At 54.4% G+C, this 57,671-nt stretch carries 55 protein-coding genes and 1 tRNA gene (2 of these 56 only partly in view); 31 read left to right on the top strand and 25 right to left on the bottom strand.

All coding sequences use genetic code 11. The features are described from left to right. The 7 genes from E9531_RS03945 to modA form a co-directional block, all read right to left on the bottom strand. Positions 1 to 489 carry the 5' end (the start) of a FecCD family ABC transporter permease gene (locus E9531_RS03945; protein WP_211343363.1) on the bottom strand. It extends 546 nt beyond the left edge of the window, so 489 of the gene's 1,035 nt are visible here — the first part of the coding sequence; the start codon lies at positions 487 to 489; its stop codon lies beyond the left edge, outside the window. Between the two features lie 38 nt (positions 490 to 527). Beyond that, positions 528 to 1,619, bottom strand: coding sequence for an ABC transporter substrate-binding protein (locus tag E9531_RS03940; protein WP_136572442.1), 1,092 nt, complete (start codon positions 1,617 to 1,619; stop codon positions 528 to 530). Further along, a complete protein-coding gene (locus tag E9531_RS03935) occupies positions 1,619 to 2,281 on the bottom strand; it encodes a DUF2478 domain-containing protein (protein ID WP_136572441.1) in 663 nt (220 codons plus the stop codon). The genes E9531_RS03940 and E9531_RS03935 overlap by 1 nt, the downstream gene beginning before the upstream one ends. A gap of 76 nt (positions 2,282 to 2,357) precedes the next feature. After that, positions 2,358 to 4,466 (bottom strand): TonB-dependent receptor plug domain-containing protein, encoded by a 2,109-nt coding sequence (locus E9531_RS03930; protein ID WP_136572440.1) that lies wholly within the window; start codon positions 4,464 to 4,466, stop codon positions 2,358 to 2,360. 263 nt (positions 4,467 to 4,729) lie between these two features. Beyond that, entirely contained in the window at positions 4,730 to 5,413 is a 684-nt protein-coding gene (locus E9531_RS03925; RefSeq protein WP_136572439.1) for a sulfate/molybdate ABC transporter ATP-binding protein, read from the bottom strand. Between the two features lie 2 nt (positions 5,414 to 5,415). Then, entirely contained in the window at positions 5,416 to 6,123 is a 708-nt protein-coding gene (modB, locus tag E9531_RS03920; RefSeq protein ID WP_425293556.1) for a molybdate ABC transporter permease subunit, read from the bottom strand. Between the two features lie 54 nt (positions 6,124 to 6,177). After that, positions 6,178 to 6,963, bottom strand: coding sequence for a molybdate ABC transporter substrate-binding protein (gene modA, locus E9531_RS03915; RefSeq protein WP_136572438.1), 786 nt, complete (start codon positions 6,961 to 6,963; stop codon positions 6,178 to 6,180). A gap of 255 nt (positions 6,964 to 7,218) precedes the next feature. On the opposite strand from modA, the gene moaC reads away from it, so the two are divergent. Continuing rightward, positions 7,219 to 7,728, top strand: coding sequence for a cyclic pyranopterin monophosphate synthase MoaC (gene moaC / locus E9531_RS03910; protein ID WP_136572437.1), 510 nt, complete (start codon positions 7,219 to 7,221; stop codon positions 7,726 to 7,728). Positions 7,729 to 7,767: 39 nt separating this feature from the next. Here moaC and E9531_RS03905 read toward each other — a convergent pair whose 3' ends face one another. Further along, positions 7,768 to 8,556, bottom strand: a complete 789-nt coding sequence (locus tag E9531_RS03905; protein WP_244609964.1) for a HesA/MoeB/ThiF family protein — start codon at positions 8,554 to 8,556, stop codon at positions 7,768 to 7,770. A 323-nt stretch (positions 8,557 to 8,879) separates the two neighbouring features. On the opposite strand from E9531_RS03905, the gene fdnG reads away from it, so the two are divergent. From fdnG to fdhE, 4 genes are all read left to right on the top strand, one after another. Further along, positions 8,880 to 11,948, top strand: a complete 3,069-nt coding sequence (gene fdnG / locus E9531_RS03900) for a formate dehydrogenase-N subunit alpha (RefSeq protein WP_136572436.1) — start codon at positions 8,880 to 8,882, stop codon at positions 11,946 to 11,948. Between the two features lie 10 nt (positions 11,949 to 11,958). Next, positions 11,959 to 12,948, top strand: coding sequence for a formate dehydrogenase subunit beta (gene fdxH / locus E9531_RS03895; protein ID WP_136572435.1), 990 nt, complete (start codon positions 11,959 to 11,961; stop codon positions 12,946 to 12,948). Further along, positions 12,941 to 13,693, top strand: a complete 753-nt coding sequence (locus E9531_RS03890) for a formate dehydrogenase subunit gamma (RefSeq protein ID WP_136572434.1) — start codon at positions 12,941 to 12,943, stop codon at positions 13,691 to 13,693. Before fdxH ends, E9531_RS03890 begins: the two co-directional genes overlap by 8 nt. A 172-nt stretch (positions 13,694 to 13,865) precedes the next feature. After that, the gene (fdhE, locus tag E9531_RS03885) at positions 13,866 to 14,858 is read left to right on the top strand and encodes a formate dehydrogenase accessory protein FdhE (RefSeq protein WP_136572433.1); all 993 of its coding nucleotides are present in this window, start codon (positions 13,866 to 13,868) and stop codon (positions 14,856 to 14,858) included. A gap of 38 nt (positions 14,859 to 14,896) precedes the next feature. Here the strand turns inward: fdhE and E9531_RS03880 are convergent, their stop codons facing one another. After that, positions 14,897 to 15,697: an IclR family transcriptional regulator domain-containing protein gene (locus E9531_RS03880; protein ID WP_136572432.1), complete on the bottom strand. Its 801-nt coding sequence runs from the start codon at positions 15,695 to 15,697 to the stop codon at positions 14,897 to 14,899. Positions 15,698 to 15,783: 86 nt separating this feature from the next. Here E9531_RS03880 and E9531_RS03875 point away from each other — a divergent pair, with 86 nt between their 5' ends. The 11 genes from E9531_RS03875 to E9531_RS03825 all read left to right on the top strand — a co-directional run bounded on the left by E9531_RS03875 (position 15,784) and on the right by E9531_RS03825 (position 28,072). Continuing rightward, positions 15,784 to 16,482: a 3-oxoacid CoA-transferase subunit A gene (locus E9531_RS03875; RefSeq protein WP_136572431.1), complete on the top strand. Its 699-nt coding sequence runs from the start codon at positions 15,784 to 15,786 to the stop codon at positions 16,480 to 16,482. A gap of 15 nt (positions 16,483 to 16,497) precedes the next feature. Further along, a complete protein-coding gene (locus E9531_RS03870) occupies positions 16,498 to 17,169 on the top strand; it encodes a 3-oxoacid CoA-transferase subunit B (RefSeq protein ID WP_136572430.1) in 672 nt (223 codons plus the stop codon). A gap of 90 nt (positions 17,170 to 17,259) precedes the next feature. Further along, positions 17,260 to 18,465: a 3-oxoadipyl-CoA thiolase gene (gene pcaF / locus E9531_RS03865; RefSeq protein ID WP_136572429.1), complete on the top strand. Its 1,206-nt coding sequence runs from the start codon at positions 17,260 to 17,262 to the stop codon at positions 18,463 to 18,465. A gap of 2 nt (positions 18,466 to 18,467) precedes the next feature. Beyond that, on the top strand, positions 18,468 to 19,196 hold the full coding sequence (locus E9531_RS03860) for an SDR family NAD(P)-dependent oxidoreductase (RefSeq protein WP_136572428.1): 729 nt from the start codon (positions 18,468 to 18,470) through the stop codon (positions 19,194 to 19,196). 141 nt (positions 19,197 to 19,337) lie between these two features. Further along, complete coding sequence (locus E9531_RS03855) at positions 19,338 to 20,345, top strand: Bug family tripartite tricarboxylate transporter substrate binding protein (RefSeq protein WP_136572427.1); 1,008 nt, start codon at positions 19,338 to 19,340, stop codon at positions 20,343 to 20,345. Between the two features lie 263 nt (positions 20,346 to 20,608). After that, the gene (gene selA, locus E9531_RS03850; RefSeq protein ID WP_136572426.1) at positions 20,609 to 22,045 is read left to right on the top strand and encodes an L-seryl-tRNA(Sec) selenium transferase; all 1,437 of its coding nucleotides are present in this window, start codon (positions 20,609 to 20,611) and stop codon (positions 22,043 to 22,045) included. Continuing rightward, on the top strand, positions 22,042 to 23,982 hold the full coding sequence (gene selB, locus E9531_RS03845; RefSeq protein WP_136572425.1) for a selenocysteine-specific translation elongation factor: 1,941 nt from the start codon (positions 22,042 to 22,044) through the stop codon (positions 23,980 to 23,982). The genes selA and selB overlap by 4 nt, the downstream gene beginning before the upstream one ends. Positions 23,983 to 24,106: 124 nt before the next feature. Continuing rightward, complete coding sequence (gene dbpA, locus E9531_RS03840) at positions 24,107 to 25,519, top strand: ATP-dependent RNA helicase DbpA (protein ID WP_136572424.1); 1,413 nt, start codon at positions 24,107 to 24,109, stop codon at positions 25,517 to 25,519. Positions 25,520 to 26,092: 573 nt separating this feature from the next. Next, on the top strand, positions 26,093 to 26,515 hold the full coding sequence (locus E9531_RS03835; RefSeq protein ID WP_136572423.1) for a hypothetical protein: 423 nt from the start codon (positions 26,093 to 26,095) through the stop codon (positions 26,513 to 26,515). 224 nt (positions 26,516 to 26,739) lie between these two features. Further along, on the top strand, positions 26,740 to 27,264 hold the full coding sequence (locus tag E9531_RS03830) for a copper chaperone PCu(A)C (protein WP_136572422.1): 525 nt from the start codon (positions 26,740 to 26,742) through the stop codon (positions 27,262 to 27,264). A 163-nt stretch (positions 27,265 to 27,427) separates the two neighbouring features. Continuing rightward, positions 27,428 to 28,072, top strand: a complete 645-nt coding sequence (locus E9531_RS03825; protein ID WP_136572421.1) for an SCO family protein — start codon at positions 27,428 to 27,430, stop codon at positions 28,070 to 28,072. Between the two features lie 24 nt (positions 28,073 to 28,096). On the opposite strand, the gene E9531_RS03820 is transcribed toward E9531_RS03825, so the two are convergent. Further along, positions 28,097 to 29,155 carry an aldo/keto reductase gene (locus tag E9531_RS03820; protein ID WP_136572420.1) on the bottom strand — a complete coding sequence of 353 codons (1,059 nt, stop codon included), beginning with the start codon at positions 29,153 to 29,155 and terminating at the stop codon, positions 28,097 to 28,099. 75 nt (positions 29,156 to 29,230) lie between these two features. Between E9531_RS03820 and E9531_RS03815 the strand changes: the two genes are divergently transcribed. The 6 genes from E9531_RS03815 (at position 29,231) to E9531_RS03790 (ending at position 34,329) form a co-directional block, all read left to right on the top strand. Then, positions 29,231 to 30,154, top strand: a complete 924-nt coding sequence (locus E9531_RS03815; protein WP_136572419.1) for an alpha/beta fold hydrolase — start codon at positions 29,231 to 29,233, stop codon at positions 30,152 to 30,154. 139 nt (positions 30,155 to 30,293) lie between these two features. After that, entirely contained in the window at positions 30,294 to 31,694 is a 1,401-nt protein-coding gene (locus E9531_RS03810) for a dihydrolipoyl dehydrogenase (RefSeq protein WP_136572418.1), read from the top strand. A 130-nt stretch (positions 31,695 to 31,824) separates the two neighbouring features. Next, positions 31,825 to 32,091: a (2Fe-2S)-binding protein gene (locus E9531_RS03805; RefSeq protein ID WP_136572417.1), complete on the top strand. Its 267-nt coding sequence runs from the start codon at positions 31,825 to 31,827 to the stop codon at positions 32,089 to 32,091. Positions 32,092 to 32,211: 120 nt separating this feature from the next. After that, complete coding sequence (locus E9531_RS03800; protein ID WP_136572416.1) at positions 32,212 to 33,018, top strand: energy transducer TonB; 807 nt, start codon at positions 32,212 to 32,214, stop codon at positions 33,016 to 33,018. A 90-nt stretch (positions 33,019 to 33,108) separates the two neighbouring features. Next, positions 33,109 to 33,825: a MotA/TolQ/ExbB proton channel family protein gene (locus E9531_RS03795; RefSeq protein ID WP_136572415.1), complete on the top strand. Its 717-nt coding sequence runs from the start codon at positions 33,109 to 33,111 to the stop codon at positions 33,823 to 33,825. Positions 33,826 to 33,831: 6 nt separating this feature from the next. Continuing rightward, positions 33,832 to 34,329 (top strand): ExbD/TolR family protein, encoded by a 498-nt coding sequence (locus E9531_RS03790; protein ID WP_136572414.1) that lies wholly within the window; start codon positions 33,832 to 33,834, stop codon positions 34,327 to 34,329. Between the two features lie 115 nt (positions 34,330 to 34,444). Here E9531_RS03790 and E9531_RS03785 read toward each other — a convergent pair whose 3' ends face one another. After that, complete coding sequence (locus tag E9531_RS03785; protein ID WP_136572413.1) at positions 34,445 to 35,515, bottom strand: quinone-dependent dihydroorotate dehydrogenase; 1,071 nt, start codon at positions 35,513 to 35,515, stop codon at positions 34,445 to 34,447. 139 nt (positions 35,516 to 35,654) lie between these two features. Here E9531_RS03785 and rpiA point away from each other — a divergent pair, with 139 nt between their 5' ends. Both rpiA and E9531_RS03775 read left to right on the top strand, forming a co-directional pair. Further along, positions 35,655 to 36,329, top strand: coding sequence for a ribose-5-phosphate isomerase RpiA (rpiA, locus tag E9531_RS03780; protein WP_136572412.1), 675 nt, complete (start codon positions 35,655 to 35,657; stop codon positions 36,327 to 36,329). Between the two features lie 474 nt (positions 36,330 to 36,803). Next, positions 36,804 to 39,047, top strand: a complete 2,244-nt coding sequence (locus tag E9531_RS03775; RefSeq protein ID WP_136572411.1) for a DUF7507 domain-containing protein — start codon at positions 36,804 to 36,806, stop codon at positions 39,045 to 39,047. Between the two features lie 158 nt (positions 39,048 to 39,205). Here E9531_RS03775 and E9531_RS03770 read toward each other — a convergent pair whose 3' ends face one another. The 3 genes from E9531_RS03770 to puuE form a co-directional block, all read right to left on the bottom strand. Next, positions 39,206 to 40,468, bottom strand: coding sequence for a M20 family metallopeptidase (locus E9531_RS03770; protein ID WP_136572410.1), 1,263 nt, complete (start codon positions 40,466 to 40,468; stop codon positions 39,206 to 39,208). 72 nt (positions 40,469 to 40,540) lie between these two features. After that, positions 40,541 to 42,346, bottom strand: a complete 1,806-nt coding sequence (gene uraD / locus E9531_RS03765; protein WP_136572409.1) for a 2-oxo-4-hydroxy-4-carboxy-5-ureidoimidazoline decarboxylase — start codon at positions 42,344 to 42,346, stop codon at positions 40,541 to 40,543. Between the two features lie 10 nt (positions 42,347 to 42,356). Continuing rightward, complete coding sequence (gene puuE, locus E9531_RS03760; RefSeq protein ID WP_136572408.1) at positions 42,357 to 43,307, bottom strand: allantoinase PuuE; 951 nt, start codon at positions 43,305 to 43,307, stop codon at positions 42,357 to 42,359. Positions 43,308 to 43,516: 209 nt separating this feature from the next. Between puuE and uraH the strand changes: the two genes are divergently transcribed. Continuing rightward, a complete protein-coding gene (uraH, locus tag E9531_RS03755; protein ID WP_136572407.1) occupies positions 43,517 to 43,867 on the top strand; it encodes a hydroxyisourate hydrolase in 351 nt (116 codons plus the stop codon). A gap of 46 nt (positions 43,868 to 43,913) precedes the next feature. On the opposite strand, the gene hpxO is transcribed toward uraH, so the two are convergent. From hpxO to msbA, 3 genes are all read right to left on the bottom strand, one after another. Next, complete coding sequence (gene hpxO, locus E9531_RS03750) at positions 43,914 to 45,074, bottom strand: FAD-dependent urate hydroxylase HpxO (protein ID WP_136572406.1); 1,161 nt, start codon at positions 45,072 to 45,074, stop codon at positions 43,914 to 43,916. Between the two features lie 270 nt (positions 45,075 to 45,344). Further along, positions 45,345 to 46,790, bottom strand: a complete 1,446-nt coding sequence (locus tag E9531_RS03745) for an FAD-binding oxidoreductase (protein WP_211343362.1) — start codon at positions 46,788 to 46,790, stop codon at positions 45,345 to 45,347. A 157-nt stretch (positions 46,791 to 46,947) separates the two neighbouring features. Continuing rightward, positions 46,948 to 48,765, bottom strand: coding sequence for a lipid A export permease/ATP-binding protein MsbA (msbA, locus tag E9531_RS03740; RefSeq protein ID WP_136572405.1), 1,818 nt, complete (start codon positions 48,763 to 48,765; stop codon positions 46,948 to 46,950). Positions 48,766 to 49,164: 399 nt separating this feature from the next. Between msbA and tolB the strand changes: the two genes are divergently transcribed. From tolB to E9531_RS03710, 6 genes are all read left to right on the top strand, one after another. Further along, positions 49,165 to 50,430, top strand: a complete 1,266-nt coding sequence (gene tolB / locus E9531_RS03735) for a Tol-Pal system beta propeller repeat protein TolB (RefSeq protein ID WP_244609973.1) — start codon at positions 49,165 to 49,167, stop codon at positions 50,428 to 50,430. 102 nt (positions 50,431 to 50,532) lie between these two features. Continuing rightward, positions 50,533 to 51,066 (top strand): peptidoglycan-associated lipoprotein Pal, encoded by a 534-nt coding sequence (pal, locus tag E9531_RS03730; protein WP_136572404.1) that lies wholly within the window; start codon positions 50,533 to 50,535, stop codon positions 51,064 to 51,066. Between the two features lie 6 nt (positions 51,067 to 51,072). Further along, entirely contained in the window at positions 51,073 to 51,822 is a 750-nt protein-coding gene (gene ybgF, locus E9531_RS03725; RefSeq protein ID WP_136572403.1) for a tol-pal system protein YbgF, read from the top strand. A gap of 185 nt (positions 51,823 to 52,007) precedes the next feature. Next, the gene (locus E9531_RS03720) at positions 52,008 to 52,769 is read left to right on the top strand and encodes a tRNA threonylcarbamoyladenosine dehydratase (RefSeq protein WP_136572402.1); all 762 of its coding nucleotides are present in this window, start codon (positions 52,008 to 52,010) and stop codon (positions 52,767 to 52,769) included. Between the two features lie 79 nt (positions 52,770 to 52,848). Next, positions 52,849 to 52,924, top strand: a tRNA-Lys gene (locus E9531_RS03715). Between the two features lie 269 nt (positions 52,925 to 53,193). After that, on the top strand, positions 53,194 to 53,580 hold the full coding sequence (locus tag E9531_RS03710; RefSeq protein ID WP_136572401.1) for a sirohydrochlorin chelatase: 387 nt from the start codon (positions 53,194 to 53,196) through the stop codon (positions 53,578 to 53,580). 90 nt (positions 53,581 to 53,670) lie between these two features. On the opposite strand, the gene proC is transcribed toward E9531_RS03710, so the two are convergent. The 8 genes from proC to E9531_RS03675 all read right to left on the bottom strand — a co-directional run. After that, on the bottom strand, positions 53,671 to 54,480 hold the full coding sequence (proC, locus tag E9531_RS03705) for a pyrroline-5-carboxylate reductase (RefSeq protein ID WP_136572400.1): 810 nt from the start codon (positions 54,478 to 54,480) through the stop codon (positions 53,671 to 53,673). A 66-nt stretch (positions 54,481 to 54,546) separates the two neighbouring features. Next, a complete protein-coding gene (locus tag E9531_RS17610; RefSeq protein WP_170181412.1) occupies positions 54,547 to 54,714 on the bottom strand; it encodes a hypothetical protein in 168 nt (55 codons plus the stop codon). Between the two features lie 98 nt (positions 54,715 to 54,812). Then, positions 54,813 to 55,133, bottom strand: coding sequence for a DUF3579 domain-containing protein (locus E9531_RS03700; RefSeq protein ID WP_136572399.1), 321 nt, complete (start codon positions 55,131 to 55,133; stop codon positions 54,813 to 54,815). Positions 55,134 to 55,399: 266 nt separating this feature from the next. Then, positions 55,400 to 55,759, bottom strand: a complete 360-nt coding sequence (locus tag E9531_RS03695; protein WP_136572398.1) for a hypothetical protein — start codon at positions 55,757 to 55,759, stop codon at positions 55,400 to 55,402. 132 nt (positions 55,760 to 55,891) lie between these two features. Further along, positions 55,892 to 56,263: a hypothetical protein gene (locus E9531_RS03690; protein WP_136572397.1), complete on the bottom strand. Its 372-nt coding sequence runs from the start codon at positions 56,261 to 56,263 to the stop codon at positions 55,892 to 55,894. Next, on the bottom strand, positions 56,260 to 56,658 hold the full coding sequence (locus E9531_RS03685; protein WP_136572396.1) for a roadblock/LC7 domain-containing protein: 399 nt from the start codon (positions 56,656 to 56,658) through the stop codon (positions 56,260 to 56,262). Before E9531_RS03685 ends, E9531_RS03690 begins: the two co-directional genes overlap by 4 nt. Continuing rightward, positions 56,655 to 57,200, bottom strand: coding sequence for a GTP-binding protein (locus E9531_RS03680; RefSeq protein ID WP_136572395.1), 546 nt, complete (start codon positions 57,198 to 57,200; stop codon positions 56,655 to 56,657). Before E9531_RS03680 ends, E9531_RS03685 begins: the two co-directional genes overlap by 4 nt. Positions 57,201 to 57,263: 63 nt before the next feature. After that, positions 57,264 to 57,671 carry the 3' portion of a hypothetical protein gene (locus E9531_RS03675; protein ID WP_136572394.1) on the bottom strand. 360 nt of this gene lie beyond the right edge of the window, so only the last 408 of its 768 coding nucleotides appear in the window; its start codon lies off the right edge, out of view — the gene reads right to left on this strand; its stop codon occupies positions 57,264 to 57,266.

Genomic DNA, 57,671 nt, shown 5'->3' with positions numbered 1-57,671 from the left:
AACCGCAATACCGGCTAACACCAGCACCAGCACAGGGTCGTGCCGCCGCACCGTGGCCGCTGCCAACCATACCAACGCCACGGCCAGCACACCGCCCCCAAACGCCATGCTTTGCACCACCAGCATCGAGGCGCCAATTGAGATACCCCATGCAGCCCCCAACCCTGCACCGGCTGAGACGCCCAAAATATCTGGCGAGACCAACGGATTGCGAAACATGCCTTGGTACGTGCCCCCTGCTGCCGCCAAGGCTGCGCCGACAACCAAACCTGCTAATACGCGCGGCAAGCGCACTTCCCATACGACGATTCGTGCAGCCTCTTCAACAGGGACACCAGTGCCCCCCCAAATACTGCTCGATAGCACCTGCACAACTTGGGCGACAGACAACGGGTACTGCCCAACACACAGACTCAGCACCACAGCGGCCACACAAAAACACCATGCGGCGATCAGCACCACAACAGCAGAAATGCTTGTGTGTCCCATGCGAGAGGCCGAACTATCGGCCCCAGTCGATCCCCGCCTCATGCCCAAGGCAACGCTCCTGCTGGCCATTGCGCTCCATTGCGCATGCCATAGAACAACTGGTAAAACGTTTGCGCTTCATGCTCAATCTGGGCTTGCAAGGTCTCAGACGCAGCGCTGCTTGGGCTGGCACGCCAATCTTGCAGCGCCAAAGTCAACCAGCGTAGCCCCATCAAACGGTTTGGCCCTGGTGGCGCATCAAGCCAGCCAAAAGGAACATGCGGGGCTTGCAAGACTTGCCCGGTTTGCACGGCTTTGATGCTGCGCCACAGCGGTGTTGCGCGCAGGCGTTGCGCCAGCCCAGCTTCCTGGGTGACGATAAGATCAGGATTCCAAGCCAGAAGCTGTTCGAACGACACGCGCCCCACATTGCCTGCCGGGCCTGTGCCGCCCTCACCAGTTTGGGCATGGGTTGCCGCCACATTCTGTGCGCCTAAATACTCCAGCAACTCGGCATTGATGGAGCCTTGCCAACCAGTCTCCAGTCCATCTGCACTGCGGGCCAAATAGACCCGGGGAGGCTGCTGCTGCCACTGCGTCCGCAGGGCTTGTGCCTGCTGCAACGTCTGCTGTGCATAGGCGGCCAAGGGTTGTGCGCGTTCAGACACGCCCAGCTCCGCGCCGAGCTGCCGCAATTGCTCAGCAGTTTCTGGCAACCGGCCATCAACCAAAATATATGGAATGCCCGTTTGTTGGGCCGTACGCTGTGCTTGCGAGCGGTAGTAATCGTCGATCGACCCCACATCCACAATCACATCAGGACGCAATGCCAGCAAGGCCTCGGTGCTGATGGAGCTGCCGCGCCCACCTAAGCGGCCCACTGTAGGCAGTGCAGCCAGTGGGGCAGAAAGCATCACCCGTGCCTGATCGGACATGCGCGAAGGCCAGCCTAGCAGCTTCTCAGGCGCCAACGCCGCCACCAAAACCGCCGCAGGCGGACCGGCGACGAAAACCCGTGCTGGCTCTGACCGCAAATGGCCAAAAATCTCGAACAACGGTGCCCGCTTCGATTCACGCGCCCATGCAGCAGGCGCCGTATACGCGGCAAGGGCCGCAGCCAATGTGGCGTGTAAAAAATCCCGACGCTGCATCACAAGCCCCCGAACTGCTGCACAGCATGACTCGCGGTTGGTGCCAGATCCCCATCTGCACTGACCGCAGGCATGACTGCAAGCGCCTTACTCGCACCTTGGCAGGTCTGCCACCATCCCTGCAAAGCAGGTACATCTGGGGGCAAAATCACCCCCAAGTCACCGGTAAAGTCTTTCCACTCAGCCAGAAAACGCAGGTCAACCGCAGTCAACAAAGGCACGCCCGCTTCTACTGCAGCGGCCATTTCCTGGCGCAAGCCTGAGCCCTCCACCTCAATCTTGCCAAAACGATTGGCCACGATCAAAGCAGGCCGTTGCATCTGGTCTTGCAAAGCCCGACGCAATACCACACTGGCCTCGACCACACCCGCGGAGTCCAGGCAACAGGCCGTTGAGCCTTTGCCTAAATCTTGCGAAATGCGGTAGCAATCACCGTTATCAATATCGATGAGTTCCATATGGCGCTGGCACACGCTGGCTTGTGGCTCGTCTTGCAGACTAGGCACAGCGAAAGTTGCCGCAGCACTCATCTCGACCTCACTGCGTTGCAGCAACCCGCGCACACGCACACCTTGCGCCTTCAATTGCGCAACAAAGGCGTGCAACACGGGCTCTGCAATGCCGTGCCCGTCGTGCACCAAAGCGGCTAAAGCGAATGTCATGTTTTTACCTTCATGGGTCTTGTCAATGGTGCGCAGGCTGGCTGATTGCTAATCACAAGTGCTCAATCGCATGTGCTCAAAACGGCACATTCACATTGACAAAGTAATTACGGCCAGCCATCGGATAGCCCTCACTGTAACTGTAGAGCTTGTCACCCATGTTGCGCACTCCTGCTTCGAGCTGCATTCCATTGGCAAAACGGTAGACGCCTTTGAGGTGATAGACCGCGTAGCCACTGGCAACCTGCACACCATCAGAGGAAGAGTAACGCTTTGAGGCCGCTTCTGTGCTTGCCGTGATTTGCCATGCGGCATAGTTCCAGCTGGCGCTGGCAAACAGTTTGTGGCGCGGTGTATCGGTAGCAAGCACCGCTGGGTTACTCACGTTCTTACGTCGCAGCCAAGTGTAGTTCCCAGTGAAGTCCCACACGCCCACGCTGCCTTGCAGGCCCAACTCAGCCCCAACATGGCGCGCCCGCGCTACGTTCTGGGGTTGATCGCATGTCGTGGCATTGCATTGGCTCGACGGCACCGTCACCGTCTGGATCGAGTCCCGCACATCACTGCGAAAGAGTGCTGCATCCAATGTCCAGCCTGCAGCAATTGCAGCGTTATAGCCAATTTCATAATGGCGCGCGCGCTCCGCTTTCAAATCGGGGTTTGGAATGACGCGGCCAAAACGGGTGGAGTAGCGCTCCATCATCGTGGCAAAACGCGTTTTGTTGGCAAAGCTGGCACGCAACTGGCCCCATTGCCCGGCCTCACCAAGCGCCTGAAAAACACCCAATTGGTAGTTCACTGCGTTGTTGTCACCTTTGGGCTCGTTGTACAGCGAAGGTGTGGCAGGCGATGCGGCGTTCGTGCCGTAGTTGCGTGTCGATAGACTCTTGCGCTCGTTGTACGACAACCCCGCCACTACGCTCAAGGTGTCGTTCACTTCAAACGTATTCTCGGCCGCCAGCGATTGCGTGCGGTCTTTGAAATGTGTCCAAGGCGTGCCATCGTCGCTGGAGCGGTGCACGTCATCTTTGAAATGGTAGGCCACGCGCAGCAAATTGCGCTCACTCAAACGCAAATCGCCCTCTAATGACAACCCTGTGGTGTCATCATCATAGTAGCTAGGAAAGCCTGACCCGACATTGCCTACCACCCCATTCCGGTAGTCATAGCCCACCAAGGTATTCTCAAATTGATCGTGATAGAGGCGTGTGCGCAACGTCAACAGCGGATTGATTTCGGTCTGGCTGGTGAAGAAGTAGCTGGTCTTGTCCCATTGGGGCCATTGCCACCAACGCGCCCGCATGCCTGAGCCTGAGCCACTCAAAGGCAAAGCCCCTGCGTAGGTAGGCTGGCCTTTTTCTCCTTCCTGGCGCACCACACCGACAACGTACTCATCGGTCGCGTTAGGTGTCAAACCAAGCTTCACGCTGAGTTTCTGGTCTTTGTGGCGGCTGTTCTCACGCTCACCTTTGCCTTGCTGTACGTTGCGTGGCTGGAAATCACCAGGCAAATCAAAGCTGTCACTTTTGAGGTAGGACGCGCCCACTTGGTACCACCACTGCTCTTGCTTGCCACCCAGATTGGCATAGGCCCGGTAATTATTGGCATCTCCATCATCATTCAAACCGATGCCAGCGCCCACCTCCCCTTCAAAAGATTGAACGGGCCGACGCGTGATCAAATTCACAGCCCCGCCCAATGCATTAGGGCCGTAGATCAGCGAAGAAAAACCTTTAGCCACCTCAACTCGAGACAGATCAAACGTGGTGAAATGCCCAAGGTCAATGCGCCCATCGTATGGAACATAGGTAGGGATGCCATCGATATACACAGGCACTTGCAAGCGATCAAAGCCGCGCACATAAAACAGTTGCTCTCCGCGTGACCCAGAATACGCAGCGTGTACGCCCGGCAGCAAATTCAGCGCATTGCCAACGGTTTCTTGGTTCTGTGTCCGCAATGCTTGCTGCGTCAAAATGCTGCTGGTAGGCAATAGCGTGTCTTTCGAGGGTGCTTGTACGGTGATCTCACCCAGCGTGAACATTCCCGCTGTTGGCGCTGCACTACTGGCCTTTTTGGCTTGCTCCTGCGCAGCGGGTTCCTCCGTCATACTGGACTGCCCATATGCCAGCGACAACGCCCCCAACTGCGCCAAAACCGCAAGCGCAATACTGTGTTTCTTCATGGTTTTCTTTCTCCGTTTTCAATCAATGACGCTGCCATGCACAACCGCTGCAGCACACCTACACTTACTTCCGATATATCCAATTAAACATAGCGGAAAACATAAAAAGGCCACGCCATAAAGACGTGGCAACACACGACGCCCCATAACACGAATGCCAAGAGACGACAGAAACTTTCGCCTGTTCAAAGACTTCGAACAGGCTCTAAGAACGTGCTTACGATCCCCACCTAGTCGCGCTGCGTGCAGATCCCAAACACGGACTAAGACACCCTCACGGTACGCCCATTGACCTGCCCTAGTCGCACAACCTCCGCATCAAGCGCAACACGATCCTCTTCATCGTGAGACACCATGATGAGGGGAATGTGCAAATCGTGAAGCAAGCGCGCCACCTCTTCCCGCATGCTTTGTCGCAAATGCGGATCCAAAGCAGAAAAAGGTTCATCGAGCAACAACACGCGCGGTTTGAGAATCGCTAAACGCGCCAAGGCCAAGCGCTGCTGCTGGCCACCAGACAAGGTATGGGGATATTGCCCAGCCAAATGCCCTAGTTGGAATTTTTCCAGCCAATACATTGCCTGGTCTTTTTGTGACCGGGTCAAAAACCCCCATGCGCCACGACGCAGACCAAAGCCCACGTTGCTCAATGCCGTCAAATGCGGCAGCAGTGCATAGTTCTGAAACAAATACCCTACACGCCGCTCCTGCGGCGCCAGACTGACACGATCAGCAGCAGAAAACAGCACGTGCTCACTCAGTCGGATATGTCCTGCATCTGGTCGGATCAATCCAGCAATGGCTTGTAACACCATCGTCTTGCCAATACCCGATGGCCCCATCAAAGCGATGCGAGGGACATCAGTTTGCAACTGCACATCGAACTCAAACGTCCGACCTGCGGTATGCAGGCTTTTCCTCACATCCAAATCACACCAGAGTGGCATGCTCACTCTCCCCGTGCTCTTCTGCGGCCTGGTGTTAACCATGTTGCCAGCAACAAGAGACCAATACACACCACCGAAATGACCAGCGCCAGGATATTGGCCACCCCATCGCGCCCCGCTTGCACTGCCTCATAAATGGCAATCGAGAGGGTTTGCGTTTTGCCAGGAATGCTGCCTGCAATCATCAATGTGGCGCCAAACTCGCCCAAGGCGCGCACAAACCCCAACATGATCCCGGCCATGATGCCGCGCCAAGCCAGTGGCAAGCTCACCCGCAGCAAAATACCCCACTCGCGCACACCCAACACACGCGCGGCTTGCTCCAGCTCGGGGTCAATCGATTCAAAGGCAGCACGTGCTGGCTTAAACACCAAAGGAAAACTGACCACGGTAGCCGCCACGGTGGCACCAGCGAGGCTGAAGATCAAGTTGATATCAAAGCTGTCTTTAAGCCAGCGCCCCATCGCCCCCTGACTTCCAAACACCACCAACAAGTAATACCCCAGCACGGTGGGCGGCAACACCATCGGCAACGTACACAAGGTATCGAGCACGTTGCGCAACCATAACCTACTCTTAGCTAGGTACAACCCCAGCCCCACGCCCAAGACACTCGCAATCAGTGTTGCCCAAAAAGCGACTTTCAGCGACAGCCACAACGGCGTGAGCACATCGGCCCATAGCGATAAATCAGACCAGTTCACGCCCACTCCTGCGCACACGAACCCACGCCTCTACACCCGACGCAATAGCAGCTGATCATGTCAACGTGCAGCAGCTGGCTCGAATCCAAAGCGGGCCAGCACGTCTTGGCCATACGTAGATGTGACGGTCTCAATAAAGCGTTTGGCCCCCTCTGTCTGGCCACCGCTTTTAATCACCGCAATCGGGTACGTCACGGGCTTTTCAACGGGCACGGTGTAGCTGATCTTGACCTTGTCTTTGAACAGAGCCGCATCTGAGCCGTACACAAAGCCTGCATCCACCTCTGCACGCGCCACATAGTCCAACGACTGGCGCACGTTTTGCGTCAAGATCACTTTGGGCTGCAGCGTATCCCATTGCTGCGCAGCCTGTAATGACGCCTTGGTGTAACGACCAACTGGCACGCTATCGGGGTTGCCTACGGCGACGCGTTTGACACTTTCTGCCTGCAAGGCGGCCAGCGAATCAATGGCCTGCGTCGCTGCGATGGGCTGAATCAACACCAATGTGTTGCGCACAAAAGTGGCCCGTGTTCCCTCCACCACCAAGCCATTGGCTGCAGCTTTGTCCATCGTGGCTTCATCCGCACTGGCAAACACATCCACAGGTGCGCCTTTATCGATTTGCTGGAGCAAAGTACCTGATGCCCCAAAGTTCAGCTGCACCTTGTCACCCGGATGCTGGCTTTCATAGTGACTGGCAATCTCTTTGAACGCATCAGTCAGACTAGCCGCGGCAGACACAGTAATGGTCTCTGCATGCACACTCAAAGCTGCCAAGCTTAAACCCAGACCAGCCAGGGCCACTGCGGTCGAACGCAATGCAAAACGACGGGAACAAGACATGGTGATTCAACTCCTCAAAGCAAGATGGCAGCACATGGCTGGACGTATCAAAGCGCGTAATATACAACCAGACACAACGAAAAGCACCACGTCATATAGAAAAAAATGACTTTCCTCTGCGCACACCCACGCACGGCATGGCTAACACCGGCAGGATTAGCACATTTGCTACAGTAGCGCCTCTCGTGCCAAAACGATTGGCGCACAAGCGGCCACATACCGCTGCACAGTAAATCACGCGACTTCTCTATTAGCATGACCGCCACTACATCGAACGCCTCTGGACTCAACCACTTTGACGCTGAAGGCCAAGCCTGGATGGTCGATGTGGGACACAAGCAAGCAACCCACCGCAAAGCGGTTGCGCATGGCAGCATCGCCCTCTCATCTGCTACTTTTGCTGCATTGAAAAACCCCAAAGAAGCCAGTCCCAAGGGCGACGTACTGGGCATTGCGCGCATTGCCGCCATCCAGGGTGCTAAGCAAACGTCATCGCTGATTCCGCTGTGCCACCCACTTCCACTGACGCATTTGAATGTGGCGTTTACGTTGGATGACAGTGCCTATCGTGTACACATCCATGTGACTGCGCAAACCGTTGGCAAAACGGGCGTTGAGATGGAGGCCCTAACCGGGGCATCCATTGGCCTGCTGACCATCTACGACATGCTCAAGGCGATCGACAAAGGCATGGTGATTGAGCAGGTGCGCCTGCTCGAAAAGGAAGGCGGCAAAAGTGGTGATTGGAAAGCCATCACCCCATAAATGCAGCATCGCATACGCTACTACAGCGCACTCGAATTGCTACCGACAACGTTTCCAGTGCCCGCAAACGGCACAAAGAGGCTTCTTTTTCAACGCCCACGTTTGCGTTCCTGCCTGTAACGCATTAAACAGCACCAACTGTTTGCAAGCGACTGCGCCAATACCCAGCAACAGTTTGAGTGCCTCCGTGGCTTGCGCGGTTCCCACCATCCCCACCAATGGGGAAAAAACCCCAAAAACGGCACATGCGCCATCATCGGCCTGCCCTTCTTCAAAAAGGCATGCATAGCATGGCGAGTCATCCAACCGGGGATCAAACACACTCAACTGCCCCTCGAAACGGGTTGCAGCCCCCATAACCAGCGGCGTCTGGGTTCGCAAACTGGCGCGGTTGATTGCATGGCGGGTCGCAAAGTTATCGCTGCAATCCAGCACCACATCGACTTGCCCAAGCACACCGACAATGCGCTCTTGCGTCAACCTCTCAACCAGCGGGCGAATCGTGGCATCAGGGTTCTGATGCGCCAACCGCTGCGCCAACACTTGTGCTTTAGGCTGCCCCACATCACTTGGTAAAAATAAGAACTGGCGCTGCAAATTCGTGGCATCCACCACATCGTCATCAGCCAGCCACAGAGTGCCAACACCTGCTGCCGTCAAATACGCAGCGGCTGCATGCCCCAAACCTCCGCATCCCACAACCAAAATGCGGCTGTTCAACAAACGCTCTTGCCCATCAATATCAATTTCATCTAGCAGCACATGGCGTGCATAACGCATCAATTGCTGGTCATCCATCATGGGTTGCTCATCCTCTTTTATACGCATCTGTGCGGGCATTGGTAACGCCGCCGCGTGGCGATAGACACAAAAATTTCACAATACCCTCAATCGCCACTCAGAATTGTTTTGATCCGTCGACCACCTAGACACCCTCACTCCACACCAAACATCGGGCAAAGCCCGCATATCGGCTTCAATTTAGCAGGCAAATGTATGCAATGGGCCGCAGCAAGCAGCATAACAAACAGAACTGTACACCTCACAAGCCTGCGAGTTCTAGCTGTGCCTAAGCCTAATTGCAGCGTTCACATTACAATCTGCACGTTCTAATTCTTGATTTCGCATCCTTCACTAGAAAGGATTACCCCATGGTGCAACTCTCCAGACGCCAGTTCATGAAAGTGACTGGTTCGGCTCTGGCGGGATCCAGTTTGGCTGTAATGGGCTTTTCGCCCGCAGTCGCACTGGCTGAGGTTCGGCAATACAAGCTTGCCGCGACCACAGTAACCCGTCAGACCTGTACATACTGCTCAGTCGGCTGCGGCATTTTGATGTACTCGCTTGGCGACGGCGGCAAAAATGCCAAGCTATCCGTCATCCACGTCGAAGGCGACCCAGACCATCCGGTCAACCGCGGTACGCTCTGCCCCAAAGGCGCTTCGCTGCTGGACATCATCAACAGCCCCAACCGCCTGCTCAAACCACAATACCGTGCGCCAGGCGCAACCGAGTGGAGCGACATTTCGTGGGACGAAGCGCTAGACCGCATTGCCCGCAAAATGAAGGATGACAGGGATGCCAACTTCGTTGAAAAAAACGACAAAGGCCAAACCGTCAACCGCTGGACCACGACTGGTATGTTGGCCGCTTCTGCAGCCACCAGCGAAGCCGGATACATCACACATAAAGTAGCCCGCAACTGGGGCCTTCTCGCATTCGATAACCAAGCCCGTGTCTGACACGGCCCGACGGTGGCAGGTCTTGCCCCGACGTTTGGCCGTGGAGCGATGACGAACCACTGGGTAGATATCAAGAATGCGGACGTTATCCTGATCATGGGCGGCAATGCCGCTGAAGCACACCCTTGTGGGTTTAAATGGGTTACCGAAGCGAAGGCGCATAACAAAGCGCACTTCATGGTGGTCGATCCTCGTTTTAACCGCTCGGCCTCAGTCGCGGATTTTTACGCGCCTATCCGTACGGGATCGGATATTGTTTTCCTTGGCGGGATCATCAATTACCTGCTGGCTAACGACAAGATCCATCACGAGTATGTGAAAAATTACACCGACTTCACGTTCATCGTGCGCGATGACTTTGAGTTTGTGGATGGTATTTTCTCGGGCTATAACGAGGAAACACGCAGCTACGATAAAAAATCGTGGGATTACGAGTTAGGCGAAGACGGGTTTGTAAAAACCGACCCCACGCTGCAACACCCGCGCTGCGTTTACCAGTTAATGAAGCAGCATTACGCCAACTGCACACCAGAAATGGTAGAGCGCGTATGCGGAACGCCTGCCGCCAAATTCCTGCATGTGGCCGAGAAATTTGCCAGCACCGCCGTAGCAGGCCGCGCAGCGACTATTCTGTATGCATTGGGATGGACGCAACACTCCATTGGTGCGCAAATTCTGCGCACAGGGGCGATGGTGCAATTGCTATGCGGCAACATTGGTATTGCTGGCGGAGGCATGAACGCGCTGCGCGGTCACTCTAACATTCAGGGTTTGACCGATCTAGGCCTGCTCTCTGCCAGTTTGCCAGGCTACCTGTCTATGCCATTTGAGCAAGAACAGGACTACCAGCAATACATTGGCTCACGCACGCAAAAACCGTTGCGCCAAGGACAAATCAGCTACTGGCAGAACTACCCGAAATTCCATGTCAGCCTGATGAAAGCTTGGTATGGCAAGAATGCCACTGCCGAAAACAACTGGGGTTACGACTACCTACCTAAACTCGACAAGCAGTACGACATGCTGCAAATTTTCGAGTTGATGAATCAGGGCAAAGTCAATGGCTACCTGGCGCAGGGCTTTAACCCGATTGCGGCGCTAGCCAGTAGTCATCGCGTACGTTCAGGGCTATCAAAGCTGAAGTTCTTGGTCGTGATGGATCCGCTAGCGACAGAGACGTCGGAATTCTGGAAAAATTTTGGCGAGTACAACGATGTAGATACTGCATCGATCCAGACTGAAGTATTCCGCCTGCCAACCACCTGCTTTGCAGAAGATGAGGGAGAGGTAGTCAGCTCAAGCCGCGTGCTGCAATGGCACTGGAAAGCAGCTGAGCCGCCTGGCCTAGCACGCAACGACATCCACATCATGTCAGAGCTGTTCCTGCGCATTCGCAAGCTCTACCAAGAAGAAGGCGGTGCCTATCCTGATGCCATCTTGAGTGTGGACTGGCCGTATGCCCAAGAGCACGAACCTCATCCACACGAAGTGGCCAAAGAGCTCAACGGCAAGGCCTTGATAGATTTGGTGGATCCAAAAGATCCGACCAAAGTGCTGCGCAAAGCAGGCCAACAAATCTCCAGTTTTGCGGAGTTACGGGACGATGGAAGCACGGCTTCAGGCTGCTGGATATATGGTGGCTCTTGGACAGAAGCGGGCAACATGATGGCGCGGCGCGACAACTCCGACCCTACCGGCATTGGTAACACGCTGAATTGGGCTTGGGCTTGGCCGCTGAACCGCCGCATCTTGTACAACCGCGCTTCTGCCGATGTACAAGGTCAGCCCTTCAACCGCCACCGTACCTTGGTGGAATGGAATGGCTCTGCCTGGGTAGGCCCCGATGTGCCTGACTTTGCTATCACCTCCGCACCGGAAGTGGGCGCTGGTCCGTTCATCATGAATCCCGAAGGTGTTGCTCGTTTCTTCTCGCGCAAAGGCTTAGCCGAAGGGCCCTTTCCTACGCATTACGAACCGTTCGACACTCCACTGGGCTACAACCCGATGTACCGCGACAATCCTAAGGCCACCAGCTCGCCAGCAGCACGGGTCTTCAAAGGAACGTGGGAAACATTCGGCACGCCTGATGAATTCCCACACGTTGGAACAACCTACCGTCTGACGGAACACTTCCACTACTGGACTAAGCATGCGTTACTGAACTCCATCATCCAGCCCGAGCAAATCGTTGAGATTGGCGAAGCGCTGGCCAATGAGTTGGGCATCAAGGCAGGCGACCATGTCAAGGTCAGTTCCAAACGCGGCTATATCAAAGCTGCCGCAGTGGTGACCAAACGCATCAAGCCCATGCAAATTGATGGCAAAACCATCCACCATGTGGGTGTGCCCATCCACTGGGGTTTCAAAGGGGTGACCAAGCCGGGCTTCCTGGCCAACATCCTGACACCGTACGTGGGGGACGGAAACTCCTTCACGCCTGAATCCAAGAGCTTCTTGGTCAAGGTTGAAAAGGTTTAAGGAGTGACCTATGGCATTGCAATCTCTTGATATCAAACGGCGCTCCGCCACCACAACCCCTTCACCGCAAGCGCGCGAACCGCGCTCGGGTGAAGTGGCCAAACTCATCGACGTCTCCAAATGCATTGGCTGCAAGGCTTGCCAAACTGCCTGCATGGAGTGGAATGACCTGCGTGACGACGTAGGCGTCAACCATGGGGTCTACGACAACCCCATGGACTTGACCGAAAATTCGTGGACGGTGATGCGCTTTTCCGAGTATGAAAACCCGGAAACCGACAACCTTGAATGGCTAATCCGCAAAGATGGCTGCATGCACTGCGAAGATCCAGGCTGCCTCAAAGCTTGCCCCTCGCCCGGCGCCATCATTCAGTACACCAACGGTATTGTGGATTTCCACGAGGAAAACTGCATTGGCTGCGGTTACTGCGTCACGGGCTGTCCCTTCAACGTACCCCGCATCTCCAAGAAGGACAACAAAGCCTATAAATGCACACTCTGCTCTGACCGCGTATCAGTCGGGCAAGAGCCAGCCTGTGTCAAAACTTGCCCGACTGGCGCCATCATGTTTGGCACCAAGAAGTCCATGATTGATCAGGCCGAAACACGCATTGAAGACTTGAAAGAACGGGGTTTTGAACATGCTGGCCTCTACAACCCGGCTGGTGTAGGCGGCACGCACGTCATGTACGTGCTGCACCATGCAGACAAACCATCGCTCTACCACGGTCTACCTGACAAGCCCAAAATCAGCCCAATGGTGGCCGTTTGGAAAGGTGTGGCCAAACCACTGGCATTGGCAGGTATGGCACTGGCAGCTATTGGCGGTTTTTTCCACTACACCCGTGTTGGCCCAAACGAACCAAGCCACAAGGATGAAGACGAAACCACTGCTGAGGCACTGGCACGGCGCAATGCTGCTGGCGTAAAAGACCCGCACGAGCACCATGCTGCGCATGGCAAGGCAGAGCCTGCCAAGGAGGAGGCACACCATGAGTAAAGCACACCGCCCCACTCCCACAGACTTTGCCACCGACTCGCAAGGTAAACCAGCAATTCAGCGTTACACCCCCAACGAACGCACGAACCATTGGATTACCGCAATCAGTTTCGTGTTGCTCGCGTTGTCTGGTTTGGCGCTGTTTCATCCCTCCATGTTCTTCCTTACCGCCGTTCTCGGTGGTGGACCATGGACGCGAATTCTGCATCCGTTCATCGGCTTGGTGATGTTCGTTTCGTTCAGCGGTTTGGTGATCCGTTTCTGGCACCACAATTTTCTGGACAAAGCAGACATCCAGTGGATGAAGCAGCCCATGGACATGCTCAACAACCGCGAAGAAAACCTGCCGCCGATCGGCAAATACAACGCGGGCCAAAAAATCTTGTTCTGGGTGTTGCTCATCAGCATGATCGGGTTGCTGGTCACAGGAGTCATCATGTGGAAACAATACTTCAGTGCCTACTTCCCCATTGATGTGCGACGCTGGGCATCCTTACTGCACGCCTTATTTGGCTTTGGTTTGATCACCTCCATCATCGTGCATATCTATGCAGCGATCTGGGTCAAGGGATCCATCAAAGCCATGACTCGCGGCACAGTCAGCTACGCTTGGGCCCGCCGCAATCACCGCCTGTGGTATGACGAAGTGGTCGAGCGAGAAGAACAACTCGCACAAGAGCACCAAGCCCAACAAAGCCCAGTTGCGGCTACTCAACAGGCTGCAGCCAAACGCTCGCCCACTTGAATACACGGCACCTCGTTGGCAGCCAAGGCTCTTGCAGGTTCTTTGTAGATGCCATCGCTTTACGATGGTGCGACAATGAGCCAATCCAAGGCCGACGCGCATCCTCCACAACGCCGGGCATACACCCGGCGTTGTGTTTTAGTCTCTTCCACTCACGATTGTCTACACCGCCATGCAACGCATTCTTCAACCCGGTGAAATCGAAGCACTCGACGGCATCAGTTTTCCCCGCATCATCCTGCCGCAACCAGCCATGTTGTTTCAAGATCGTGCAGCACGCTTATTGCAACTGGCAGAAGGCAATCCGATTGCTGACTATTTGCGCTTTACCGCGCAATTGGTACTCGCACAACAACAGGTGTGCAAAGACCTGCCCACACCAAAGCCTCTATCAAAAACCTCCATCGAGCAAGCCAATGCCAACGGCATGCCACTGCTCTCTAAAGCCGAAGCGCTGCCCTCAACCTGGCCTCAAACGCTGCGCCGTTTGGTGGATACACTGATCGCCACACATCAGCAATCCACCGCAGAAAAGCCCAGCGCGCTTCCACCAAGCCTGATCCCTGCCCTGCAGCAACTGCATGCTAAGAATGACGAAGCTTTAATTGCATTGGCCAAGCAAGTGCTGGCTGACAATGTGGGTCGCGATGAATTAGCCACTGCCCCCATCGTGATGGCCAGCCTGCAAGTGCAGTTTGCCCATATTGCAGCGCACATACCTGAGCAAGCCGTACCCTATGCAGAACCTGCCGCCATTTGCCCTATTTGCGGCAGCGCACCCGTTGCCAGCGTATTGCGTATTGGTGCACGCGTAGCAGGCCACCGCTACCTGCATTGCAGCCTGTGCTGTAGCGAATGGCACATGGTGCGCGTCAAATGCAGCCACTGCGAATCGACCAAAGGCATTAGCTACCAAGGAATCCAAGGGCAAGAGGGAAAAACCGACAGTCAAGGCAAAGAAGTCAAAGACCAAGTCGTTCTTGCAGAAACCTGCGATGAATGCCACACCTATCGCAAACTCGTTAACCAAGAAAAGAGCCCTTACGCTGAACCCTTAGCCGATGATTTGGCCACCCTGATGCTGGACTTGCTCATGGGTGAGACCGACTTCGTCCGCGCCAGCGACAATCCGTTATTGCTGATCGAGAAGCCGCTGGCTGTATAAGCCCTGACACTGCCTCAGCACTGTGCGCTGAGTTAACTTCAGCGCGTACTGATTACCATCTTGGAAATAGATTGCGCCACTTGCAGCAGTGGTTGAAGCATTCTCTCGCGCATTTCCTGCGCATTCGTGCGATTGGCCTGCCCACTGACGTTGATGGCCGCGACTACTTTTCCCGATTTATCCCGAATAGGCGCGGCCATTGAGATCAGGCCTTCTTCCAACTCCTGATCCACCAAACACCAGCCTTGTTCTCTCACCAGTGCAATGCAGCTCTCGATACGCGCAATATCGGTGAGCGTATTGCGCGTAGTTGCTCGGATCTCTGACTGCTGCAGCACTGAACGCACCTCATGCGGCTCCAACCCGGCCAGCAAAACGCGGCCTAGCGATGTGCAATAGGCAGGCAAGCGCGAACCAACCCCCAATGAAATGCGCATGATTTTCTGCGTTGGCACCCGCAGCACGTACACCGCATCGGTGCCATCGAGCACCGCCACCGAGCTGGACTCCTGCACCTGCTTGACGAAGTCACTCATAAAGGGCTCGGCCAAATCCCACATGGGCATGGATGACAAGTAGGCAAATCCCAGATCAAGGATACGTGCGGTTAAGCGAAAGTACTTGCCATCCGAGGCCACATATCCCAAAGCCTGCAGCGTCAGCAAGATGCGGCGCGCGCCAGCGCGTGTGAGTCCTGCATGCAGTGCTACCTCACTCAAGGTTTGCTCCGCATGCTGCGCATTGAAGGAGCGAATCACTGCTAAACCCCGTGCAAACGATTGCACGTAGCTGTCGCCGGGCTGGGGTAAATCCTTAGAAATCGTTGGTTCTGTGTGCATTCGCTCAGATTATAAAAAGGATAAAATTCTTTTAGCGAACATTTGTTCTTTATGCGAACTTATTTTGGTTTTTGCAAGGTACATACATGATCAACAAGATCACTCCAACCGTCAGAGAAGCACTGGCTAACATACAAGATGGCGCCACCGTGCTCATCGGTGGCTTTGGCACAGCAGGCATCCCCAATGAACTGATTGATGGTTTGATCGACCATGGCGCACGTGATTTGACCGTGGTCAACAACAATGCTGGCAATGGCGACACAGGCTTGGCTGCTCTGCTCAAAGCGGGCCAGGTGCGCAAAGTCATTTGCAGCTTCCCTCGCCAGGTTGACTCGTATGTGTTTGATGCGTTGTACCGTAGTGGCAAGTTGGAACTGGAGCTAGTGCCCCAAGGCAATCTGGCCGAGCGCATTCGCGCTGCAGGTGCTGGCATTGGTGCGTTTTTCTGTCCGACGGCATACGGCACTGAGCTGGCCAAAGGCAAGGAAACCCGCGAGATCAATGGCCGCCACTACGTGCTGGAGTACCCGATTTATGGCGATGTGGCCCTGATCAAGGCCGAGCAAGGCGACCGCTGGGGCAACCTGAACTACCGCATGTCCGCACGCAACTTTGGTCCGGTGATGGCCACCGCAGCCAAAACAACGATTGCCACCGTGCACGAAGTGCTGGAGCTAGGCCAGATGAACCCCGAGACCGTCATCACCCCCGGCATTTACGTCAGCCACGTCGTGCCGATTGCACGCACCGTGACCCAAGGCGCTGGCTACAAGGCCGCTTGATTCAAGAGAAATCCAATGAGCACAAACTACCAACGTCGCAGCAAAGACGAACTGGCGCGCCGTGTCGCGCAAGACATCCATGACGGTGCCTACGTGAATCTGGGAATTGGCATGCCCACGCAAGTGGCCAACCACATTCCAGCCGGTCTGGAAGTGATCCTGCAAAGTGAAAATGGCATTCTGGGCATGGGCCCGGCCCCTGCCGCTGGCGAGGAAGATTTCGACCTGATCAACGCCGGCAAACAACCTGTAACTCTGCTGCCAGGCGGCGCGTACTTTCACCATGCCGACAGCTTTGCGATGATGCGCGGCGGCCATTTAGACATCTGCGTACTGGGGGCCTTCCAGGTCTCTGCCAACGGCGATTTGGCGAACTGGAGTACCGGTGCCCCAGACGCGATTCCTGCCGTGGGTGGCGCGATGGATTTGGCCATTGGTGCCAAGCAAACCTGGGTGATGATGGATTTGCTGACCAAAACCGGGCAAAGCAAAATCGTGCAGCAATGCAGCTACCCGCTCACGGGCATTGCCTGCGTCAAACGCATTTATACCGACTTGGCGACGTTTGCCTGCACAGCAACAGGCTTGCGGCTGATTGACGCAGTGCCTGGCTTAGCCCATGCAGAGCTGGAGACATTGGTAGGCCTTCCTATTGATGCGACAGCGCCTGCTGAACAGACGGCCTGACAAGACATCCCAGCCTTAAAAGGCCCTCCACAACCTGCCACGCACCTGTGCGCATGACACGCAACACCCTATTTTTTTGGAGCATCCCTTATGACAATTGATGCCTTTATCTGCGATGCCATTCGCACCCCTTTTGGCAAGTACGGTGGCAGCTTGGCCAGCGTTCGCCCCGATGATCTGGCGGCTTTGCCCCTCAAGGCATTGCTCGAACGCAACCCCAACCTCAATCCAGCGGCCATTGACGACGTTCTACTGGGCTGCGCCAACCAGGCTGGGGAAGACAATCGCAACGTGGCACGGATGGCCGTGTTGCTGGCCGGATTGCCAGACAGTGTGCCTGGTGGCACGCTCAACCGGCTCTGCGGTTCAGGCTTAGATGCTTTGGGCACTGCCGCACGTGCCATCAAATCGGGCGAAGCTGCCCTGATGATTGCCGGCGGCGTGGAGAGCATGAGCCGCGCACCGTTTGTGATGCCCAAAGCAGAAGGCGCATTTAGCCGCAACAATGCGGTGTACGACACGACCATTGGATGGCGCTTCATCAACAAATTAATGAAGACCCAGTACGGTGTGGACTCGATGCCTGAAACGGCTGAAAACGTTGCCACAGATTACGGCATCAACCGCGCCGATCAGGACTTGTTCGCGCTGCGCAGCCAAGAGAAGGCCTCGCAAGCACAAGCGCAAGGCCTGTTTGATGCTGAAATCGTGCCAGTGCAATTGCCGCAGAAAAAGGGCGACCCGCTCATCTTTTCACAAGATGAGCACCTGCGCCTTTCTCCACTAGAGGCATTGAGCAAGCTCAAAGGCGTAGTTCGCCCAGACGGCACCGTCACCGCAGGCAATGCCAGTGGCGTCAATGACGGTGCCTGCGCCCTCTTAGTCGCCAGCGAAGCTGCGGCCCAACAGCATGGGCTGACTCCCAAAGCACGCATAGTGGCTACTGCCACGGCCGGTGTGGCACCCCGCGTCATGGGGATCGGCCCAGCTCCGGCAGTGCAGAAACTGCTGGCACAAACCGGCTTGTCGCTGGCACAAATTGATTTGATTGAACTCAACGAAGCCTTTGCTGCGCAAGGTCTGGCTGTGCTGCGAGAACTGGGCATTGCCGACAACGATCCGCGTGTAAACCCGTATGGCGGCGCGATTGCGCTAGGTCACCCGCTTGGCGCCAGCGGTGCCCGCTTGGCCACCACAGCGGTCAATCAACTGCACCGAAGCGGCGGCCGTTATGCCATCTGCACCATGTGCATTGGCGTGGGCCAAGGCATTGCCATGTTGTTGGAGCGCGTATAACCATGACCAAACTACAAGCCACAGTCATCACCGGGGCCAGCGCGGGAATTGGCAAAGCCATTGCTGAACGCCTCATTGCGCAAGGCAAGCAGGTCGTCAATATCGACTATGCATTGCCCAACTGGAGTCACCCACAAGTGCTGTCGCTGCAAGCGGATTTGACTTGCGCTGAACAAACTGCAGCAGCGGCCGAACAAGCCAAACAAGCGTTCGACATCACAGCCTTGGTCAACAACGCAGGCGCCACACGCCCGGGGACAATTGAAACAGCCAGCCTGGACGATCTGGAGCATGTCGTAGGGCTGCACTTGCGCGCAAGCATGCAACTGGTTCAAAGCTTCTTGCCCACACTCAAGGCCTGCGGCCACGGGCGTGTGGTCAACATGGCCAGTCGTGCAGCCTTGGGCAAAGTCAACCGCTTGGTATACGCCACCACCAAAGCTGGATTGATTGGCATGACACGCACCCTGGCCATGGAATTGGGCGCAGATGGCATTACCGTCAATGCAATAGCACCAGGGCCCATCGCCACCGAGCTGTTTTTGAAAAGCAATCCGGCAGATGCGCCTGCCACCAAAAAAATTCTTGAAAGCGTTGTCGTAGGCCGCATTGGCACCCCTGATGACGTCGCCCAGGCCGTGACCTTTTTCCTGGCGCCCGAGTGCGGCTTTGTCACCGGGCAAACCTTATACGTCTGTGGTGGTGCCACGCTGGGTTTGGCCCCCAGTTGATTGCACACCGCAGCCCATCTACAACAACACCGCATCAGATTCAGCTTTGACCCCCACGGCTTCACTCGCTTGTGCCACACCGATGCGCCGCGCGGGTTGAGATTCATGTCCACTCTTTCAATTGAGGCAAGAAAGGCTTCCATGACACAAACACCATTTATCCGCCGCCGCTCAGCACTTATCCGCAGCTTCGCATTGGCATCTGCATTGATGGCCACAGCATGGCTGCCACAAACCGCACAAGCGCAAGACTACCCCACCAAACCTATCACCTTGGTTGTGCCATTCTCTGCAGGTGGCACCACAGACATTCTCGCCCGCATCATTGGCCAATACCTCGGTGAAGAATTGGGACAAAGTGTGGTGATCGATAACAAGGTAGGCGCTGGCGGCAATATTGGTGCGCAAGCGGCAGCTCGTGCGAAACCCGATGGCTACACCCTCTTCATGGGTACTGTAGGCACCCATGCCATCAACGCCAGCCTGTACAAGAAACTACCATTCGATCCGGTCAAGGATTTTCAGCCTTTGAGTCGCGTCGCGTTGGTACCCAACCTGTTGGTTGCCAATCCACAGCAGCCTTTCAAAACCGTGGCCGAATTGATTGAATACACCAAAGCCAATCCTGGCGTAGTGAACTTTGCATCCTCTGGCAATGGCAGCTCCATCCACCTCTCGGGTGAGCTATTCAAACAAATGGCGGGTGTGGATATGCAGCATATTCCTTACCGCGGCAGCGCACCAGCGATTGCAGATTTGCTGGGCAACCAAGTGGCCATCATGTTTGACAACATGCCTTCGGCGATCACCCACGTGCGTTCTGGCAAGCTCATTCCATTGGCTGTCACCACTGCTGAGCGCTCTCCTGAGTTGCCCGATGTTCCCACCATTGCAGAAGCGGGCATTCCAGGTTACGAAGCGACCTCCTGGTTTGGCCTCTACGTCACTGCAGGCACACCTGAGCCTATCGTGAACAAGCTCCATGCAGCATTGGTTAAAGGACTTCAAGATCCGAAAATTGTGAAGAAATTTGCAGAGCAAGGCAGCGTTGCATACAGCGAAACACCGCAAGAGTTCGCCGCCTTCATGGCCAGCGAAACCACCAAGTGGGCGCAAGTGGTGAAGACATCCGGCGCCAGCGTCGATTAAAGTGAACGCATCACACTGCGTTGCGCGGTAAGCGCAAGCAACACCTGCATACAGCCGCACACATCCGCCTTTGGACTGTGCGGTTTTTTCATGCTGGTCTGCCATATGCTGAGGTATGGCTTGCATCTCCATCACGCTGAATACGAAGCACCCCACCGTCTGCGGTACAGTCCTCTGCATGAACTCTGCGCGCACAACAGCATGGCGCAGAACATGGCCTCACCCGCTTCATGCTTGAGGTCTCGATTTGCCTTGGTACTTTCATGAACGCCCCTTTTCATCTTCCCTCCGTAGACAAGCTGTTGCAGCACCCCCATACCGCCACGCTGCTTTCTGCTTATGGAAAAACACAGACCACACAGGCCATTCGAAGTGCGGTGGCAGAAGCACGCATCCAATGGTTAGGCAGCAAGAATGCGGCAGCAACGCCTAACGCAGAGACGTTGATTGCCGCCGCCTGCCAAGCACTTGCGCAACGCTTTGCACCACGCCTCAAATCAGTATTCAACCTCACGGGCACGGTGCTGCACACCAACTTAGGCCGCGCATTACTGCCACAAGAGGCCATTGATGCAGTAGCACAAGCCCTGGCAACCCCCAGCAATCTTGAATACGACCTGGCCACAGGCGGGCGTGGAGACCGTGATGATCTGGTCGAAGATTTGATTTGCGAACTCACCGGCGCAGAAGCAGCAACCATCGTCAACAACAATGCAGCGGCAGTATTGTTGTGTCTATCCACCTTGACGGCAGGTAGAGAGGCCATCGTCTCACGGGGGGAGTTGGTGGAGATTGGCGGCGCCTTCCGCATTCCAGACATCATGCAACGCGCTGGCGCCACCTTGGTGGAAGTGGGCACCACCAACCGCACCCACGCCCGCGATTATGAAAACGCCATCAGCGATGCCACAGCATTGCTGATGAAAGTGCATTGCAGCAACTACGCCATCTCAGGCTTTACCAAATCAGTCAGTGACGCTGAGGTAACCCAAATTGCCCATGCCCACCAATTGCCCATGATGGTGGACTTGGGCAGCGGTACCTTGGTCGATTTGCGCCAGTGGGACCTACCGCATGAAGTCACTGTGCGTGAAACCATCGAGGCGGGCGCAGACTTGGTTACCTTCAGCGGGGACAAGCTGCTGGGCGGCCCACAAGCGGGCATCATTGTGGGCCGCAAAGCACTGATTGCACAAATCAAGAAAAACCCACTCAAACGCGCGTTGCGCGTAGGCAAACTCACCTTAGCTGCGCTAGAGCCAACACTACGCCTTTACCTGCACCCAGAACAATTGGCCACGCGACTGACCACGCTGCGCCTGTTTACCCGCACAGAACAAGAGATGCAGGCGCAAGCCGATCAGTTACAACCTGCCCTACAAACAACACTGGGCAGCGCGTACCAAGTCAGCACCGCAGCCATGAGCAGCCAAATAGGCAGCGGCGCGTTGCCTGTGGAAAGCCTGCCCAGCTACGGGCTGATGATTCGCCCCACCGAGCGCAAACACTCAGGGCGACAGCTCCAGCAATTAGAGACCGCCATGCGCAGCCTTGCGCGCCCGATCATCGGTCGCCTGCAAGACGATGCTTTGTGGCTGGATTTACGTTGCCTTGAGCATACCGATCAAGCCACATTCATCGCGCAGCTCTCGGCTCTGACCACAATACTGAGTCACCACCACGAAAGACACTCAGCATGATCATCGGCACCGCTGGCCATATTGACCATGGCAAAACCACCTTGGTGCGCGCCCTCACTGGCGTTGACACCGACCGCCTCAAAGAAGAGAAGGCACGCGGCATCTCCATTGAACTGGGCTATGCCTACACGCCTGTGCCAGACAGTACGGACATTCTCGGCTTCATCGACGTACCAGGACACGAGAAATTCATCCACACCATGGCGGCCGGAGCCGTTGGCATTGACCACGTGCTGCTGGTCGTCGCGGCAGACGACGGTGTGATGCCGCAAACACGCGAGCACCTGGCCATCATCGACTTGCTAGGCGTGCAGCAAGGCACTGTGGCCCTGACCAAAGCCGACCGCGTTACCCCACAGCAATTAGACGCTGTACGTGCAGACATCCAAGCCCTCTTAGCACGCACTGCGCTGGCCAACGCCTCTGTTTTCGCAACCAATGCGGCCGATGCGACCGATACAGGGACGACCGCACTGCGCCAGCATCTGTTGCAAGTTGCCAAGACTTTTCCTGCCCGTAGCCACCAAGGACTCTTCCGATTGGCCGTGGATCGCGCATTCACATTGCCAGGACAAGGCACGGTCGTGACCGGCACCGTCTTTGGAGGCAGCGTCCAGGTTGGTGACAACGTGCAGCACTCCGGCTCTGGAGCGCAGCTGCGGGTGCGCAGCATCCATGCACAAAACCAAACCAGCGCTATTGGTACAGCAGGTCAGCGTGTGGCCTTGAACTTGGCAGGCATCGAAAAGGACGCGCTATCACGCGGAGACTGGATTGCTGACCCGATAGCGCTGCAAGCCACACGGCGCCTGGATGTGCGTCTCCGCATGCTACCAAACGAGGCCAGCGAGCATGCACACACCAGCCAGTCATCAACGCTGACACAATGGGCAACCGTGCACCTGCATTTAGGAACCAGCCGCCACATAGCCCATGTCGTACCACTGCAAGCAGAACACATTGCCGCGGCAGAGCAAGGGTACGCGCAACTGGTGCTCGATAGTGATGTGTTCGTCACCGCGGGCGATCACTTCATTGTGCGCAACGCCCAAGCCACCCACACCATTGCGGGAGGCACCGTACTCGACCCTTACGCCCCTGAACGCAAACGTCGCAGCATCGAGCGCATGGCCTATTTAAACGCCATAGAAACCACACTCAGCACCCAAGACCCAAGTGCCCTCATTGCCCAATCGCCTTGGGGCATCAGCCGCAAACAATTGGCACGCTTGCTCGGTTGGTCGCTGCACGCCATGCCCACGCCCTCAAGCAGTGTTGCTTTAGGCAAAAACGCGCAAGACCCTGACCCTACATTACTTGCACAATCGCACTGGCAAACACTGCAAACACAAGTACAAGAAGCCCTCTTGCGGTTTCACGAACGCAACCCAGATGAACCCGGCGTCAACGCGGCACGCTTGCGTCGCATGGGCTTACCCGGCTTGACCCACAGCAAGCATGACACGCTATGGCAAGGCTTGCTGGCCACCCTGCTGGAGCAAGGACATATCGCGCAAACTGCCGCATGGCTGCACGCACCTGGACACAGCGTGCAATTGAGTGCAGCCGAAGAGCAGATAGCCGAGATGCTGCTGCCCGACCTGCACGATGGACATTTCGATCCACCATGGGTGCGCGACTTGGCCAAAGACCATGGACTGGCTGAAGAAACCGTGCGTGCCTTGCTGCGCAAACTCACTCGCCAAGGACGGCTCTACCAAGTCGTCAAAGACCTGTTCTACCACCCCGATGCCATTGCAGCGCTGCAGTCCATCGCCACGTCATTGGCAAAACAATCCCCCAACCAAGCGATTGCCGCCAAAGACTTTCGCGATGCCACCGAACTTGGCCGCAAGCGTGCCATTCAAGTGCTAGAACATTTCGACCGCACAGGCTTTACGCGCCGCGTACGCGACAGCCATATCCTGCGCAGTTGAATGTACTGCCCACTCGTTCAGAGGTCCGCGGAGCGCACCAAACAGGGCAGGAATGTCGCTATAAAGAATTATCGCCAAGCCCTGCGACCACAAACGCAATCTGCAAGCAGAAGATAATCGCGGCATGAATGCATCACAACCCCATGCCCCGCAAGCGGCAGACACCGCCTCTTTCACTCAACTCCTCTTGGGAGCAGCCATGCAAGCGAATTTGCAGCAGCTTGGCTATACCCAGATGACGCCGATTCAAGCCGCTAGCCTGCCGCTGGCGCTGGAGGGCAAAGATGTGATAGCACAAGCCAGCACAGGCAGCGGCAAAACTGCCGCTTTTGGTTTAGCCCTTTTGGCACGGCTCAATCCCCGCTGGTTTTCAGTACAAGCCTTGGTTCTTTGCCCAACACGCGAACTGGCAGACCAAGTAGCCACAGAAATTCGCCGACTTGCACGTGCAGAAGAAAACATCAAAGTCGTTACCGTGTACGGTGGCGTGCCAGCCCGAAACCAAATTGCCAGTTTAGAGAACGGCGCCCATATCATTGTTGGCACTCCCGGACGCGTCATGGACTTGATGGAACGCGGCAACATTGATTTAACTGCGTTGAACACCCTCGTTTTAGACGAAGCTGACCGCATGCTCGACATGGGCTTTTACAACGACATCGTGACGGTCGCTAGCCAATGCCCAGGAAAACGCCAAACCCTACTATTTTCTGCCACCTATCCAGACGGCATAGCCCAACTTGCACAGCGTTTTATGCAAGAGCCAAAAACCGTGAAAGTAGCCGCCCAACACAGCGCGCACAAAATTGCGCAGCGCTGGTACGAGGTCAAGGAGTCTGAGCGGCTCCATACGGTCACTCAACTACTGGCCCACTTTCGTCCGCAATCATCAATCGCCTTTTGCAATACCAAGCAGCAATGCCGAGATGTGGTTGCCGTTTTACAGGCCCAAGGCATCAGCGCCCTTGCCCTTTTTGGGGAGCTCGAGCAGCGCGAGCGCGATGAAGTGCTGGTGCAATTTTCCAATCGCAGTTGCAGCGTATTGGTCGCAACCGATGTGGCGGCTCGTGGCCTGGATATTGCTAACTTAGAAGCCGTCATCAATGTCGATACTACGCCCGATCCTGAGATTCATATTCACCGCATTGGCCGGACAGGCCGAGGCGATGCAGAAGGACTTGCCTTGAACCTAGCCAGTATGGATGAAATGGGTTCAGTAGGTCGGATTGAAGTCCTGCAAGGTCGCGAATCCGAATGGCACCAATTGGCTGAATTAACACCAAGCTCAAATGCACCCCTGATACCCGCCATGCGCACCATACAGATTATTGGTGGTCGCAAAGAAAAAATACGTGCCGGCGACGTACTGGGTGCCATGACGCGCGATTTCGGCTACAGCAAAGAACAAATCGGAAAAATCAATGTGAATGATTTTTCAACCTACGTGGCTGTATCACGCAACATCGCTTCGCAAGCAGTCAGCAAGCTCAACAACGGCCGGGTCAAGGGAAAAAGCGTGAAGGCACGCCTGCTCTAAACAGCCTCAACTAATCTTGCATCGAGCAGCGTGTTGTAGATAGTTTTCAGCCTCCTATTTCAGTTAATAGGAGCCTATATGAACGCAAAACGTTACCCAAACAAATTTAGGATTGAGTCGATCACGCAAATCTTGGAGCATGGTCACATGCACGGCAGTCAGATTGAAGTGGGCAGTCATTGAAAGGCATAGGACCGTCTTTAGCATCTCGCACATGTGCCGCATGTTCGATTTGTACCCAGCGGATATATCCGCTGAAGGGCCAAGCCTGAGAGTCAATGTGCGCTTGATAACCATAGGCTGCCGAGCCTACTCAAGCAGGTATGGCTGGAGACGACTAACGCAGATTTCGAAAGGCCATTGAAGCCACGGCATAATCATCCTGTTAGACGGCGATAACGCATGAAAGCAACCACACACTGGTTGCGAGGACGCCTTCTAATTGTTTGTTTTAAATCTCTTGGCAGCCGTGTATGCGTTGGGGAACTCCTCTGCCCAACTCACATTCGTCTCATTCGAGACCATCATTCACTGCACCTTGTTGCTTGACCTCATTTGCAGCGTTCTTCTGGCATGTTTCTCCCTCGAACCCAGCGCCGCTTGATTGCATTCGCCCTGATAGTGGCGGTGCTGTGGGCTGCGCTGCACCCTGCCATCATCAATGCCGCGCAGCCAACGACGCACCGGGTTTTGGTCTGTACGCCCAACGGGATGGAATGGGTTGATACCGATCAAATCAGCATAGAAGCTTTCCTAGGCCTGCATAAAACGCAGCAAACTCCCAAAAGTGACGAATCATCCATTGCATGGATGGCACCTTGCCCTTTTAACCACGCCACGCAAGTCTTGCCTTTGCATGACGGCTCTACGCGTTTGCCTGACCCGCTGCTCAAAGCCTATGTGGCCTACCAAAAACCTGTCCCTTACATCAGCCCCATAGCAGGCACGGACGGCTACCGGCTCACCCCTCCGACACGGGCACCGCCAACTGTCTGATAGCGCTTTTGCTGACTATTGGATGCGTGATCGCGCCTAAAAATGGCGCCTTAGTAGTCCTTCACAAAAAGCAAAGGACATGCATCCCATCCAACGGTGCCTGCCAATGCCCTAAGCATGAGCAAGCAGACACTGCGTATGCCTTAATCGCTGCAACACGATGGCAAGAAGCTGCGCTCGCTGTTGCAAGCCTTCCGATCTCTTATTTGAAAGTATGTTCGATCATGAAAAAATTGATCCAATCCGTTCTCTTTTGCTTGGCCGCTGCCTTGAGCTTCTCCGCCCACGCGCACAGCTTTGAAGTGGGTGACCTCACAATCATTCACCCGAACGCCAAACCGTCACGTCCTGGCGTACTGAGTTCTGCCGCTTACTTTGGCGTCAAAAATACCGGCACAGCGGAAGACCGTATCCTTTCCGTACGCAGCGATGTGGCCAAACACACCGAAATCCATGATATGAAAATGGAAAATGATGTGATGCGCATGTTCAAAGTCGACGATGTACGCATTCCCGCAGGCCAAACATTGAAAATGGGCGACAACAACAAGCTCCACGTCATGTTGATGGATTTAGCTGCTCCGCTAAAAGTAGGTGAGAAATTCACCCTCACCATCACTTTTGAGAAAGCTGGCGAGATCCCTGTTGAAGTCTGGGTAGAAGACCCCAAAGAAGCTTCCTCGGCGCATGACCACCACGAAGACAGTAGTGCCGAAAAGGACAGTACTGCAACGGCGCATCAGCACTGACTGCTGTATTGAAAAACCACAGAGGGGTTGCGGCAGAATGAATGCGCCAACCCTTCGCGGTCACTGCCAGTCGCCCTTCAAGGGCATTGCACACCCTTCTTTCAGCTAGGTTCAGCTGGCCCACAAATCAGCACCAGCATGAAGCATCAAGATCACGGACACCATGACGACTTTTTCATTTCGCTTGCCTTTTACGCGCCGTCTGCACACGGCCTTGTGCATCGCCGCAGCCACTGCGGCACTTGCCCTGACTGGCTGTAAAAGCGAGCCACCCGCACCAGCGCTCAACGGGGTAGACATTAGCGCCTCTGGATTTGGACAGGATTGGAGCATGCCCAATGCCACGGGCGGAACCACTAATCTGGCAGATTTCAAAGGCAAAGTCACTTATGTTTTCTTTGGCTACGCGCAATGCCCAGATGTGTGCCCGACCACCATGATGGAAATGGCCGAGGTCAAAAACCTGCTTGGCGAACAAGCAGACCAATTGCAAACCATTTTTGTCACCGTCGATCCAGAACGCGATACCCCTGAGGTCATGCGCGCCTACCTGGAAAGCTTTGACCCCAAGGCGATTGCATTGATAGGCAACGCAGAGCAAGTCAACAACATGGCGCAAAGCTTTCGTGTGACCTATGAAAAAGTAGCAGGCCCTTCCCCGTCCAGCTATACGATGAACCATACCGCTGGCGGTTTTGTCTACGACACACAAAGCCGAATGCGCCTGTATCTGCCTTACGGCACTGCCCCACAGGCGATCGCAGACGATGTGCGCGCATTACTCAAAGAGCCAACACAGGCCAAATAAAACCTAATACGCAGCAGATCCTGCTTAAACAGCAGGATCGCGTAGTTCCAAACGAATCTCGTCGATGGCCTCTAACACTTGAGAGCTGAGCGCAACATTCCAAGCGGCCAGATCCTCCTCCAATTGCGCCTGGCTGGTCACGCCAATGATGGTGCTGGCTACTTGCCATTTGTGATAGACAAAAGCCAACGCCAACTGCGTTGGTGTGAGGCCGTTCTCGCGCGCCAGTGCGTTGTACCGTTTGGCCGCCGCCAAGGCGGATTCACGCCCCCAGCGCTGTTTTTGTGTGGACTCGTAGATGCTCAGGCGACCGCGCGGTGCGGCTGCGCTGAAAATGCCGCTGTCATCGTACTTGCCCGTCAATGCACCAAAGGCCAGTGGCGAATACGCCAGCAAGCCCACGTTCAAACGGAAGCACGTTTCATCCAGCGCGTTCTCATACCAACGGTTGGTCAACGCATAAGGGTTTTGGATGCTGACAACCCGTGCCAGATTGTGCTGCTCAGCCAAGCGTACAAACTCGTGCACGCCATATGGGGTCTCATTCGATAAGCCAATGTGCCGAATCTTGCCCTCACGCACCAACCGATCAAGTGTTTCAAGCTGCTCCAAAATACTCGTTTGGGTGCGCTCTTGCGCGGGGTCGAAATACATCGCACCAAATGCTGGCACATTGCGCTCAGGCCAATGGATCTGGTAGAGGTCAATGACATCCGTTTGCAGCCTGCGCAAGCTGGCCTCACACGACGCGACAATGTCTTGCGCCGTCAACCCTTTGCCTTCACGAATCCACGGCATACCGCGGCTAGGTCCAGCCACTTTGCTGGCCAGCACCACTTTTGCACGCTTGTGTGGATTTTTAGCAAACCAGCGCCCCAGAATTGTCTCGGTGGCGCCATAGGTTTCCTGACGTGCCGGTACAGAATACATCTCGGCCGTGTCCCAAAAGTCCACACCAGCTTCCAGCGCCTGATCCAGAATGGCATGCGCCTGGGGCTCTGCCACTTGCTCACCAAATGTCATGGTGCCAAGGCAAATCGGGCTAACCTGAAGATCGCTTTGGCCCAGTGTCCGTTTTTTCATTGTCTGCTTTCGTTTCGCGTGTTCATGGATTGACCAGTATGAGCACCCTAAAACCAATTTCTTGATGCCCCATTTATGTATACGCCATTGATCGCCTCTCGCACAGAAACCATTCCCGTTCGAGGATTGACCTACCACGTTCACCGCTGGGGTCAGAACACCAATGCATCTGCACCGGTTCTGGTCTTGCTGCATGGCTGGGCTGATGTAGGTGCCTCATACCAATTTATCGTGGATGCCTTGGGCGAGTCGTGGGTTGGTGAACGCGCGGTCATCGCCCCAGATTGGAGAGGTTTTGGTGCTACCCAACCACCGTCCCCGGTAGACACCTACTGGTTTGCCGATTATTTCGCAGATTTAGAGGTTTTGCTTGACCACTATGCTGGCGATGGCCACCCCGTTGACATGGTAGGCCACAGTATGGGAGGCAACGTAGCCATGCTGTATGCTGGGATTCGGCCTGAACGGATTCGACGTCTGGTCAACCTAGAAGGGTTTGGTCTGCCCGATGGCAGGCCAGAGCAAGCACCAAAAAAGCTGCGTACCTGGCTGAATGAAACAGCACAGCGACGCAACGGTGAAATCACCATCAAGCCCTATGCCAGTCGCGAAGCTGTCGCACAGCGGCTCATGAAAACCAACCCCCGCCTGTCATTAGACAAAGCCCTCTGGCTCGCAGGCGTTTGGGCCAAGCAAGCGTTGGATGGCCAATGGCATCTTCTGGTCGACCCTGCGCACAAAATTTCCAGTCACACGGTTTATCGTACAGATGAGGCACTCGCCATCTACCGTGAAATCACCGCCCCTGTACTGGCCATTGAAGCTACCGAGTGCAGCCTCACTAGCTTTTGGGGCGGCAGGTACACGCTAGAGCAATACCACCAGCGGCTTGCACAAATACGCCAGCACACCATCAAGACAGTCGATGATGCGGGCCACAACTTGCAACACGACCAACCCGAATTGATCGCCCAATGGATGAAAACATTCTTTGCATGACACCAAGCCATCACTTTGCTCCACTCACAAAATAACCTTGCAGGATATCGTGCCACTGAGCGGATGCTGGCTCACTGGCTGGTTTTGCTGGTACGGTTAGCCGTTGTTGACTTCCCTTGGCTATACAGGCAATCGACGCATGAAAACACTCGACACCGACATCGCCATCATTGGCGTAGGCAGCGCCGGCATGGTGGCCTATAAAGCCGCACGAAAAACCACCGACCGCATTGTGACCATCGAATCAGGCCCGTATGGCACCACTTGCGCCCGCGTAGGCTGCATGCCCAGCAAGCTACTGATTGCCGCAGCCAATGCAGCGCGCGCTACGCGCAACAGTGGTTCTTTGGGAATCCACACAGACAACATCACCATTGATGGTGCGCAAGTGATGCAGCGTGTGCGTGAGGAGCGCGACCGCTTTGCGCAGTTTTCTATCGATGATGTGCTCGCATGGCCGCAGGAAGCACGCTTGCATGGCCAAGCACGCTTCACAGCACCAGGTACGCTATGCATCAATGAGCATACGCAAGTGAACGCCCGCACCGTCATCATTGCAACCGGCTCCTCACCAGTTATCCCAGACGAGCTCAAGCGCGCTCTGGGTGATCGCCTGATCGTCAACGACGACATCTTCGCATGGACCACTTTGCCCCAGTCTGTAGCCGTCATGGGAAGCGGTGTCATAGGCCTCGAATTGGCACATGCCCTGCATGCCTTAGGCGTGCGAGTGCGCTTGTTTAGCCGCAACAGCAAAATCGGCCCGCTGACTGATCCTGAAGTCCTCAGTCAAGCACAAGCCCTCACACAAACCTTATTGCCCACCGCATTCAATAGCCAACTACACCATGCGCGCCTGACTACTGAAGGCGTTGAACTTCAGTACAGCACCCTTGGTGAGAGTGAAAACCACACCGACACGTTTGACTACCTCCTTTGGGCGACAGGCCGCAGTCCGAATCTTGCTGCATTGAACCTAGCTGCCGCAGGTGTCGATATCGATCAGCGTGGTATGCCTCAAGTAGACCCTCTCACACGACAAATCCCCGGTCACCCAATCTTCATGGCTGGTGATGTGCATGGTCAACGCCCACTTCTGCATGAGGCAACAGATGATGGATACGCAGCAGGCCACAACGCTGCAAGCTGGCCAAAGGTGCAAGCCTATCCGCTACGCGCATCCCTTGGCATCGTGTTCAGCCATCCACAAATCACCATGGTTGGGCAAAGCCACCGCGCACTGACCGATGCAGGTACAGCCTTTGCCCGCAGCATTCAACCATTTGCTAATCAAGGTCGCGCCCGTGTGGATGGGCAAAATACTGGGACTTTAGCGTTGTATGCTGAACACAAGACCGGTCGTTTTCTGGGAGCAGAAATGCTGGGCCCTGCTGCAGAACACCTAGGCCACCTGCTGGCTTGGGCCCTTCAGCAAAAGCAAACCGTCGAAGACATGCTGGCCTGCCCGTTCTACCATCCAACCGTTGAAGAAGGCTTGCGATCTGGCCTGCAAAAACTGCGCGCAGAACTGCGTTCCTGAATCTGCCACTACAGCCCAAACCCACGCGGATCCCCTATTTCATCTAGGGATTACGATAATTGTTGCTAATGCGAAAAATTCGCATTTATAATCTGATCCGTATCAACAAGCCAGCCATAAAGGCAAAGCCATGATTGTGTGTGTTTGTCGCCGAGTCTCCGATCGTGAAATCACGCGTCACGCCCACGCAGGCATGAGCTTTGATGACATCCAGTTTGAGTTAGGAGTTGCCACCCAATGCGGACAGTGTGAATGCACTGCACGCTGTTTGGTAGAGCAGTGCCACGCGTCTCAACCCGTGGCCGCCATCGACAACGCCTCTTGTACGGATCAGCCTGCTAATCGAACCGAAAGGCCTTTGGTATGGAACTCCTCGTTTCGCTCGCAGCCAGCTTGATGCTCGTACTTGGCTCCGTTTGGTGGATTTTGCGCAAGTAAGCCACTTTCTTTATCTGTTTTCGTTTTTCCCGCCGCAAACCGTGTTTATGCGCTTTGGCGCGTCGGGTTTGCCCGTGTCATGACTACGTACTCGCTCAAGTCTCCTCCCTCCTCCAGAAATCAGGTTTTTGTCGTCGGAGGCGTTTTGCTGTTGCACACAGCTGCGCTGTGGGGCATCCAGAAAGCCATGATTTCTACGCCGCCCAAGGACATCATTGAGCCAGCCGTCATCATGACCCAGCTCATTGCTGCACCAGCGCCCACGCCAACAGCAGCCCCTGTTGCGGCACCGCCTGCGCCTGAGCCCCCACCTCCGGTGCCTCCGCCCCCTCCTCCACCAGAGCCACCGCCACCGGCCCCCAAGCCACCGCCACCTAAACCGCCCAAACCACAGCCTAAACCTGTGGTCAAGCCCAAACCACCAACAGAGCGCACGCCTGTCGTAGAGGCTCCGCCTCCACCACCGCCTGCGCCACCAGCGCCAGCTACGCCCGCACCACCGGCACCAACTCCGCCGGCCGCAGCGCCTGCGGCTGCCAATTTGACAGGCGCGCAGCAGCAGGCCGGAGCCCCCCAATCGTCTGAAGGGGAGCCCGTGATCGTGCGCGATGAACGTCGCAATGCGGCCACTGCCAACCATGGCATCGTTTACCCACAGCAAAGCTTGCGCTTGCGTGAAGAAGGCGTCGTGCGGGTTCGGGTGCTCATCGGCACCGATGGGCGTGCCAAAGAAGCGGAAGTGGCCAAATCCAGCGGTTCCACGCGCCTTGATCGCGCTGCAGTTGAAGGCGTGCTACGTAATGGCCGTTTCAGCCCCACAACGCGCAACGGTGTCCCCATTGAAGACTGGTATGTACTGCCGGTGAACTTCAAACTGCCTCGATAAATGAGCGGTGCAAAACCAGACTGCACACATTGGTTTTGCCCCTCTTTCCCAACCCATTTTTATTTGCTTTTTCCCTGCTAAGGAGTTTTCATGGAACCCGGATTTGGATTGTTAGGTGCTTGGAACCAAGCCGATGCCGTAGGCCGCACCGTTGCTATTTTGCTATTGCTGATGTCAGTGGCCACATGGGCCGTCATCATCATCAAAGGCATCAGCCTGATTCGCCTCAAAGGCATGGTCAAGCCCTCCAAAGACTTCTGGCATAGCGAAGACCTGGCCACTGGTATCAAAAAACTGGGCAACCAAGGCGATAACCCATTCTTGCTGCTGACACTTGAAGGCCGTGACGCTGTGAACCACCATCGCAACACGCAAGCACATTTGCACGACAGCTTGGATATCAGCGACTGGGTAACCCGCAACCTGCGTTACACCATTGATGGTTTCACAGCACGCTTGCAATCTGGCTTATCCATTTTGGCCACCGTGGGCTCAATTGCTCCATTCGTTGGTTTGTTTGGTACGGTGTGGGGGATCATCCATGCGCTGCTGGCCATTGGCTCCAGCGGCCAAGCCACCATGGACACCGTGGCAGGCCCCATCGGTGAAGCACTGGTGATGACTGCAGCAGGCTTGGCTGTGGCCATTCCTGCCGTGATCGGCTACAACGCGCTGGTGCGTGGCAACAAATCGCTGCTGCTGCATGTCAACGGCTTTGCCCACGACCTGCACGCCTACTATGTGACTGGTGCCCGTGTATCGCACGGCAGTGAAGCAGCTAAAGTGCTGCCCCTCAAGAAAGGCTAAATAGCCATGGCATTTTCCAACCTTGAGCAGGACTCTGACGATGTGATGGGTGAAATCAATATGGTGCCGTTGATCGACATCATGTTGGTGCTGCTGATCATTTTCATCATCACGGTTCCGGTCATCAAACAAGCGATGAACGTCGAGCTGCCGCAGGCGACCACTGCGCCAGAAGATTCAAAGCCAGAAACCATCAGCCTGAGTATTGACCAAGATGGTCAGTTCTACCTGGATACCACCGCAGTCAGTGATGATGAGTTGCGTGATGCTTTGAAGCAAGCTGTTGATGGCGCACCAACACCTGACAAAGAGCCAGCACTGCACATCAGTGGTGACAAAAACGTGCGTTACGACCGCATTGCCCGTGCAATGGCACTGGCCAACGAAACAGGTTTATCCAAAATCGGATTCGTCACCGAACCCGATGGCAATGCAGGCACGGTCGACCCCGCAAGCCAAGGTGCAAACGAAGGCGGCGCTCAACCAGCAGCTAGCGCACCATGAGCATCCCATGCGTTGACTGGCGTTCAGTCAACGCAAACGCTGTAAACACAAAAAGGACTGGAAACACCAGTCCTTTTTTAATTGGAAAATGTCTATTCCTTAACTCAGAACGTTCTTAGCTATTCTGCACCGACACAGAATGTGCCTGAAGCGCTTGGGCTACTTGCGGTACCAAGACAGGTCCACGATAAAGCAAACCGGTAAAAATTTGCACCAAATCAGCTCCTGCCTGAACTTTTTCTAGCGCATCTTCAGCATCCATGATGCCGCCTACCCCAATGATCGGGAAATCAGGGCCTAAGGCAGCCCGCAACTGCCGAATCACTTCTGTGCTGGCTTGGCGTACAGGTGCTCCGCTGACGCCCCCAACCTCTGCGCCATGCTCAAACGCCTCGACAGCAGCATGGTTGATAGTGGTGTTAGTGGCTACTACACCATCGACCTGATGGCGTTGCAACAACTGTGCAATCAAGCCCACCTGCTCTGCATCCAGGTCCGGCGCAATTTTCAAGAACATCGGTTTGTGTGGATGCTCTTTCTTCAACTCTTCGCGGCAATCCACCAGTGTTTGCAGCAAAGCATCCAAAGAAGCATTGGATTGCAGATCGCGCAAATTCTTGGTGTTAGGGGAGCTGATATTGATAGTGACGTAATCGGCATGTGGATACACAGCACGCAGGCATGCCACATAGTCATCGGCTGCACGCTCAATCGGCGTAGCTGCATTCTTGCCAATGTTGAGGCCCAGACGTAAACCATGCTGGGGATGGTTCACATCACCGCGAACGCGCGACTTCTGCACGTTCTTCAAGAACGTATCGAGCCCCTTGTTGTTAAAGCCCATGCGGTTAATCACTGCGCCCGCTTCTCGTATACGAAACATGCGCGGTTTGGAGTTTCCGCTTTGCCCAACAGGCGTCACCGTTCCCACTTCCACGAAGCCAAACCCCATTGCGGCCCAAGCATCAATGCAGCGGGCATTTTTGTCCAGCCCTGCAGCCAACCCTACCCGATTAGGGAACGTCAACCCAGCAATCGTGACTGGGTCAGCCACGGATTTTTGCGCATACAAACGTCGCAATACGGAATGCGACTGGGTTTTTTTCAACCAGTCGAGCGTGAAATCATGGGCCACCTCTGCATCAAGTGCAAAAAGGAAAGGCCGAAACAAAGGGTACAAGTCCATGAAGTGCAAGTGTAAAGGAAGAGATAATGCGCAATGGTGATAATTGCGGCACGCCCGCACTAATTGGCCACAAAGCTTGCCTTCTCTCATTGAGTGACAAGCCAATACGCCGCCTCTTGCACGCATTTGTACACAAACCATGGATCAAGACACCCTCAAAACCCTCGTTGGCCAAGCGGCCTTAGCTTATGTCCAGCCCCATAGTGTTTTAGGGGTTGGAACAGGCTCAACCGTCAACAAATTCATTGAGGCGCTATCGCAGGCAGGCATTCCACTTCAAGGCGCAGTCTCCAGCTCTGAAGCCACTACCCGCTTGCTGCTTCAAGCAGGTATTCCAGTATTGGACAGCAGTGCCGTTCAATCCCTGGACTGGTACATTGATGGGGCCGATGAAATCGACCACCAAGGCTACATGATCAAAGGCGGCGGGGCAGCGCTGACACGCGAAAAAATTGTCGCAGATCTGGCCAAGCAGTTTCTCTGCATTGCCGATGCCAGCAAATTGGTTGACGTACTAGGCCAGTTTCCATTGCCCGTTGAAGTTGTGCCTATGGCCAGCACCACGGTCGTTCGGCGCTTTCATGCATTGGGTGGCCAAGCCACAGTACGCCTAAACAAAGAAGGTCAACCACTGGTCACCGACAATGGCATGCACATCATCGATGTACGCGGCCTGCGTATCACCACCCCACAAGCGATGGAAGATGATGTCAGCGTCTGGCCAGGTGTTGTCACGGTAGGCATTTTTGCGCACCACAAAGCCAGCGTATGCTTATTAGGCAGCCCTGAAGGCGTTCAAACGCTGCGCTTTTAAACGCAGCCCCTCACCGTAGTATTGAAGCGCTTGCTATAATGCGCGCTTGTCTGCGCAGACAAGTCGAATCTCACGCCGACACGTCAGCCATCTGGACGAGAAAAATAAAGATGGCTGTAGGCTTTCGACCTACCGTAAAACGGTGACCGCGTAAGAGTCGCCGTCCACATCTCTAACGGCCCATGAAGTGAATGCATGGGCCGTTTTTTTTATGCTCAGCGTATTTGGGACAGTTCTGAAAATGTGCAGATATACACTGTCCCCCTATCTCACCCCTGTAGTAGTCGAGGCCCAACAGTTAACGCATCATAGTGCAATCGTGATTGCATATGCGTTCAACGAGCGCCCTAATTGAGCACCTTCATGGGTACGAAAGCGCCATGAATTGTTAACTTTGCTGTGCGTTGTGTTGCAACGCAAAATAGTTGATAAATTGCGGGTCCTTGCGAAATTTCCCACCTATAAAACACTGCAATGATCGCTCTCTACACGCAAACAAAGTGGATAAAAAAAGGTGCTGTAACCAGCATCATGGCTGCACTAACTGCCTATTCAGGTCTTGCTTGGTCTGCAAATCTGATTGTGAATAATGGATTTGAAAATAATCCGCCGAATGCTATGGGGAACAACATAGGAGCCTCTATTGCACCATGGGTTATCGGCACAGGGGGCCAATCGAATGTCGTTGCTGTTAATGGGGGGGAAAGCTATGGGAATAACGGCCCTGCGTTAGATGCAGAAGAACAACCCGCAGGGGCTGTGCAGCACTACCTCGACATCAGTGGTGGTAGCAATACGATTTCTCAAACATTTACTGTTCCGACTTGCGGAGCGACTGATCTGACCGAGCGTCTCGTCAATTTCAGTGGATATTTCTCAGTTCGTGACAGCCAATCAACTCGAGGATTTGGCTATATCCGAATCTTGGATAATTCAGTGCAAGACAGCAATGGCAACCCCAAGGAACTTGTAAAAATAGATACCGGCTATATATCACCAACCGATGCGAATGGGGTAAACGTTCCTCCGCGCATTCAAGTATGGAAACCATTTGGGGGCTCAGTCGCTGTGATGCCTGGCCACCAAATAACTTACCAAGCCTATATCACCAACAATCTGAATTTCGATAATGCTTATATGGCTTTTTCGGATTTCGCTTGCCCATCCACAACATTGGCGATGGCAAAACAATGGAATGGTGCCATTAGTGGTCACGTCGCTGAATTGTCTGCAACCCGCGATAATGAAACGATCCAGATTGATCAACTAACAGCTACGGCCGATGGCTCTACAGACCAACTCATCCAAGACAGTACGCCTTTTACCGTATTTGCAGGAGACAAAATACGCATCAGTGAAACGCTGAAAAACATTGGAAGCACTACGTATAGCCAAGCATTCAGTTGTACCGGAGACACTACCACAACCGAGGTGAAGCCGGGAGTTTTCGATGTGGAAATCGGCAGCGTCAGTGTGAATACAGACCCTATCGTTTGCATAATGGTCAACACTAACACTACGCAATCCACTCTCAAATTGACTAAACGATGGGATGGGGCCAACGAAGGGGATACCGCAACCATTACTGCAGTACCACAACAACCAGCAGGAGGAGTGCCGACACCACTGGTTTCGATTGCCACCTCACTCGCCAACGGAGCCACAGGTCAATTGCAATCAGGTGTCGCCACCGTTGTGCCGCAAGGCGCCAGCTTCAACATCGAAGAAGACATCGACAATTCCGCAGCATCGCCTGCTGTTTATGACACTGAGCTTAACTGCACCCGCACGACGCAAAATGGCCAAACAATCACCATCGATCCAGCACCAGGAACTCAAGCTGAATGCACGATGAAAAACACCTTGGCTGCATTAACGGTCCTGAAACAAGCTTCAGCCCCCTCGGATACGAATAGCTCCGGCATAGTGGGTGACGTGGGCGATGAAATCACATACACCTTCACCGTGACCAATTCAGGTCGAGCCGATTTGAATGATGTGCAAATCGAGGACGCCATGCTGCAAAGTGCCCAAGTGGCCATCAGTTGGAATTCACAACTCCCGATAAGCCTAACACCAGGCCAATCTGTAACAGCAACAGCGGTATACACAATCAACAGCGACGATGTGGCAAGTCAATCTGGAAAAATCATTAATCAAGCAACCGCATCAGCAGTCACCAAGGTAAAAAATCGTCGTGTAACTTCTTTGTCCAACGCCACCGAAACACCCGTTCAGGCCGCTCATCCAAAACTGTCTATTGTTAAATCAGCACACGTTTCCGACACGAACAATTCCTCCATTCTTGCCGATGTAGGTGATCAGATTGTCTATAGCGTGACTGTGGCCAACAGCGGTGATACACACTTATACGGCGTAACAATCTCTGACCCACTGGAGGGCCTGTCAAGCTTAGATATTGCATGGCCAAATCAGGCCATACCGGGCACCCTGCCTGTTGGCAGTCAAGCTACGGCTACAGCAACCTATGTCATCCAGCAAAAAGACCTGGCAGCAGGACATGTCTATAACAAGGCAACGGCCAGTGCGAACCCCATAGCCGGTATCCCTGTTGATAGCGTTTCAGATGACACCACAGTTATCACGCAAAAACCCACAGTCATTGCAACACCAGTTCCAACTACCAATACGTGGGCCTTACTGATGCTGGCTAGCGCATTGGGCCTGACTGCCTCACGTGTACGCCGCAAGATTTGAGAATAAGAGAAGGAAGCAGTCAAAATAACTGCAAACCTTCTCAGACATGGATGTGCCGGGGACAAGGCACCCATACAACACAAACCATCGCGATCGGGCTAGTACGGTGCGGCCACCTCCTTATTACGCTCGTTTGCTTTGTGCCTAGAGAACTGTACTCACAGCGACTGACACAGCCAGTCGTAGAGACTCCGCGCCATGACTTTGGTCGCACCTCGTAAATCGTCCAGCAACAGATGCTCATCGGCACGCTTGGCGTTTGACTCCAAGACCGTGCGTGGGCCTGCCCCATAAATTACACCTGGAATGCCGCGCTGCGCATACAAGCGCACATCGGTGTAAAGCGGCGTTCCTTTGGCTGGAATGTCCTGGCCGAAGATGAATTTTCCGTGCGTTTGAATCGCTGTCACCAGTGGAGCATTCGCCGCTAGTGGCTGCATGGATTTTGCCAACAATAAACGCTTGATCTCAACATGCACGCCTGGGCTTGAAATGGCGGCTTGCTCAATCACCCTACGAATTTCTGCCTCGACATGCTGTGGATCCTCCTCCGGGATCATGCGCCGATCAAGCTTGAAGCTGACTTTACCTGGCACCACATTGGTGTTGGTTCCGCCCTCAATCCTGCCTACATTGAGATAAGGATGGCTGATGCCCGGTACATTGGAGGTGATGCACTGGTATTGGTCGTTTTGCGCATACAACGCATTGAGAATTTTCACAGCCGCCTGCAGCGCATCTACACCACTGGCGGGAATGGCTGCATGGGCCATCTTGCCATGCACGGTCACCTCCATTTGCAAGCAACCATTGTGTGCGGTCACCACCTCGTAAGAGAATCCTGCAGCCACCATCATATCGGGCTTAGTCAGGCCTTGCGCCAGCAGCCAACCTGGGCCTAACTCCCCACCAAACTCCTCGTCGTAGGTGAAATGCAATTCGAGTTGCCCTTGCACAGGCTTAGCTACAGCCTCCAAAGCGCGAAGCGCGAAAGTGAAAGTTGAAAAATCGCTTTTGCTTACAGCCGATGCGCGCCCATAGATTTTCCCCTCAACCACATCACCGCCATAGGGCTCATGGCTCCAGCCATCTCCGGGGGGCACAACGTCACCATGGGCATTCAAAGCCAACACGGGATGTGCCTGCCCATCAGCGCCCGCTGTGCCGTAGACACGGCGCACAATCAAATTGGTAATTGATTGCATGCCTTGGGCCTGTACATCACTGGCAGGCACCGCGTACTGGTCTGCGTGCAGGCCCATTTGCGCGAGCAACTCAGCGGTACGCTCGGCGTGGGGCGCATTGTTGCCCGGCGGCGTATCCGTGGGCACTTGAATGAGTTGCTGCAAAAAGGCGACTTGCGCATCGAAATGGGCGTCCACCCATGCATCCAACTGCTGGTAAATGGTTGAGGTTGTCATGGTCGTATTCAGAGATAAGTGTGCTGGGCAAACCCTTGTGTTGCACCGAGCTTCCCGGCAACAACTACAGGGCTATGCTGCTGTGAATGAAGAATTGGCTACTTCGCGCAGCAATGCATCAAAGGCTTCAATAGCCAGCTGCATGTCATCACTGGTCGTGCTTTCCAAGGGGTTATGGCTAATACCCCCATTCTCTCCACGCACGAACAGCATCGCTTGCGGCATGGCCGTGTGCAGCATCATGGCATCGTGGCCTGCACCACTGGGCATCGCGTGTACCGGCAATCCCAGTTGGCTGACTGCTCGCGCCCAGGCAGCTTGCCAAGGCGCAGCACTTGGCGCTGCAGCCGCCCGCATGGTTTCTTCCAACGTATACGTAACCCCACGGGCTGCGGCAATACGCGCCAGCTCTGCCAAGACATCGGCCACTAGCGCATCACGCTGCGCATCATTCGGGGCACGTAAATCAATGGTGAAGAGGCATTGCCCTGGAACAACATTCAGCGAGCCATTGGGCACTTCCAGCACGCCTACTGTGCCCACGGAATCACCGTCTTGCGCAGCGCGCTTTTCGATGAAAAGCAACAACTCGGCCACAGCCACCGCTGCATCATGGCGCTGCCCCATGGGTGTCGTGCCCGCATGGCTGGCCAGCCCCTGCATAGCGCCTGCAAACCGGGCGCTGCCGTTAATGGAGGTCACCACACCTAAAGGTAGATTGCGCTCATAAAGCACCGGCCCTTGTTCAATATGCACCTCCACATAGCCCAAGTATTGAGCCGGGTCACGTCGCAACGTCGCAATAGCTGCGGGGTCCAGGCCCGCGTGCTGCATCGCCGCTTTGAGAGAAATGCCATCGGCATCCTCCAAATCCAGCCACGCTGGCTGAAAGGCCCCGACCAATGCGCTGGAGCCGATAAAAGTAGCTTTGTAGCGCTGCCCCTCTTCTTCGGAAAAGGCCACAACTTCCAAATGGTAGGGCAAGCGCTTGCCCGCTTGGGCCAATTGCGCCACCCATGTCAGCGGCACATAAATGCCCAATCGGCCATCGTATTTTCCACCGTTGCGCACGGTGTCGTAGTGCGAGCCTGTCAACAAGGTTTTGGCCCCCTCCACATCACTAAGGTAGCGTCCCACGACATTCCCCACAGCATCGATGTGAACCTCATCGAAACCGCCTTCTCGCATGGATTGCGCAATATGTTGTGCGCAGGCACGATGCGCATCGGTCAAGTACGTCACGGTCAATTGGCCAGTGCCTTCATAACCCGCATCGGTCCATTTGGCAAGCGCCTCCAAACCATCCCAACAGGCATTGCCTAGGGTAGGCTGCACTCCAAATTTGTCGTTCAGGCGAAGCTGCGCAATGCGGTGGATATTGCGCAGCGCTTCAGCGCGCTCGTAATCAACAGGGTGGCGCAACCTGCGCTGCAGCGTCTCAATGATGGTGCGCTTGCTCAATCCTGTGCCGCGCGGGCCACGCACTGCCAGCACAAAGGGAAAGCCAAATTTTTGCGCGTAGGCGGTATTGAGCTGTTGAATCAGAGCAAACTCAGCTGGCGTGCAATGGGTCAATCCTGCTTTACTTTGCTCATGGGTTGATTCGGCCGTCAGGCTTTGATCCACCATGGCCTTACCGGCCAATTCAGGATGGGCGCGAATCAAGGCCAGCTGTGCCTCAACACCACTGCGCTGCACCACATCAACCATCGCCAACTGAAGCTGCGCCAGAGAGCGAAATGGCCGCACAGCCAAGGCTTGCGCCCCGACCCAAGGCGAATGCTCGTAAATGCCATCGAGCATGCCAATTGCATCGACTGTGCTGGCTGTGTTTAAGCCTAGCAGTGTTGCTCGCTCTACCCCAGAAGAATCGGTCATGGTCAGCCTCTCACGCAGTCTCAGATTGATACGGATGCACTTGCTTCCAATGGCGAGCAATGTCGATACGACGGCACACCCAAACACGGTCATGCTTGGCGATATGGTCCATAAAACGTTGCAACGCCACTATCCGGCCCGGTCGCCCCAATAAGCGACAGTGCATACCCACACTCATCATGCGTGGAGTCTCGGCCCCTTCAGCGTACAAAACATCAAAACTGTCACGCAGATACACATAAAAGTCCTCTGCTTGGGAAAAACCTTGCGGCAGGCAAAACCGCATATCGTTGGTATCGAGCGTGTAGGGCACCACCAAGTGCGGCACCACCTGCCCATCAGTACGCGCCACGCGCATCCAAAATGGCAGGTCATCGCCGTAATAATCACTGTCGTACTCCAGCCCGCCATCGTCCACCAGAATGCGGCGGGTGTTGGGACTATCACGCCCGGTGTACCAACCTTGAGGGCGTTGCCCAGTAAGCTGCTCAATCGCTTGCATGCCCAACCTGAAGTGCGTACGCTCGGTATCTTCATCCATTTTTTGGTAGTGAATCCAGCGCCAACCGTGGCAGGCTATTTCATGGCCTAGCGCCACGAAAGCCTGCGTCAGTTCTGGGTGCCGCTGCAAGGCCATGCCTACGCCAAACACTGTCAGCGGCCAGCCACGCTTTTCAAACTCTTTCAAAATCCGCCATACCCCGACACGCGAACCATATTCATACACCCCTTCCATGCTCAGATGGCGAGCGGGGTACGATTCGGGGTTGAACATCTCGGAGAGGAACTGCTCACTTCCTTGATCGCCATGCAAAACATGGTTCTCACCGCCCTCTTCATAATTGAGGACAAACTGCACTGCCACACGCGCCTGACTAGGCCACTGGGCGTGCACGGGCGTGGCCCCATAGCCAACCATGTCACGAGGGTAGACAGCGGTGCTGTCATAGCTGCGGCTCATAGAACAATCCTTCCTTCAACTGCACGGCACTTATTCGGCATTCATCATGATGATGGACGCAAAATTGTATACATTCAAACTATATTTTGTAGACATGCAATTGCCGTGCCTAACCGTCAAACCACGCGAAATGGCTGCCTTGTGGCACGATTACTGCTCCACCGTGACCATCAATACGACCACTTGATTGAAGATTGGAGAAGACCTCAATGGGGCTGAGCACACACGTACTTGACACCGCAAACGGCAAACCTGCAGCAGGCATGACCGTCTCGCTGTATGCCATCCATGGCCAAGAAGCCACTTGCCTGAGCAAGCATGTACTCAATAACGATGGGCGAACCAACACGCCACTGTTTAGCGATGGCGCATTACAGGCGGGTACGTACCGACTGGCGTTTGAAGTGGCGGCTTACTTCAAGGCGCAAAGTACACCACAAAACGACCCACCATTTCTCAATGTGGTGCTCCTAGACTTTGGCGTGGCTGACCCCACACAGCATTACCATGTGCCATTGCTGGTCAGCCCTTGGGCGTATTCCACGTACCGTGGCTCCTGAAATCGTCTTTTAATCAGATGGCAGCATCCATGCGTATAGCGCACCATCAAGCATCCAAAGGATTGCCTTCAATATTGGCCACAATCCCGCGGATGATGTTGCTGCCATCCTCGGTCCACAACCCGTCGTACCAAGCCTGAGTCACGGCCGCGTCCTTGGCATGGGTGACATCGCAGCGCTTGCGTGCCCGCAACACCAAATCAGCCGTGCGTTGGTTGCGCCGGTTCTGGTAACGCACCAACGCATCCTCCACCCCCAAAGTATTGGTTTGCAACGCAGTGGCCAGCACAATGGCATCTTCCATGGCTTGGCAGCCGCCTTGACCAATGTCAGGTGTCGTGCTGTGCCCTGCATCACCCAATAAAGCCACACGTCCCTTGGTCCAGGTCATGAACGGCTCAATGTCATGGATCTCCACACGGTTCGTCGTTTCTGGATCAATCCGGTCAATCAAGGTCTGTACAGGCGTGGCCCACCCTTCAAAATAGGAGCGCAGCAACCGTTGGTATTCGCTGCGCACATTGGCGAGCCCCTTAGGCAAAGGCACATCAAAAAAGAAATAAAAACGCCCACCAGCGATTGGCATGACAGACACGCGCTTGCCCTGCCCTACAAAAGTGGTCCACTGCTGCGCTGGGGCAATGTCTTGGGCAATGTCTACCAAACCATTCCAATTGACATAGCCTGCATAACGCCGCTCGGGCTGCTGCCCCAAGATATAGCCGCGCACTGTAGAGTGGGTTCCATCGGCTCCAATCAATACATCTGCGGTGTCGCTGTGGCCATCGGCAAAATGCGCGGTCACCTGGTGCCCGTCATCGGTCACATCAGTCAGGGCCATCCCCAAGTGAACAGCACCAGCACCAAATTGCTCTAGCAGCATCTGCTGCAAAGCTGCACGCGAGACGGGATACGGCCGTTGACCGACCGATTCCACCAACGGCTGCAAGCTGAATTCGGTCATCGTTTTACCGCTGAGGCCATCGACATAGGCCATCGAATCCATTTGCCCACCCAGGGCTGCCACTTGCGCATGCAAACCCAAATAATTCAAACACTTGACGCCATTGGACCAAAGCGAAATAGCCGCCCCAACGGGTTTGATCTCCGTCACCTTTTCATAGACGGTTACCTCATGCCCCAACCGTTTGAGTGCAAGCCCCGCACTCAAACCGCCCATACCCGCTCCAATGATGATGACTTTCACCTGCGCTCCTCGATTCGTTAAACCACCATGCTCGAACGTGCAACCAATATATGCACTGCAAACATGCACCTGATGCAGACAATGCACTCAGGCCAGAGCCAATCTGTATACAAAAAGCGCGCCAAGTTTTTATACCTGCGAGAAATGATGCAGGCAAAAAAACACCCCAAAAAAGGGCAAGACAAGCCCCCATTGCACCAACTTGGCGCAATGGGGCGACTTCAAACGAAGAAGGGTTTTCTGGGTAGGAACGCAGCGCGAGGCAAAGGCTCACGCATCAGGCAGCAAGGCGTGTGGATTCAGCAAGTTCAGAGGATCCAATGCGGCCTTGATGGCGCGCATCATGCCCAGGGCAACCGGCTCTTTATAGTGCGCTAAATCGTGGCGTTTGAGACGCCCAACACCGTGCTCAGCAGAGAATGAGCCACCAAAAGAGGCGACCACATCGTAAATGGCGTGCTCTGCAGTTTGCTGGCAGGTGTCAACAAATGCCCGTGGATTCTCTCCTTCTGGAGCTTGCACGTTGAAATGCAGGTTGCCATCACCCAGATGACCAAAATTGATCACCCGCGCGCCAGGTAAGGCCTTGGCCAGTGCTTCCTTGGCCTGACGCACAAAAGCCGGAATGCTCGACGATGGCACTGAAATATCGTGCTTGAGGTGCAAACCCTCAGCAGCCTGCGCCAACGTGATGTGCTCACGAATATCCCACATTTTTTGCGCTTGATCGAGGTTTTGCGCCACAGCACCATCGGTCAACAAGCCTGCCTCGAAAGCCGCCTCCAGCAAGATCTCCAAACGCACACGGGCACGGTCTTCGCTCTCATCGTCAGAGTACTCGAGCAACACAAAGGCATTACCAACAGTCACATCAATCGGCATGCGCATATGTGGCATGTGTTTCTCTACCAATTTGAGTGCGTCTTGCTCCATCGTCTCAAAACCCGTCAACCCCGATGCCAAGTGCTTTTGCGCCAAACTGAGCAACTCCACAGCATGATCAAGCGTATCCACCGCCAACCACGCACACGTCGTTGCCGCGGGCTGCGGATACAACTTCATGGTCGCTGCGGTGATGATGCCAAGCGTCCCCTCGCTGCCAATCATCAAATGGCGTAGGTCGTATCCAGTGTTGTTCTTGCGCAAGCCAGACAGGCCATTCCATATCTCGCCCTTGGCGGTCACCACCTCCAGGCCCAAGCACAAGTCACGCGTATTGCCATAACGCACCACCTGCGTGCCGCCAGCGTTGGTTGCCAAATTGCCGCCTATCACGCAACTGCCCTCTGCCGCCAGACTCAGAGGAAACAGCAATCCCTCGGCCGCTGCAATGGTTTGCAGGTTTTGCAAAATACATCCTGCATCCACCGTGATAGAGAGATTTTGCTTATCCAACGCACGTACCGCTTGCATGCGCTTGAGGCTAAGCACCACTTGCAGGCCCGAATCATCTGGCGTCCCCCCCAAAACCAACCCTGTGTTGCCCCCTTGAGGAACAATAGAAACATTCAGGCCAGACTCTTTAGCTGCCACGCAGGCCTGCACCACTGCCGCGACCTCAGCCGTATTGGCAGGACTTACCACAGCCAGCGCTTTGCCTTTGGCCAATTGGCGCCAGTCTTCTTCCCATGCGGACAAATCCCCCTGTGCACGGGCATGGTCTGCACCAATCAAGGCCTGGAGTTGAAGTACAAGTTGGTCTGCGGTGATTGTCATAGGGCGTATCCATCAAAGAGCAAAAATGAGCGCCGGTATTATCGCGCTTCATTTCCGAAGCACGCAGCAATTGAGCAACATGTTCTGCTCTATGCCTGCAGGGCCAGAGAAATCGCATAACCAGTGCAACAAATACCCTTGCTTTGCAGCCCCAACCTCACTCTTCAGCGGGTTTGGGAGCTGACTCTGGCGCGGCATGGTGCAAACGGGCATACAAACCATCTGCAGCCAGCAAACTGGCATGTGTTCCCTGCTCCACGATATGGCCCCGCTCCATCACCAACACGCTGTCAGCATGTTCGATGGTGCTCAAACGGTGTGCAATCACCAAAGTCGTGCGGCCATGCATCAAACGCTGCAATGCCTCTTGCACCAACCGCTCGGATTGGGTGTCCAACGCAGAGGTCGCCTCATCAAGGATCAGAATCGGCGCATCTTTATACAAAGCCCTTGCAATCGCCAAACGCTGGCGCTGTCCACCAGAGAGCTGAGAGGCGTTATGCCCTACGACGGTATGGATGCCATTGGGCAAACTGGCCACCAAATCGCCAAGGTTAGCGGCCTCCAAGCAGGACTGAACACGCGCAGCATCGGGCGAAGTGCCTAACGCCACGTTCTCTGCCAAACTGACATTGAGCATGACGACATCCTGACTGACCATTGCAAACTGGTTGCGCAAGCTTTGGATATCCCATTGTTCGATAGCCTGTCCGTCCAAAAGAACTTGCCCGGAACTGGATTCGAGAAAACGCGGCAGCAGATTCACCAATGTCGTCTTACCGGCACCCGAAGGCCCCACCAAAGCCACCGTCTGTCCAGCTTGTATCTTGAGACTAAGGCCGCTCAACGCAGGCACGGCCTGGCCTTCAAACTGCACGGTGACGTCCTGCAGTTGAATCTCACCGCGCGCCCGAGCAAGGTGGAAACTGCCCCCCTTTTCTTCACCTAAAGAGTCGAGCAACGTTAACCCACGCTCCAGCGCAGCCACACCGCGCGTCAAAGGATTGGCCACATCTGTCAGGCGGCGCATGGGGGAGACCAGGCCCAACATCGCCAGCGCAAATTGCATAAAAGCCCCCACCGTCAGCGGATCTTGCGTACGGCTTTGCCACATGGCCAGGCACACGATGACTGAAATGGCACCAGCTGCCAACACCTGAGTGATTGGCGTCATGGCGGCCGAGGCAATTGTGCTGCGGATGGCCAACCCTTCCAGTCGTCGGCTCAACCCATTGAAACGATCGACCTGCTGGTTTTGTGCCGCGTGCAAACGCACCATGCGGTTAGCCAGTGAATTCTCTTCCACCACATAAGCGAGCTCATCGGTAGCGTTCTGGCTGAGTTTGGTGACGTTGTAGAGCCGTTTAGAAAGCACCCGCATGACATAAGCAATCACCGGCACCATCAAAAACACCAGCAAGGTCAATTGCCAGTTCAAGTAGAGCAAAAACACAATCAATGCGACCAGACTGAAGCCATCTCGCGAAAGAATCAGTGCCGCTTGCACCAAGTTGAGTGAGCCGTTCTGGGTCTCATACACCACGGTATTGGCCAACTTGCTGGCCGAATTGTTTTGATAAACACGGATATCAGCCCGCATCAACCGCTCAAACAACATGGTGCGAATCAAGTACATGCCATGATTGGAAATCCGCGCCAATGAATATTGATTAACAAATTGCGCCATACCACGCACGACAAAAATACCAATCAACGCAGCAGGGATCATCCACAGCGGCATGGTCTGATTGGTAAAACCATCATCGACGATGTAGCGAATGGCGGTGGCCATCATCACCTCTGTGCTACCAATCACCATCGAGGCCAACAACATCAAGAGCCAAGCCCACCGGTGTGTACCGAAATAGGGAATAAGCCGCTTCAAACGCGCCACCAAAGAACCTGATGCTGCAGACTTGGAGGGCTCATCAGGCTGAGACGTTGAAGAGGGGATTGGTGGAGTCGCTTGGGTCATGCGGCATGATTTTACGGTGCCCACGGAACTGCCATGCCTCAAAACGCTCTCACTCACTTTCAGTGAGACCTTTCAATGTTATTGCCTGTAATTTCGATCAAAAAAAGCAAAAGCATTCGGAATCAGTTAGAAAAAAAGTCACAGTAATGCACAGCAAATGAAAAATATTCTTGGTGTGCAGCAAGGGTTTACTTTCCTCTGCATCCTTTGGGGCACAATCTGATCCGTTCAATAAAGCGGGATCAATGTGGTCGTTCATACCGCATTGAAAGGTTGTACTGTTTAGACATTTCCGCCATACATGGGCATCGGCCTATGTTGCAGTCAACAAGAGTGGGAAAAGGCATGAAAAAACACGGCTATCTGTGGAATCAACTCAATATGGGCGGCATCACAGCCATGACAACTCGCCGCAGCGCAGTCACCGCGCTTTTGGCCGCAGGCGCTGCACCACAGCTTTTTGCGCAAAGCCCCCGTATTGATATCGGTGGGCGCGACTTCCAGTACCCCATTGCAATTGCCACTTTCCGCGGGGAAGACCAATCACCACAAAAAATCTCCGCCATTGTGCGTGCCGACCTAGAGCGCAGTGGGTTTTTTCGCAATATCGACACCTCCGGTGTTGCGCTGGATGAATTGGCCCGCCCAGACATGAATGCTTGGCGTCAACGTACCGCGAGTTGGCTTAGTGCAGGCAGCGTCACACGCCAAGGAGACGGCCGTTTTGACATTCGTTTTCGCTTGTGGGACGTCGCACGTGGTGAAGATTTTGGTGGCCAAAGCTATTTGGTGCCGGCCGCGGACCTGCGTTTGGCCGCCCACCGCATTGCCGACTTCATTTATGAAAAAGTGATGGGGCAGCCTGGCATTTTCTCAACCCGCATTGCCTACGTCGCCAAAGCGGCACGCTACTCACTCTGGGTCGCTGATTCTGATGGCGAAAACGCCCAAGCCGCACTGACCAGCTCAGAACCGATCATCTCGCCCGCCTGGTCACCTGATGGCAAACAACTGGCCTACGTGTCCTTTGAATCTCGCAAGCCAGTGGTCTACGTGCACGATGTAGCCAGCGGACAACGACGTTTGCTGGCCAATTTCCGGGGCTCCAATAGCGCGCCCACATGGTCGCCTGACGGCAGACGTTTGGCTGTCACCCTAACCCGCGATGGTGGCTCACAGCTCTACACCATTGGTGCCGGTGGCGGTGAAGCCACCCGCATCATGCAAAGCTCAGGAATCGACACGGAGCCCGACTACTCCTCCGATGGGCAATTTATCTATTTTGTGAGTGACCGAGGTGGTTCACCGCAGATTTACCGTGTTGGCGCCAATGGTGGAGCCGCACAACGCGTAACTTTTGCAGGGAACTACAACATCTCTCCCTCCATCAGCCCAGATGGGGCCTACTTGGCCTACATCTCACGCACCGGCGGCTATCGCCTGCATGTCATGGAGCTGGCCAGTGGCAACGTCACGCCGCTGACCGACACCTCCGCTGATGAAAGTCCAAGTTTCGCTCCCAACAGTCAACAGTTACTGTATGCAACACGTTTAGGGGGGACAAGTGCGCTCATGACCACTACTGTCGATGGTCGCGTCAAAGTGCGCTTGGCAGCCCAAGGGGGCGAAATCCGTGAGCCGGCATGGGGCCCGTTGCTGCGATAAGTCAGCACAAAGCCATGCCGCTGGCGGTTGGTAGTTGATATTGTGTTAGTAACGTTGTCAGAAAAAAGTCCGTGCGCAACCAACGCACATTTGGAGTTAAACATGTTGAGTCTCAAACAATCTCTTTCCTATTCTGTGCTTGCCGCAGCCGTTGCGCTGGCTGGCTGCAGCTCAAAAACCAAGCTGGATGACCAAGCCAATTCAGGCACAGGTACCGCAGCCTATGATGCCAGCGGCCAAGGCCAGAGCAGCATCTCCGGCGTCGACCTGTCCATCTCGCCTATCGAAGGCGAAGGCCCAGTGAACGTGGCACACACCATCTACTTTGACTTCGATAGCTACAGCGTCAAGCCAGAGTACCAAGCCACATTGCAAAAGCACGCAGACTTCATGCGCGCCAACCGCAACATCACCGTTACACTGGAAGGCCATACCGACGAGCGCGGCGGCCGTGAATACAACTTAGCACTGGGCCAACGCCGTGCTGAAGCTGTCCGCCAAACTCTGGATTTGCTGGGCGTGCCAGCTTCTCAGCTCGAAGCCATCAGCTACGGCAAAGAAAAGCCTAAAGCCACTGGTTTCAGCGAAGAAGCTTTCTCCCAAAACCGCCGCGTAGAAATCCGCTATAACAAGTAATCTCCTATGAAACGACTCGTGCTGCCTCCTGTCTCCGCCACCATCCAGCGCTTTGCTGCTCTGGCCATGGTCAGTACCATGATGCTGCCCAGCGCGGCCCATGCTCTGTTTGAAGATGGCGATGCCCGACGCGCCATTCTGGAGCTGCGCAGCCGAGTCGATCAATTGCAGCTGGTAGATCAAAATACAGCTTCAGAGATTCAGCAAATGCGCTCCAGCCTTCTGGAGCTGCAAGGGCAGATCAGCGCCCTTCGCAACGAAGTGGCAACGCTGCGCGGGCAGAATGAAGAACTCACCCAAAACCTGCAACGCACAGAAACTCGCCTGAAATCGTTTGAACCACAGCCAGTTCAAGTTGACGGCTCGAATTTCCAAGCACAGCCCGCAGAGCAGCAGGCCTTTGACGCCGCGCTTGAACAATTGCGCAATGGTCAATACGAAGCAGCGCGCAATGCATTCAAAACGTTTATTGATCAGCACCCCAACAGTGGCTACATCCCCTCCGCGCAATTTTGGCTGGGCAACTCCCTCTATGCCACAAGGGAATATCAGCAGGCTATCAACACATTCAACGCACTGCTAAAGCAAGCGCCTCAGCACGAACGCGCGCCAGATGCTGCATTGGGTGTGGCCAACTCCCAAATTGAGCTGAAAAACGTGACTGGCGCACGACAAACACTGCAAAACCTCATCTCAGTCTACCCAGACTCTTCCGCAGCCACCGACGCACGCGAGCGTTTGGCACGCCTGCGCTAATAGTCAAAGTAGCGCCCATTGCCAGGGGATGCTTTCAGGCCAAAACCGATTAGCCCTTGCAGCAAATGCCCTTATGGCCAGGGCCATACTACCTGCACCTCTCGACATCCCTATCATCAGCACGGCATGGGCCGTGCTGTTTTTTTTACCTATTCCAATCGCCTTAATCAACTGGGCATACTGTAATGAGTGAATTGTTTGATCCCCAACGCCGATTTGGCGGTTTGCAGCGCCTATACGGCAACACTGGGGCCATGCGCATTGCGCAAGCACATGTCGCTGTAGTGGGCATTGGAGGAGTCGGCTCATGGGCGGCCGAAGCACTAGCGCGCAGTGGCGTAGGAAAACTCACACTGATTGATCTGGACAACGTTGCCGAATCGAACATCAACCGCCAGATTCATGCCCTAACAGACACCATCGGCCAGCCTAAGGTGGAGGCCATGAAAGCCCGAATCGCTCAAATCAACCCTTCCTGCACGGTTCATGTTGTGGAGGACTTTGTTGACGAAAACAACGTACAAGCACTACTGGCAACCAATGCCATTGATGCAACTATTGACGCGTGCGATCAAGTCAGAGCCAAAGCAGCTATTGCACAGGCCATGCTACAAAGCAAACGTATCTTTATCTCCGTCGGCGCAGCTGGAGGGAAAACCCAAGCACAACAAGTTGAAGTTCAAGACTTAGGCCTGCTTACACACGACCCTCTACTGGCACAGCTGCGCTATCGCTTGCGACGCCATTACCATTTCCCATCCAACGGTAAAAAAATGCAGGTGCCCTGCGTATTCAGTCGCGAATCTGTCAAACAAGCCAACAGCAGTTGCGCAACCCAAGAGGACAATACCCTTAACTGCGCAGGATATGGATCAACTGTTACGGTCACCGCTACGTTTGGAATGGTGGCTGCAGGATGGGTTTTAAATAATTTAGGAAATTTTTAAACTTTTCCATTCAAGCTAAAAAAGCCTGCTACAATCTTGTTTTTCGCATGAAGCAGCAAACAAACTGCATCACGAAGGCGGGTCGTTAGCTCAGTTGGTAGAGCAGCGGACTTTTAATCCGTTTGTCACAAGTTCGAATCTTGTACGACCCACCAAAGAATTCAAAGGCCTAACGTTCACGCGTTAGGCCTTTTTCTTTATGCCATTTACTGCTTTATTATCATTGCAGCATTGGTATTGCAAATGCAGAGCGAAGACAATCTCTCGTTATTTACCTAGTCGAACGTAGTTGCCATCTCTTGTCTTGGAAGGGCCTGTATCCATCCTCTGTTAGCCAACACACGACGACACAGATAAACACAGTAATGCAACCAATTCTTTGCTGCGCAGCCAGCAATCACCGTCGGCTTTAGGAAAACAACTCATGCCTCTTATCAGCAAAACGGGTTTACTACTGCTGGGCCACGGATCACGCGATCCGCACTGGCGTGAACCGATGAACAAAATGCAGCAAGCCTTGCAAAAGCAAAAGCCAGACCTCGCAATACAGTGCGCCTACTTGGAATTGTGCGAACCCAGCTTGGAAGATGCAGCAGCAATCCTGTTGCAACAAGACAGCAAGCTAGGAAAAATTGTTATCTACCCCGTCTTCATTGGTATGGGAACCCACACCAAAGAAGACCTGCCGCACTTAAAAGACAAGCTGGCGCATCAATATCCAAATGTTCAATGGTCACTCGCCCCAGCCTTGGGAACTGATGAACGGCTCATCGACTTGGTTGCAGCCATTACCAAAGAGTGGACCGAATAAGCAGCACAGCAACAACTGCACCGTCTGATGCATTGAGGAGCGTTGAAGGACACATCAAATAAATGTACCCCTCAATTTTCGCCCCCCCTTTTACTTGCCAAACTCTTGAGCCATTTCAACCGCACGATCATGGCATGCCTGCATCGCTGCGACAAAATGCGGCTTCACATCCAAAGCATCCAGTGCTGTCGTGGCCGCAAAGGTGGTACCCCCTTTAGAGGTTACGCGCTGCCTGAGCACCTCTGGAGCTTCTGTTGATTGCGCTGCCAAGGCCGATGCTCCCTCAAAAGTGGCTACAGCCAATTGATATGCCTGCTCAGCAGTCAACCCAAGCTGCGTGCCTGCCTGCTGCATAGCCTCTAAAAAGTAAAACACATACGCTGGCCCCGAACCTGAAAGTGCAGTAACGGCATCCAACTGCGCCTCACGCTCAACCCATAGCACTTGCCCAACGGCTTGTAGGACAGTTTCTGAAGCCTGACGGTCACCGGCCTCCACGGCATCACCTGCAAAAACCCCTGTGATGCCTTTGCCAATCAATGCAGGCGTATTGGGCATCGCCCGCACAATACGCTGGCTACCAAGCCACTGGCCAATAGAAGCAGTAGTCACGCCTGCGGCGATGCTCACATGCAGCGCATCTGCAAGCATGCCCGCCAACCCATGCATAACGCTTTTAAGAACCTGAGGCTTGACCGCCCACACAACCAAATCCACGCCATGTGCTAAGGGTGAGCCTTCTTCCTGCGTTTGAACAGAAAAATCGCCTGTCAATGCAGCACGTGTTTGTGCATCCGGCTCAATCACCCGGATATCTGATGGCGCCTTACCCTGATGAATTAAGCCCCCAATGATGGCGCGAGCCATGTTCCCACCACCTACAAACAACACCGTGCGCATACTGAATCCTCTCCGACCAACAGCAATAAGAAGGCAAAAATGAAGGGGCTAAAAGCCCCTTTTTGATTAACCTTGGTGAGCACGCTTACCTGGGTTTTTCTTGCTGCGTGTATGCACGCCACGTTCTTTGCTGACGCCTTGTCCGCCGCCGTCACGAGGAATGTGGTAGCCATTAGGTGCTACTGGACGAGGAGAGGCTTTACGGTCAGCTTCAGTGAAAAATTTATTGGCCATGACGGCTCCTGCTATGTAGAGGTTGTGTGGAAAAACCCATCATTCTAGTGCAGATGGCGACAAAAACTCAATTCCCTTCTCTGAAGGATTTGGCTGTATCAAGTTTTCGCATCTGGCAACAGGCAGGCTTCCACAGTTTCCAAATTGTTATCCCGCGCGAAATTCATCACAAAATCCCAAGCCATTGGTTCATGGTCACGTAGTGCCGAATGGACCACGACGCACTTTGTGCCATCAATAACGGTTGGCACACACCAAGGTGAATACACGATGTGGTTTCCTGGCATCATGCCAGGGGGACGGAAGGTGCTCATTACCCCGGCAAGACGCTCGGACCAGTCACTAGGGCGAAAAGTCTTGCCTTCCTTGGTTTTACCCAAGATGAATATTTCTTGCGGGGAAGAAGGAGCACTGGACATGGTGGGATGGTGCTTCGTCTCACAAGCTTTTGGCCCATGCGCTGCGAGCACTGTTCTTAAAGGATAGGAATTTTAGCCATTCTGACTGCCAGCAGCACAGAGACATTCCGATTTGCGGCAATTTAAATAAATCGTTGACTCTTGCATCCTGCAGACCAGCTTCTTGCTCAAGCAAACAAAGCTGCTCAAAATGGCAACAAAAAAAGCAAACAGCGTCTGTGCACACGTTTGCTTTTTGTCAGAGATCAAAGAAAGCTTTTAGATGATCAGAATGCTAGCTCTTTGTCCACGTCTTGCACCTTACGACGAGCCATCGCTAAGTTAGAGCGCTGTTTATCCAGCACGAAATAGATAAAAACGCCCTCTTTGCGTGAAGCAGGACGAATGATGTGGTAGTGCTTGCCTAGGGTAATCAGAATGTCTTCGATCACATCATTCAAGCCCAACGCACGCATGGTTTTCATCTTAGCGCGCACAACTTCAGTATTGCCTGCAGCGGCAACTTCCAAGTCGACCCCCGTACCCACAGACCCCAGCATCATGCCACTCGTGGAATCCACAATAGCAGCACACATAGCGCCATCCACTTCCATCAATTCGTCCAGTGTTTGTTTGATTGTTGACATAGCTTGTAGATCCTTTTTGAAGGGCTTAGGTAAAAACAAAAGCTTTGATAGAGCTTCTTAAAAAAACAGGCTTCATCAGTAGGAACTTGAACGATTAAGCATCAAATGCTCTTGTCGCATCTTACACAACTCCTACAATTCATTAACCATTTTGGCGATCGCATGTGTGCGCTTTTGCCATGCAGCCCAATCGACGGGGGCATGGTGAATCGACAAAGTTAAAAGAAACATATCTTGGCCACATTGCATCATGGTGATTCGGCCATTTTTGTGCAGAAACACACAAGCCTGAAGTTCACCCAGCTCTGCAAAAGGCAACTCTAGACGCCCGCAGAGACGCCAATAATCGCTGGCAGCTTCAGACAGAACAGCAATATTTTCATTGCCCCCTGCTGCATGCCACACCATTCCTGTGCTGATTTCAACAAGCACGCATCCTTTCAGATCTGGAAAATCCTGCGCCAGCTGATCCAAGGCTTGGCGTAGCAAATAGGCGGCACTCATGCTTCTGCAAGCTGACGAGCAAACTGCGTGGTACGGTAGGCAACTTCACCTATCAACACCCCTTCATTTGCAATCACATTGATGATCAGCTCGACATCCGTGCGGTAAACACTGCGCACAACGGCAAAACCCGACTCCGTATCAATGGTAACGCTGCGGCTACGCCCCAATTGCGCCTCATGCGAAACAACACTGCTGATAGCAGCAATAGAGCTGGCCATTGCTGCAATGCGGCCTGCATCCATATTCGAACGGATCGCCGAGGCCACATCAAAACCATCGACAGAGGCAACCACTACAGCCTGAACTTCAAGAATCTCATCCAGCAGGCGCTGGGCCTCTTGTTGTGCCAGGGCGGCCACGGCAGAAGGAAGAGGGATGCTTGCTGCACTCATCGCTTGTTCTCCATAAATAAAGAAGCCTCCATTTGCGCGAGAAGGCAATCGATCAATAGCACCACATCGCTGCGCAAACGAACATCCACGCCCAATATAGGCAAGACCAATCCACGCTCATTCAACACATTAGAAAACTCATCCAAGCTCGGCGCAGGATGCGCATCTGTTCTACCTACACCAATCACGCAAGGCACATGCTTGAGTTGGGCGGCAAAGCCATCCAAATACACGCGCAAATCGTCCAGCGGAGCTGGTTTGGAGTTGTCTATCAAGATCACAATTCCGAGCACATTTTGCGACAGGATTTTCCATAAAAAATCGAAACGCACCTGCCCAGGCGTACCAAAAAGGCGAATACGGTCACCATTTTCGAGCGTCAAAAGGCCAAAATCCAACCCTACAGTTGTGCGTTCTTTCGCCACGGACTGGTCTGTGTTTTGCACATCTGTCAGTACAGGTTTAACCTCACTCACAGCACCAATCGCTGTAGTCTTGCCTGCCCCCATAGGCCCCGTAAAAAGTAATTTGTATTCTGTCATCTCTCCATCCAACCATTCCCCATTGGGGTATTGTCATTACAAAAGAAACGCATCGACTGCAACTTAAATCCCCAAACGCCTGCGTATGGCACGCATTAAACCCAAGCCGCGCTTGGGGGGCTGCCCCGCTGGCAACACTGACGCAGATGGATAGCGAGCAGGAACACCTGAGGATTGCATTTCAGTAGAAATCACAGCGACTTTGGATCCTACGCGGGTATCCAATAATTCAGAATGCAACAACGTGGAGACCCACTCTTCACACTCATCGAGGCTAGCGCCAGACAAGCTAGAGAGCTCATTGACTTGCAGCGCCTGTTTAGACAGCAGTGATGTGATGCGCAAGCGCTTAGGATCGTTGCCAATGATTTGTGCTGGCGGCCAACGACGCAATAAGTAGCGCGAATCGTGGTCCAAGTACGCCTCTGCATGAGAAGGCATTTCTAGTGCTGGTACTCGTGTATGCGCAGC

Origin of the sequence: Lampropedia puyangensis (assembly GCF_004833285.1) — a bacterium.
In the GTDB taxonomy this organism is placed as follows: domain Bacteria; phylum Pseudomonadota; class Gammaproteobacteria; order Burkholderiales; family Burkholderiaceae_C; genus Lampropedia; species Lampropedia puyangensis.
Note: the sequence above shows the minus strand (reverse complement) of the source record. Positions and strands in the feature narration are given on the sequence as shown.

Bases quoted from the DNA above. Each gene is read 5' to 3' on its own strand.
- E9531_RS03695 (WP_136572398.1), bottom strand. From the start codon at position 55,759: ATGTCAACAATCAAACAAACACTGGACGAATTGATGGAAGTGGATGGC.
- uraD (WP_136572409.1), bottom strand. From the start codon at position 42,346: ATGACCGATTCTTCTGGGGTAGAGCGAGCAACACTGCTAGGCTTAAAC.
- E9531_RS03905 (WP_244609964.1), bottom strand. From the start codon at position 8,556: ATGCGTATAAAAGAGGATGAGCAACCCATGATGGATGACCAGCAATTG.
- E9531_RS03880 (WP_136572432.1), bottom strand. From the start codon at position 15,697: ATGCACACAGAACCAACGATTTCTAAGGATTTACCCCAGCCCGGCGAC.
- E9531_RS03820 (WP_136572420.1), bottom strand. From the start codon at position 29,155: ATGAAAAAACGGACACTGGGCCAAAGCGATCTTCAGGTTAGCCCGATT.
- uraH (WP_136572407.1), top strand. From the start codon at position 43,517: ATGGGGCTGAGCACACACGTACTTGACACCGCAAACGGCAAACCTGCA.
- E9531_RS03940 (WP_136572442.1), bottom strand. From the start codon at position 1,619: ATGCAGCGTCGGGATTTTTTACACGCCACATTGGCTGCGGCCCTTGCC.
- E9531_RS03690 (WP_136572397.1), bottom strand. From the start codon at position 56,263: ATGAGTGCCGCCTATTTGCTACGCCAAGCCTTGGATCAGCTGGCGCAG.
- tolB (WP_244609973.1), top strand. From the start codon at position 49,165: ATGACAACTCGCCGCAGCGCAGTCACCGCGCTTTTGGCCGCAGGCGCT.
- E9531_RS03825 (WP_136572421.1), top strand. From the start codon at position 27,428: ATGACGACTTTTTCATTTCGCTTGCCTTTTACGCGCCGTCTGCACACG.
- ybgF (WP_136572403.1), top strand. From the start codon at position 51,073: ATGAAACGACTCGTGCTGCCTCCTGTCTCCGCCACCATCCAGCGCTTT.
- proC (WP_136572400.1), bottom strand. From the start codon at position 54,480: ATGCGCACGGTGTTGTTTGTAGGTGGTGGGAACATGGCTCGCGCCATC.
- pcaF (WP_136572429.1), top strand. From the start codon at position 17,260: ATGACAATTGATGCCTTTATCTGCGATGCCATTCGCACCCCTTTTGGC.
- E9531_RS03815 (WP_136572419.1), top strand. From the start codon at position 29,231: ATGTATACGCCATTGATCGCCTCTCGCACAGAAACCATTCCCGTTCGA.
- E9531_RS03790 (WP_136572414.1), top strand. From the start codon at position 33,832: ATGGCATTTTCCAACCTTGAGCAGGACTCTGACGATGTGATGGGTGAA.
- rpiA (WP_136572412.1), top strand. From the start codon at position 35,655: ATGGATCAAGACACCCTCAAAACCCTCGTTGGCCAAGCGGCCTTAGCT.
- selA (WP_136572426.1), top strand. From the start codon at position 20,609: ATGAACGCCCCTTTTCATCTTCCCTCCGTAGACAAGCTGTTGCAGCAC.
- pal (WP_136572404.1), top strand. From the start codon at position 50,533: ATGTTGAGTCTCAAACAATCTCTTTCCTATTCTGTGCTTGCCGCAGCC.
- E9531_RS03700 (WP_136572399.1), bottom strand. From the start codon at position 55,133: ATGTCCAGTGCTCCTTCTTCCCCGCAAGAAATATTCATCTTGGGTAAA.
- E9531_RS03710 (WP_136572401.1), top strand. From the start codon at position 53,194: ATGCCTCTTATCAGCAAAACGGGTTTACTACTGCTGGGCCACGGATCA.
- modA (WP_136572438.1), bottom strand. From the start codon at position 6,963: ATGTCTTGTTCCCGTCGTTTTGCATTGCGTTCGACCGCAGTGGCCCTG.
- E9531_RS03830 (WP_136572422.1), top strand. From the start codon at position 26,740: ATGAAAAAATTGATCCAATCCGTTCTCTTTTGCTTGGCCGCTGCCTTG.
- puuE (WP_136572408.1), bottom strand. From the start codon at position 43,307: ATGAGCCGCAGCTATGACAGCACCGCTGTCTACCCTCGTGACATGGTT.
- E9531_RS03795 (WP_136572415.1), top strand. From the start codon at position 33,109: ATGGAACCCGGATTTGGATTGTTAGGTGCTTGGAACCAAGCCGATGCC.
- E9531_RS03860 (WP_136572428.1), top strand. From the start codon at position 18,468: ATGACCAAACTACAAGCCACAGTCATCACCGGGGCCAGCGCGGGAATT.
- E9531_RS03930 (WP_136572440.1), bottom strand. From the start codon at position 4,466: ATGAAGAAACACAGTATTGCGCTTGCGGTTTTGGCGCAGTTGGGGGCG.
- msbA (WP_136572405.1), bottom strand. From the start codon at position 48,765: ATGACCCAAGCGACTCCACCAATCCCCTCTTCAACGTCTCAGCCTGAT.
- fdhE (WP_136572433.1), top strand. From the start codon at position 13,866: ATGCAACGCATTCTTCAACCCGGTGAAATCGAAGCACTCGACGGCATC.
- E9531_RS03680 (WP_136572395.1), bottom strand. From the start codon at position 57,200: ATGACAGAATACAAATTACTTTTTACGGGGCCTATGGGGGCAGGCAAG.
- E9531_RS03800 (WP_136572416.1), top strand. From the start codon at position 32,212: ATGACTACGTACTCGCTCAAGTCTCCTCCCTCCTCCAGAAATCAGGTT.
- E9531_RS03745 (WP_211343362.1), bottom strand. From the start codon at position 46,790: ATGACAATCACCGCAGACCAACTTGTACTTCAACTCCAGGCCTTGATT.
- E9531_RS03835 (WP_136572423.1), top strand. From the start codon at position 26,093: ATGTTTCTCCCTCGAACCCAGCGCCGCTTGATTGCATTCGCCCTGATA.
- E9531_RS03770 (WP_136572410.1), bottom strand. From the start codon at position 40,468: ATGACAACCTCAACCATTTACCAGCAGTTGGATGCATGGGTGGACGCC.
- E9531_RS03720 (WP_136572402.1), top strand. From the start codon at position 52,008: ATGAGTGAATTGTTTGATCCCCAACGCCGATTTGGCGGTTTGCAGCGC.
- moaC (WP_136572437.1), top strand. From the start codon at position 7,219: ATGACCGCCACTACATCGAACGCCTCTGGACTCAACCACTTTGACGCT.
- dbpA (WP_136572424.1), top strand. From the start codon at position 24,107: ATGAATGCATCACAACCCCATGCCCCGCAAGCGGCAGACACCGCCTCT.
- E9531_RS03875 (WP_136572431.1), top strand. From the start codon at position 15,784: ATGATCAACAAGATCACTCCAACCGTCAGAGAAGCACTGGCTAACATA.
- E9531_RS03935 (WP_136572441.1), bottom strand. From the start codon at position 2,281: ATGACATTCGCTTTAGCCGCTTTGGTGCACGACGGGCACGGCATTGCA.
- E9531_RS03810 (WP_136572418.1), top strand. From the start codon at position 30,294: ATGAAAACACTCGACACCGACATCGCCATCATTGGCGTAGGCAGCGCC.
- E9531_RS03775 (WP_136572411.1), top strand. From the start codon at position 36,804: ATGATCGCTCTCTACACGCAAACAAAGTGGATAAAAAAAGGTGCTGTA.
- E9531_RS03855 (WP_136572427.1), top strand. From the start codon at position 19,338: ATGACACAAACACCATTTATCCGCCGCCGCTCAGCACTTATCCGCAGC.
- fdxH (WP_136572435.1), top strand. From the start codon at position 11,959: ATGGCATTGCAATCTCTTGATATCAAACGGCGCTCCGCCACCACAACC.
- selB (WP_136572425.1), top strand. From the start codon at position 22,042: ATGATCATCGGCACCGCTGGCCATATTGACCATGGCAAAACCACCTTG.
- E9531_RS03925 (WP_136572439.1), bottom strand. From the start codon at position 5,413: ATGCCACTCTGGTGTGATTTGGATGTGAGGAAAAGCCTGCATACCGCA.
- E9531_RS17610 (WP_170181412.1), bottom strand. From the start codon at position 54,714: ATGGCCAATAAATTTTTCACTGAAGCTGACCGTAAAGCCTCTCCTCGT.
- E9531_RS03685 (WP_136572396.1), bottom strand. From the start codon at position 56,658: ATGAGTGCAGCAAGCATCCCTCTTCCTTCTGCCGTGGCCGCCCTGGCA.
- E9531_RS03870 (WP_136572430.1), top strand. From the start codon at position 16,498: ATGAGCACAAACTACCAACGTCGCAGCAAAGACGAACTGGCGCGCCGT.
- E9531_RS03890 (WP_136572434.1), top strand. From the start codon at position 12,941: ATGAGTAAAGCACACCGCCCCACTCCCACAGACTTTGCCACCGACTCG.
- E9531_RS03785 (WP_136572413.1), bottom strand. From the start codon at position 35,515: ATGGACTTGTACCCTTTGTTTCGGCCTTTCCTTTTTGCACTTGATGCA.
- E9531_RS03805 (WP_136572417.1), top strand. From the start codon at position 31,825: ATGATTGTGTGTGTTTGTCGCCGAGTCTCCGATCGTGAAATCACGCGT.